The organism is Williamsoniiplasma lucivorax ATCC 49196, assembly GCF_000518285.1.
Taxonomy (GTDB): domain Bacteria; phylum Bacillota_I; class Bacilli_A; order Mycoplasmatales; family Mycoplasmataceae; genus Williamsoniiplasma; species Williamsoniiplasma lucivorax.
Window position 1 is genome coordinate 57672 of sequence record NZ_JADH01000003.1, and the last position, 42854, is coordinate 100525.

General features: G+C 30.5%; 33 protein-coding genes and 1 riboswitch (1 of these 34 only partly in view). Of the genes, 12 read left to right on the top strand and 21 right to left on the bottom strand.

What is annotated here, in order from left to right; genetic code table 4:
* Positions 1 to 16 carry the 3' end of a TMEM164 family acyltransferase gene (locus P695_RS05325; RefSeq protein ID WP_051437310.1) on the top strand. It extends 836 nt beyond the left edge of the window, so 16 of the gene's 852 nt are visible here — the last part of the coding sequence; its start codon lies beyond the left edge, outside the window; the stop codon is at positions 14 to 16.
* 57 nt (positions 17 to 73) lie between these two features.
* On the opposite strand, the gene P695_RS0101555 is transcribed toward P695_RS05325, so the two are convergent.
* The gene (locus P695_RS0101555) at positions 74 to 1528 is read right to left on the bottom strand and encodes an NCS2 family permease (protein WP_051437312.1); all 1455 of its coding nucleotides are present in this window, start codon (positions 1526 to 1528) and stop codon (positions 74 to 76) included.
* Between the two features lie 128 nt (positions 1529 to 1656).
* Positions 1657 to 1753: riboswitch (purine riboswitch) on the bottom strand.
* A 188-nt stretch (positions 1754 to 1941) separates the two neighbouring features.
* On the opposite strand from P695_RS0101555, the gene P695_RS0101560 reads away from it, so the two are divergent.
* The gene (locus P695_RS0101560; RefSeq protein WP_146063641.1) at positions 1942 to 2472 is read left to right on the top strand and encodes a hypothetical protein; all 531 of its coding nucleotides are present in this window, start codon (positions 1942 to 1944) and stop codon (positions 2470 to 2472) included.
* Between the two features lie 65 nt (positions 2473 to 2537).
* On the opposite strand, the gene ptsP is transcribed toward P695_RS0101560, so the two are convergent.
* On the bottom strand, positions 2538 to 4265 hold the full coding sequence (gene ptsP, locus P695_RS0101565) for a phosphoenolpyruvate--protein phosphotransferase (protein WP_028126548.1): 1728 nt from the start codon (positions 4263 to 4265) through the stop codon (positions 2538 to 2540).
* A 193-nt stretch (positions 4266 to 4458) separates the two neighbouring features.
* Here ptsP and P695_RS05330 point away from each other — a divergent pair, with 193 nt between their 5' ends.
* A complete protein-coding gene (locus P695_RS05330) occupies positions 4459 to 5823 on the top strand; it encodes an alanine--tRNA ligase-related protein (RefSeq protein WP_051437314.1) in 1365 nt (454 codons plus the stop codon).
* Positions 5824 to 5867: 44 nt separating this feature from the next.
* Here the strand turns inward: P695_RS05330 and thrS are convergent, their stop codons facing one another.
* From thrS to P695_RS0101620, 10 genes are all read right to left on the bottom strand, one after another.
* Positions 5868 to 7802 (bottom strand): threonine--tRNA ligase, encoded by a 1935-nt coding sequence (gene thrS, locus P695_RS0101575; protein ID WP_028126549.1) that lies wholly within the window; start codon positions 7800 to 7802, stop codon positions 5868 to 5870.
* 440 nt (positions 7803 to 8242) lie between these two features.
* On the bottom strand, positions 8243 to 10144 hold the full coding sequence (locus P695_RS0101580) for a M13 family metallopeptidase (RefSeq protein WP_028126550.1): 1902 nt from the start codon (positions 10142 to 10144) through the stop codon (positions 8243 to 8245).
* A 292-nt stretch (positions 10145 to 10436) separates the two neighbouring features.
* Positions 10437 to 10949, bottom strand: coding sequence for an RpiB/LacA/LacB family sugar-phosphate isomerase (locus P695_RS0101585; RefSeq protein WP_211227788.1), 513 nt, complete (start codon positions 10947 to 10949; stop codon positions 10437 to 10439).
* Entirely contained in the window at positions 10949 to 11374 is a 426-nt protein-coding gene (locus P695_RS05335) for an RpiB/LacA/LacB family sugar-phosphate isomerase (protein ID WP_051437316.1), read from the bottom strand. Before P695_RS05335 ends, P695_RS0101585 begins: the two co-directional genes overlap by 1 nt.
* Positions 11374 to 12144 (bottom strand): hypothetical protein, encoded by a 771-nt coding sequence (locus P695_RS0101595; RefSeq protein ID WP_028126552.1) that lies wholly within the window; start codon positions 12142 to 12144, stop codon positions 11374 to 11376. Before P695_RS0101595 ends, P695_RS05335 begins: the two co-directional genes overlap by 1 nt.
* Positions 12145 to 12157: 13 nt before the next feature.
* A complete protein-coding gene (locus P695_RS0101600) occupies positions 12158 to 12466 on the bottom strand; it encodes a PTS lactose/cellobiose transporter subunit IIA (RefSeq protein ID WP_028126553.1) in 309 nt (102 codons plus the stop codon).
* Between the two features lie 8 nt (positions 12467 to 12474).
* Positions 12475 to 12969: a hypothetical protein gene (locus P695_RS0101605; RefSeq protein ID WP_028126554.1), complete on the bottom strand. Its 495-nt coding sequence runs from the start codon at positions 12967 to 12969 to the stop codon at positions 12475 to 12477.
* A 15-nt stretch (positions 12970 to 12984) separates the two neighbouring features.
* Entirely contained in the window at positions 12985 to 14940 is a 1956-nt protein-coding gene (locus P695_RS0101610) for a PTS transporter subunit EIIC (RefSeq protein ID WP_028126555.1), read from the bottom strand.
* Between the two features lie 115 nt (positions 14941 to 15055).
* Positions 15056 to 15826 (bottom strand): DeoR/GlpR family DNA-binding transcription regulator, encoded by a 771-nt coding sequence (locus tag P695_RS0101615; RefSeq protein ID WP_028126556.1) that lies wholly within the window; start codon positions 15824 to 15826, stop codon positions 15056 to 15058.
* A 1-nt stretch (position 15827) separates the two neighbouring features.
* Complete coding sequence (locus P695_RS0101620) at positions 15828 to 16628, bottom strand: hypothetical protein (protein WP_028126557.1); 801 nt, start codon at positions 16626 to 16628, stop codon at positions 15828 to 15830.
* A gap of 105 nt (positions 16629 to 16733) precedes the next feature.
* On the opposite strand from P695_RS0101620, the gene P695_RS0101625 reads away from it, so the two are divergent.
* Both P695_RS0101625 and P695_RS06260 read left to right on the top strand, forming a co-directional pair.
* A complete protein-coding gene (locus P695_RS0101625; RefSeq protein ID WP_028126558.1) occupies positions 16734 to 17579 on the top strand; it encodes a class II fructose-bisphosphate aldolase in 846 nt (281 codons plus the stop codon).
* A 264-nt stretch (positions 17580 to 17843) separates the two neighbouring features.
* Entirely contained in the window at positions 17844 to 20966 is a 3123-nt protein-coding gene (locus tag P695_RS06260; protein ID WP_051437318.1) for a BspA family leucine-rich repeat surface protein, read from the top strand.
* 100 nt (positions 20967 to 21066) lie between these two features.
* Here the strand turns inward: P695_RS06260 and pyk are convergent, their stop codons facing one another.
* The 4 genes from pyk to P695_RS06265 all read right to left on the bottom strand — a co-directional run bounded on the left by pyk (position 21067) and on the right by P695_RS06265 (position 26181).
* Positions 21067 to 22503, bottom strand: coding sequence for a pyruvate kinase (gene pyk / locus P695_RS0101635; protein ID WP_028126559.1), 1437 nt, complete (start codon positions 22501 to 22503; stop codon positions 21067 to 21069).
* Positions 22504 to 22533: 30 nt separating this feature from the next.
* The gene (gene pfkA / locus P695_RS0101640) at positions 22534 to 23514 is read right to left on the bottom strand and encodes a 6-phosphofructokinase (RefSeq protein WP_028126560.1); all 981 of its coding nucleotides are present in this window, start codon (positions 23512 to 23514) and stop codon (positions 22534 to 22536) included.
* 163 nt (positions 23515 to 23677) lie between these two features.
* Positions 23678 to 24499 carry a hypothetical protein gene (locus P695_RS0101645; RefSeq protein ID WP_028126561.1) on the bottom strand — a complete coding sequence of 274 codons (822 nt, stop codon included), beginning with the start codon at positions 24497 to 24499 and terminating at the stop codon, positions 23678 to 23680.
* The gene (locus P695_RS06265; RefSeq protein ID WP_028126562.1) at positions 24436 to 26181 is read right to left on the bottom strand and encodes a lipoprotein; all 1746 of its coding nucleotides are present in this window, start codon (positions 26179 to 26181) and stop codon (positions 24436 to 24438) included. Before P695_RS06265 ends, P695_RS0101645 begins: the two co-directional genes overlap by 64 nt.
* 218 nt (positions 26182 to 26399) lie before the next feature.
* Here P695_RS06265 and P695_RS0101655 point away from each other — a divergent pair, with 218 nt between their 5' ends.
* From P695_RS0101655 to P695_RS0101665, 3 genes are all read left to right on the top strand, one after another.
* The gene (locus P695_RS0101655; RefSeq protein ID WP_028126563.1) at positions 26400 to 26969 is read left to right on the top strand and encodes a hypothetical protein; all 570 of its coding nucleotides are present in this window, start codon (positions 26400 to 26402) and stop codon (positions 26967 to 26969) included.
* 69 nt (positions 26970 to 27038) lie between these two features.
* Complete coding sequence (locus P695_RS05345; protein WP_104207556.1) at positions 27039 to 27512, top strand: hypothetical protein; 474 nt, start codon at positions 27039 to 27041, stop codon at positions 27510 to 27512.
* Positions 27513 to 27688: 176 nt separating this feature from the next.
* Positions 27689 to 28012, top strand: coding sequence for a hypothetical protein (locus tag P695_RS0101665; RefSeq protein ID WP_028126564.1), 324 nt, complete (start codon positions 27689 to 27691; stop codon positions 28010 to 28012).
* Between the two features lie 156 nt (positions 28013 to 28168).
* Here P695_RS0101665 and P695_RS0101670 read toward each other — a convergent pair whose 3' ends face one another.
* From P695_RS0101670 to P695_RS0101690, 5 genes are all read right to left on the bottom strand, one after another.
* Positions 28169 to 30229, bottom strand: a complete 2061-nt coding sequence (locus P695_RS0101670; protein ID WP_028126565.1) for a lipoprotein — start codon at positions 30227 to 30229, stop codon at positions 28169 to 28171.
* A gap of 329 nt (positions 30230 to 30558) precedes the next feature.
* Positions 30559 to 32658 carry a lipoprotein gene (locus P695_RS0101675; RefSeq protein WP_028126566.1) on the bottom strand — a complete coding sequence of 700 codons (2100 nt, stop codon included), beginning with the start codon at positions 32656 to 32658 and terminating at the stop codon, positions 30559 to 30561.
* Between the two features lie 25 nt (positions 32659 to 32683).
* Complete coding sequence (locus P695_RS05845; protein WP_051437321.1) at positions 32684 to 34243, bottom strand: ATP-binding cassette domain-containing protein; 1560 nt, start codon at positions 34241 to 34243, stop codon at positions 32684 to 32686.
* Positions 34243 to 36090: a hypothetical protein gene (locus tag P695_RS0101685; protein WP_028126567.1), complete on the bottom strand. Its 1848-nt coding sequence runs from the start codon at positions 36088 to 36090 to the stop codon at positions 34243 to 34245. Before P695_RS0101685 ends, P695_RS05845 begins: the two co-directional genes overlap by 1 nt.
* A gap of 350 nt (positions 36091 to 36440) precedes the next feature.
* Positions 36441 to 38474, bottom strand: coding sequence for a lipoprotein (locus tag P695_RS0101690; RefSeq protein WP_028126568.1), 2034 nt, complete (start codon positions 38472 to 38474; stop codon positions 36441 to 36443).
* 559 nt (positions 38475 to 39033) lie between these two features.
* Here P695_RS0101690 and P695_RS06065 point away from each other — a divergent pair.
* The 4 genes from P695_RS06065 to P695_RS0101720 all read left to right on the top strand — a co-directional run.
* Entirely contained in the window at positions 39034 to 39558 is a 525-nt protein-coding gene (locus tag P695_RS06065) for a hypothetical protein (protein ID WP_156922730.1), read from the top strand.
* 181 nt (positions 39559 to 39739) lie between these two features.
* Positions 39740 to 41194: an MATE family efflux transporter gene (locus P695_RS0101705; protein WP_028126571.1), complete on the top strand. Its 1455-nt coding sequence runs from the start codon at positions 39740 to 39742 to the stop codon at positions 41192 to 41194.
* A gap of 71 nt (positions 41195 to 41265) precedes the next feature.
* A complete protein-coding gene (locus tag P695_RS0101710; RefSeq protein ID WP_028126572.1) occupies positions 41266 to 41991 on the top strand; it encodes a hypothetical protein in 726 nt (241 codons plus the stop codon).
* A 594-nt stretch (positions 41992 to 42585) separates the two neighbouring features.
* On the top strand, positions 42586 to 42854 hold a 269-nt coding region (locus P695_RS0101720), incomplete at its 3' end, for an IS256 family transposase (RefSeq protein ID WP_028126574.1).

A 42854-nucleotide genomic window follows, 5' to 3' on the forward strand; every position in this document is an offset into this window, starting at 1 on the left:
TAAAATCAAAGCTTAAATTAAAAATCTCTAAAACTAACTACTAGTTTTAGAGATTTTTAAATGTTAATTCAATTTACATAAAAGCATAAGCCACTAAATAAACAATAAAGACAACATCCAAGACCCAAACTAAGGGGTGAACTTCTTTAATTTTTTTAGTAGCAATTGCCCCAATTGAATAAGCAATAATGCCCATGACAATCCCGTTGGCAATCGAAAATGTGATCACCATAAAGAGAATTGCAAAGAAGGCTCCTAAGCCAATTTCAGTTCTTGATCATTCAATTTCAGTGACTGATTTAATCATGACTGTTCCGATAAAAACAGTGGCTGCCCCACTTAAACAATTTGGCATCATTTTAAAAATCGGAAATAATGCTAAACTTAATAAAAATCCACAACTTGTCACAATGCTGGCTAATCCAGTTCTAGCCCCTTGCATAATCCCAACACAACTCTCAGTATAACAAGCCATATGTGAAACACCTAAAGCTGAACCCATGACAGTTGCTCCAGCATCAATCACTAAAGCTTTGGGAGGGATTTCTTGATTTAATCCTGATGCACGATTCATTTCAATATTCACACTAGTTAATGTTCCGGTAGCATCGAAGAAATTTAAAATAATAAAGATAAAAATGGAAATATACATTGTTGGTTTATTCCAAATTTCGGGATTGATAAATTGTTTATAAGTGTGTTCTAGATTAGTCACAAAACCATGAAATTCTGAATAATCTCATTGCCCATCTTTTCATTTGGCTGTGCCAAATGAATGTTTAATAGCAGCATTATCAGTGACATTTGCTAAGATAATCACAATCACAAAACCAATTAACAACATCACAATCACAGGCGCAAAAAACTTTTTATAAAATAAAATAATCGCTCCAAATAAAACGGCTGTTCCTAAAATAATTCCTGGATAGTTCATTTTAAAGTCAGATAGATTAGCGATTGGTAATCCTGATGGTGATGTTTGCACTCATCCCATATTAACAATTCCGACATAAGCGATGAAAAATCCAATACCAACCCCAATTGCTAAATGAATTGAGTGTGGCAAACTACGAATTAAAGTGGCTCTTAATTTGGTGACAGACATCAAACAAAAGATTAATGATGAAAGAGTTGTTGCAATTAGTGCCCCTTCATAACCAATACCACCTTGATTAGCAATATTAAAGGAAAACATCGCATTTAAACCCATACTGGGTGCTAAACCAATCGGCACATTAGCACTTAAACCCATCACCAAAGTAGCAATAAATGAAGCAACTGCTGTAGCGACAAACACACCCCCGCTACTCATGTGTTGTGTTGGATCACTAATGCTTTGTGCTTGACCTAAAAGATTTGGTTCCACTGATAAAATATAAATCATTGATAAAAAGGTACTTACCCCACCAATAATTTCTTTTTTAAAAGTTGTTTTGAAATCACTGAATTTAAAATACTTGGCAATTTTAGAATTTTCCAGATAATTTCGTTGTAAGCTCTTTTGAGCTTTAAAATTTTTTTTGTTCATTGAACCTCTATTCTTAACCAGATAAGAAGAAAAAAGAAAAAAGTTAACCAATGGAGAGAATATTAGTTAAAAATATCAAAGTTCTATTATATTTTGGTTACAATACCGTAATTAATAGAGCTTTACAGAAAGTCTTAATAGAAACTTATAGAAATTAGATTGGTCTAATTGTAGAAACACCAACCCATTATGTCGGTTTATACAAGCACTATTAACTACATTTTCATTTTAGTCCAAAATTGTTTTAAAATATTGTTTTTTTCAAAAAAACCTTATTAAGTGGTTAAAAATAAATCTTCTTGGGGATAACACATTCCCAAGAAGAAAAAATTTTTGAATAACATAGTCTTAATCTTGATTTTTATTGTGGTTTTTTTATCATATATGAAGTGCTAAAAAACAGGGAGATTTACATGAAGTTAATAACAATATGAAAAAGGATGAACAAAATCATTGTTTGTTTAACGTGCATTGGTTTAATTTTTTTTGGGATGATGGTAGCTTTGAGTGTTTATGTCGCAGACCAAAGAAAAAACAATGATAATATTGTCTCATTGCAAGACTTTGGATCAGTCAAAGCACATAGCATCAAAAATATTTCTAATATTCAACACGAAAATTACAATGGTGCAATTGCTGATGAACGTTCATCATCATATTATGGTTATGATATTTACTATTTCACATTTGAAATTGGATCTCATAAATTCATCTACCATGTTAGTCGAGTTAAAATATCTGCAGTTGATCCCACTGATTTACAACCACAGCAAGATTATTTAAACTTCATTAAATATGTCAGACAAACATTGATGGATAATTTAATCCTCAACCTTTCTTTGCCAAAAAGCATTTTTCCACATATGCAAATCGCAAGTTCAAATGTCTTCAATGGTTGAATGTTGTATCAAACATTTCAAACCCACTTAAATAGTTATTGATAAAATTTCCTCTTTCAATTGGTTTACTCAATAAAAAAATATGTCCTCAAAGACATATTTTTTTAAATTTAATGATCGATTTTAGCTAAGAAGGCATCGACTAATGCTAACACTTCCTCATTAGTTTCTAATTCTAAAGCTTGGTTGGCAAGGTCTTGAGCATCTTTTAAATCAATTTTACTCATTAATTGACGAGCACGCAGAACTGAAGAAGCACTCATTGAGAAAGCATCTAGTCCTAATCCGATTAATAATGGAATGGCTTGCACATCTCCAGCCATCTCACCACACATTCCAACTCAACGTTTTTTAGTGTGTCCACCATCAATAGTCATTTTAATTAAACGCAATAATGATGGGTTAGTTGGTTGGTATAAATAAGCCACTTTTTCACTCATTCTGTCAGCAGCCATCGAATATTGAACTAAATCATTAGTTCCAATTGAGAAGAAATCAGCATGTTTAGCAAATTTATCAGCATTCACTGCAGCGGCCGGAATTTCCACCATCATTCCGATTTGCACATTTTTGTCATATTTAATGTTTTCGCTATCTAATTCTTTTTTGCATTGTTCAACAAATGCTTTGGCATCTTTAAATTCATCAACTGTGGCAATCATTGGGAACATAATTCCTAATTCTCCAAAAGCTGATGCTCTTAATAAAGCACGAATTTGGTCACGGAAAACTTCTTTTTTATCTAATGTAAAACGAATTGCACGATATCCTAAAAACGGGTTCATCTCATGTGGGAATTCATAATAAGATAGTTTTTTATCTCCACCAATATCTAATGTACGAATCACAACTAATTGTTTGTTCATTGCTTCTACGACTTTTTTATAAGCAACAAATTGTTCTTCTTCAGTTGGGAAATGATCATTGTCCATATATAAGAATTCTGAACGGAATAAACCAATTCCTTCTGCTCCACTTTCCAATACTCCATCAATATCAGCTGGCGAACCAATGTTCGCTTCAATTAATTTAGTTTGACCATCTTTGGTTTTTGACACTTGGTTTTTGAATTTTTTTAATTCTTCTTTAAAAGCGGCAAATTTTTGCGCTTCAGCTAAATAACTATCAATTGTGGTTTGGTCAAGATCTAATTCGACAATTCCATTAGTTCCATCAAGAGCAAAAACTTCACCATCTTTAACATCTTGAGTAATTGTTTTTAATCCTAAAACTGCAGGAATTTCTAAACTTCTCGCCATAATGGCCGCATGACTAGTTCTCCCACCAATATTAGTGGCAAAACCTTTAACAAATTTTTTATCTAATTGTGCAGTTTGACTTGGTGTTAAGTCTTCAGCCACAATAATCACTTCTTCTTTAATCGTTGATAAATCAATAATTTTAATGCCCATTAAATGTTTGATGATTCTTGAAGCAACATCTTTAATATCGGCACATCTTTCTTTGAAATATGGATCATCCATTTCTGCAAACATTTGGTAATATTTGTTAGAAATCGTTTGCACAGCAAATTCAGCATTAGACTGATCATCATTAATCATAGCAATGTATTCATCTTTGACTGCTGGGTCTGATGCAATTTCTTTGTGGGCTTCAAAAATTGCTGCTTTTTCTGCCCCAAGTTTAACTTCTGTTGTTTGTCGCAAATGGTCTAACTCTTCAACTGAAACTGCAATAGCATTTTCTAATTTTGTGATTTCAGCCTTGGTGTCTGAAATTTTAGTATCTTGGATGTTAATGTGTTCTTCTGCAAGAACTAAAGCTTTTGCAACTGCAATCCCTTCACTAGCACCAATTCCTTTTAATTTTTTACTCATATTTTCACCTACTAACCACATTATATAATAAAAGCCTGATTTTCAACTATATAAACTGACCATTATTAACAAAAAGGTAGGAGTTTTTAAAGGAAAAAGTTCTCTAAAGTGGTAAGTTTGTTTTATTCATGACTTTTTATACTTTAAAATTAATTATAATAAAAACATAACTATTTTAAAGGAGTCATCAATTATGGAAAAATTACGAGAGTTAATCAAAAAGGAAAATGATTTTAAAAATTTTAATTTAAAATCAGAATTTGTCGGAGAAGAAAATTTCTTTTTCCCAGATGCCGAAGTTATTTTCTTGTTTAGTGGTCAACAAACCATTAAACAAGCCAACAACCAAACTGTTTATGTTGTCTTTGACAAAACACCGTTTTATGCTGAAAAAGGTGGACAAATTAATGATCGCGGAACGATTAAATGAGCCGGGGGGAGTGGGATCATCATTGATGTCCAACCAACTTGTGATGGAGTAAATATTCATGAAATTACCATTACTGGTGATTTAAAAATTGGGGATAAAGTCGCAGCTCAAGTCGATCAAGAAAAACGTTTATTGACAATGAAAAATCACACCGCAACGCACTTAACAACAGCGGCTGCTTATGAAGTGTTAGGACCAAGTTTAGACCACACCACTTCTTTTAATGATGAATTAGGCATGCGCAAAGATTTTGCTTATCATCGTGTGATTACTAAAGAAGAATTGAAAAGAATTCAAGACATTACTTTAAAAAGTATTGCTGATAGCATTCCTCGAGAAATTCATTTCACCACACCAGACAAAGCCATTAATGAATTTCACGCTTTATCTTTTGATGGTGATAAATTTGATGATGAAACACTTGTCCGTGTTATTCGTTTTGGCAAATTCTCTTGTGAACTTTGTGCCGGAACACATGTCGCGAACACTAGTGATTTAGAAGATTATGTGATCACTAATTTAGAATCAAAAGGCAATGGTCGATTCCGTATTAAAGCTTTAACAAGTTTTAAAACAGTTAAAGAATACTATGATAACCTGCTTGCTGAACAAACTAAAAAAATGGAAAGTTTAATCTCCAAATATGCTAACTTTAAAAACCAACAAGGTGATCAAGATATTGCAAATAAAGTTAAGGAAATTCAGCAACTTGATCACACTAGACAAAATATTGATCAATTTCAAACCACTCTTGATGAGTTAAATGAATTGATCAGAATTGCTGAAAAAGAATTTGCTAAACAAAATGAAGCGAATATTTTTGAAGAAATAAAACATCTGCAACCACAAATTAATGATCAAGGAATTAAACAAATTAACTTTGAAAAAAATAATTTGAACATTAATCTTTTAAGAAGTATTGGTGAGGAATTGAAAAAAAATCATGATGATTTAATTGTCATTTTAAAAAGTCCCAGTGCAGAAGGTAACTTTGTTTATGTCACAATTAGTGAATCATTAAAAGGTCGAGTTTCTGCTGTTGAAATTTTAAAAAATCTCAAAGATATCACCGCTAAGGGTGGGGGTAGTGAATTAGCTGCTCAAGGGAAATACGAATTAATCAATTAAAAATGACATTAAAAAACTTGTGGAACTCCACAAGTTTTTTTAGCTTATTTTTTGTCTTTGATTTCTTGAAGAATTTTTTTCAAGAAATCAGCTTTAGACATCTCGATTAATTCTTCACTACCATATTGACGATAGTTAACTGTGTTGTTAGCTAATTCATTTGGACCTAAAACAAGTTGATACGGAATTTTGTTGATTTGGGCTTCACGAATTTTTCATGCTAAACGTTCATCACGAGCATCAATACGCGCTCTCACAAATTCTTTTCTTAACATATTTTTGATATCTTCAGCATAAGCTTCACAAGCTTCATCACCAATGGAAATAATTTCCACTTGATTTGGTGATAGTCACAATGGCAACGCCCCTTTATGTTGTTCTAATAGTGTGGCTATAAAACGTTCATAAGTTCCGATTTGTGCACAGTGAATCATAATTGGACGTTTTAATTGTTGGTCAGCATCTAGATAAGTGACATCAAATTTTTGTGGTTGTAAGAAGTCTAATTGAATAGTTGCGACAGTAATTTCATGGTTTTGGACAGTACGGATTTGAATATCAAATTTTGGACCATAGAAAGCAGCTTCCCCAGGCATTTTTTTGTAATCAACACCTAATTCTTTTAACACTGATTCTAGTTGTGCTTCTGCTTGATTTCACATTTGGTCATCATCAAAATATTTTTCTTTATCATGAGGATCACGCATACTAAATGATAAGTAATCAATTTGAATATGGAAAGTTTCTAAAATTTCTTTTACCATTTTATAAATTGATTTGAATTCTTCAGCAATTTGGTCTGGGCGCACAAAGATATGAGTATCAGTAATTTCCATCGCACGCACACGTTCTAACCCGGTTAATGAACCACTTGATTCATAACGGAATTGGAAAGCATCTTCACAAATTCGCATTGGTAATTCTTTATATGTATGTGGTTCTTGACGATAAACCCCGATGTGATGTGGACAATTCATTGGTCGTAAGACAAATTCTTCTTCACTACCTTTAGCTCCTAAAAATGGTTGAAACATATCATTACGATAATGGTCTCAGTGACCTGAAGTTTTATACAATTGGACAGTTCCAACAATTGGTGTGGTTACTTTTAAATAATTGTATTCTCAACGTTTTTCATTAATGTATTTTCTAATTTCATCTTTAACAACTGTTCCATTTGGCAATCACAACGGAAATCCTTGCCCAATTAATGGGTCAAAACCAAAGATTTTTAATTGCTTGTTAATTTCACGATGATCATTATTGCGGCGTTCTTCTAAACTAGCTTTTTTCTCATCCAGAATTTTTTTACCACTCGCAGCTAAACCATGCACACGTTGCAGCATTTCATTTTTAGCATTGTCATTTCAATATGAACCAGTTAGTTGTTGAATCTCAATCGCTTTAACAAATGATAAATCATCTAAAACGATTTGGTCGCTAACCACTTTGACACCATCTAATTCATAACAAAAGACCATTTTATTCGCTTGTAAATATTTTTTTCCTAATTCTAAAAAATATTTATTGTGAGCAAATTCTTTGTTTAGAATTTGCTCATCTAATAATTGAAAACCAACATGTTTTTTATCTTTTAATTGATTCACCACATTTTGTAAGCTTTCAATTTCATCCATTTTTCAACGTGGATCAGCAAAGAAAGTGGTATTAAATTCCATATCATGTTCTTTGTAAGTAATTTCCGCATTTAATGCTTTGGGATCAATTTTATTAATGGCAACCATTGCTAAAAATCCAGCTGTGGTATTAATAATTGGTTCTAACATTTCTGATTTGTTAGTGATAATTTCCACTTCACTATCTTGTTTAACAACAAAACCACACGGAACAACTACTCCATTAACTTTTCCAGCAATCACTGTTTTACCTAAACTAGTTGATAAATCGATTGCTATTTCTTTAATTGATTTTGGTCCATTATATTCTTTAACTGAACCATCTAATAATTTAATTTTCATAAAAACCTCCTAAAAATTAAATTCTATTTAATGTTTAGGAGCGATTCTTCACCGCGGTACCATCCTAATTCATAACATTTAGTTATCTCAATTAAAAGCTTGACGCGCTCAACGTAACATTTGGGTCGTTAGTAGTAGTAATTTATCTATTCCTGTTGCCTCGCACCAACCGCCAACTCTCTTTAAGGACTTCAATAACACCGTGTCTAACAATGTTAAAACAATTATAAATTATTTTTAATTAAATTATTATCAAAAAAATAAAAGAAAGCTCAAAAATGTAGAGTTTTCTGCTCTGGAATCTCATTTCATCAGCAAAGTATTGGTTTTAGATGAAGATGATTATGCTTTGTTCACTTTATTTCAATGTAAACTTTTTTATTTTTTAAGCCATTTTATCGCTTAAAAAATAAAAAACTCCCTTTCAGGAGGGTTAAATTTTATCAAACTTTAATACGTTTTTCTGATGCTAAGTACATGCCATCACCTGGTTGGGTTTGATATGTTTCATGAAACTCATCAAGATTAATCAGAATCCCATTGCAACGGAATTCTTCTGGTGAATGAGGATCAGTGAAGAGTTTTGTTTTTTGAATTTCAGCGGTTGCTTTTCTTCTTCAAATAATGGCATTATTTTCAAAGAAAGCTTTTAAATCATTGGGAGATTGTTCTTGACAAATATCTAAAGCAGCAGCCATACCACTTAAATCACCAATATTTTCACCAAGAGTTAGGTTACCATTCACATTAATCCCATTAACTTGATACTGATTAAATTGTTCAACTAATTTTTGAGTATGAGCACGATATTGTTCATAATCTTGTTCGGTTCATCAATTATTTAAATTACCAACTTTATCAAATTGACTACCTTGGTCATCAAAACCATGACTCACTTCATGGCCAATCACTGCTCCAATGCCGCCTAAGTTTTGGGCTTTTGATTGGTTGATATCATAAAATGGTGCTTGTAAAATTCCAGCTGGAAAACAAATTTCATTTGTTGTTGGATTATAATAAGCATTGACTGTTTGTGGGTCCATTCATCATTTATCACGATCAACTGGGAGGTTAATTTCTCGCAAATCTTTTTCAATAAAAAAGCGCGAAAGGTTCATGACGTTTTCGACTAAACTACCACCATTTTGATAATTATTAATTACAATTGCACTATAATCATCTCATTTATCTGGATAACCAATTTTGATAGTAATCGCGTGTAATTTTTCAATAGCTTTTTGTTTGGTTGGATCACTCATTCAAGCTAATTTTTGAATACGGTTAGAATAAATTCTAATCAGGTCATGCACCATTTGTAAAACATCTTGTTTAGAAGCTTCAGAAAAATGCTTTTTAATGTATTCTTGACCTAAAAGTTCACCTAATTTGGCATTAGTAAATTCAACAGCTCGATCAATCACTGGTTTCTTTTTTTGAACACCACTAAAAGCAGCAGCATAAGCAAAATTAATGTCATATAATTGCTCGGTTAAGATAGTGGAAAATGATGATAGAATTTTAAATTTCATCAAATCTTTCATTGCTTGTAAATCCATTTTGATTAACATTTCATTTAATTTTTCTAAAAATTTCACTTGTGAAACAATCATCAAACTAGCTTTAGCATGCCCTGTCTGATTTAAATAATTTTCTCAATCAATGAAGCTACAGATTTGTTTTAATTTTAGAAAATCAACCACATTATAAACATTTTCAGGATTACGTAATTCTTCTTGTTTAAACATTGCTTGAGAAATTTCAGTTTCAAAAGCAAAAACCGTTTCAAACACATTTGTTTGCTGAAATTCAATCCCGCTTGCTTGCACTAAATCATTGATATAAATTTGATATGCTTTTTTCAAATCATCATGACGAGGATTAGTTGGGTCATAAAAATCACGATCCATCATTCCCAAGCCCATCGCATCAATACTCAAGGCACGTTGAGAACTATTTTTAAAATCACTATCGATGCTTTTGGCATGGAAAAAAGAAATTTTAAATTCTTGAAAATATTCAATTAAAAATTGGGTAAAATCTTGCTTACTTTTTAATTGATCAATTTTGTTAATCATCGGTTTGATCGGAGCAATGCCTTGTTCGTTTCTCACATTCATATTTAAGTAGTTATCATAAAGATTAACAATTTGGCTTTGGGTCAAATCCAAAGTCTGCTTGTTTTTTAATTCGAAGATTAAATCTTTAATATTGTCTAAAGATTTTTGGTGTAAAATTTCAAAACTCCCTCAACTTGAATATCCATCAGGCAACGTTGTTTGATCAATTCATTCTTGATTAAAGTGTCCATAAAAATTTTCTTTTAATGCTATTTTTTTACTCATAAAAATACTCCTTCACATTAATAAAATTATATGGGTTTAAGACTTAAATGCAAGGTTAAGCATTTATTGTTACCCCTTTCAACCAAACTAGTGTGAAAATAATGAAGAATTGCTCTTGCTGTTCTAAAAAAGAATCAAGATGAAAAGCGGTATCTTTATCGCTTCCACACTGAGCATTAAGTGAATAAAAAGTAAAAATGAGTTGCATAATTTGGTTTCACCAGATAAAAGCGTCATTAAAAAATGGAAACAGACTTCCATTTTTTCAATATAAATTGTCAAACTAATGTTTTTAATCGTGATAGAGCCCTTCATCTCATTTTTTAAGTTCACTATCAAATAATTCAGGGGCAAATTTTTTAACTTTGATCAGACTATCAATTTGTTTAATTAATGCATCTTTTGCAGGACTTGATTCATATTTAGTATGAATAAATTTGCTAATGATTTCGTGAATTAAACCACTTCCAGTCACCACTCCCCCAAAACAAACTACATTCGCATCATAATTTTGACGGGCATTAATTGCAGTAATGGCATCACGCGCCAGAACTGTACGAGCACCAAAAGTTTTTTGAACAGAATTACTAATTCCGACACCAGTTCCACAAATCCCGATACCAAAATCAACTTGTTTTTCAGCAACCATCATTGCCACTTTACGTCCATAAATTGGGTAATGGGTTCTCTGAAAATCAAAAGTTCCACAATCAATGACTTGATGTCCATCTGCTTCAAGAAGTTTTTTTACTTTGTCTTTCACATCAGTGACGATGTGATCACACCCAATTGCTATTTTCATCATTAAACCATCTCATTCAACATATCAATTCGGACCATATGTCTCCCAGCCGCAAAGTGCGTAGCCACATATTGTTGAACAATATTGCGAATTGTTTCTTGACCAGTTAACTCTGAACCAATGACCAAGATGTTTGAACCATTGTGTTCACTTGTCATGTGTGATGAATATTCATCAGAAATTTGGGCAACAATATTACCATGGAATTTTGCTAACACCATAAATGGTAATGAACCATAATCTTCAATAATCACTAAGCGATCATATTGTTTATTTTGCATTTCTTCATTAATTTGCACTAATTTTTCAAAAGTCATTTCACATTCTTCAATAATTAATGCTTTATTTAAACTGTAAATGACTTTTGATAAATCATTTTTAAAAACAGCGTTTTTTTTACCTAAGAGTAATAATTTTATTTTTTCCATTATGTTAATTGAAAGTAAAATTGCACTTTATAACGGTAGTCATAAACATTTGATGTAAAGTGCAACTTGCCATCTCCTCCTATTTTATAAGTTGTTGTTTGTTGGTAATACTCGGGATTACTTTTAATTGCTTGGGAATAAAAAGCATCTAAAGCATCTGACTTATTTTCTTCAGTCACATTAATTTTAGCACCAACGAATGGTCCTTGTTCGACGTTTAATGGTTTAATTTCAATTCCCATATTAACCACAAAAGCATTAGTCTCTGGTCGATACAAGAGTAAATCAGCGCCTTGTTCACTTGCTTCACGCACTCAATTTTGTCCATTTCAACTAGTTACTTTAGGAGCGTTTGTTTTATTTAAGTTAAAAATTGTAAATCCCAAATTTTCAGCTAAAGCTTGGGCTGTAAACTTATCTTTATCTTCGATGGGGGGTAATTTTTGATTAGCTGATAAATTAAACGTTTCTAACAAGACGGCAATAAAAGGTAGTGTTTTTCTTGTGTAATCATTTTCAATCAAGTCTAAAATTGAATCAATTTTTCCGTGAGCTATGCTTTGTTTTAAACCTGTGACAAAGTGTTTTTTATACTCATTGGCATCAACAACATCAGACCCTCAATTTGTAATATCATAGACATTTTTATGAGCCATTTTAATTGGGTGATTCGCTAAGGAATCAATGGGACGTGCAGTACAACTGACAACAGTTGCAGTTGTCATGACGATTGCCCCAACCCCGCTAAAAAATGTTAAAAATTTTTTCATCGATTTCTCCTTTCTATTTTTTATAAATATCAATTAATGTATAAATTAAATCCTTTAATAAAACAGTTGTCATCAAATGATCTTGACCATGAATCATAATCATTGTCACATCTGAATACTTGCCTTGTGCTTCAGTTTGAAGTAATTCTGTTTGTGCTTTGTGTGCTTCAATTAACATTTGATTACCTTCACTGATCAATTGCTCAACTTCATTTCATTGGCCTTGTTTAGCTTTTTTTAAAGCAATCAAATAATTGCTACGAGCATCTCCAGAATATCCAACTAAGACCATGCCTTTTTGGCTCATTTCTTTTTTTGTCATTATTTTTCCTATCTATTTTTTAATTCAAATTCACCCATTGCAAAATGTTTATGACTTCTGGAAAGTACAATGGCATATATGATGTTATTGGCACCAACAATAATGGGGATAAAAACATAAACTAGAATTTGTTCCACAGAAATCACCATCCCACTAGTTGCTACAGTCAAAATATAAACTAGGGGGATGGTGATTGCTGCCATCATTGGTACAACAATAATTCATAACCATTTATATCATGCCAGTGCTTGCATCCAATGACTTTCAAAATCCTGGGGATGAGTGGTTAGATAAGGATATTTAGTTTTTTTGAATGATGTCATAATTAAGTAAAATGCTCAAAAAATAGCAAAATCTAAAGCTGTTAAAATGGAAACATCTGTTTGTCATGATCAACTTTTTGCACTTTTAGCCAGAATGCCTAAAAGTGCAACACCAACCACAATAATTAAGGTAATCAAGCCTCAATAAAAATTAATTAATCTCCTAGTTTTAATATTCATAATTTCCTTATCTTTTTAAATTAAATCTTTCGCTGCATCCATCACAACTTCATATGCTTTTTGTTGATCATTTGTACATTCCACATAAGTTTTACCATTGGTGATTACAATCTTAGTTCCTGGTGTGATCGCTTTCTCAAAGTCATCAATATACATTTTGACTTGAGGAGATAAAATCACAATGTTAGCAGCTTTCATTTTTTCTAAATGTGCTCCATAAGCTGCTGAATCAATGACAAAGTTTTTCATTCCTTTGGCATTCATTGCTTTTTGAGCAGTGGCCGCAAACATTGCTGATGATCCTGCTCCATAACAAACAACTAGAACATGAATTTTTTGATCTTTTTCAAGTTGTTGGGCAACTTGGTGTGATGGTTTAGTTTTGTTTTTATGATCAAGTTTTTCTTGCATCATGCGTGCTTTTTCTACTTTTTTAAATTTACTTTTTTCTGTTTTTTCTATTTTAATATCAGCTGTAATTTCAGCACCTAAGGTTGCATAATGTTTACGTTGTTCTGGATTGTGATGAATTTTTTGACCAATACCATACCAGAGTCTCGTTCCAATTGCATAATGCAGTGGTCTTGGAATCCCTTTTTCTTCTGCTGTTTTAACTTCATCAGCCATCATCATCTTGTCATGAATCAACACAAATGGCAGATAGAAGAAAAAGTCAATCGTCACCATGATAATTCAAAGTAAAATTGTGAGCGGATCGAAGGCGGACCCAATTAAGAGCCCAACAATTGCCGGCATACTTCATGGGACATCAGCAATTGCTGCATTCATCCCAAGCACATCAATAAAGAATTTATAAATTAACACATTAATCACCGGCAAGATTCAAAATGGGATTAAATAAACTGGATTCAAAATCATTGGCGCACCAAATAGTGCTGGTTCATTAACCTGGAACCAAATCGGAATGTAAGAAGCAATTCCAACTGCTTTTAATTGTTTTGATTTAGCAAAAACAATGAAAATAAACGGAATCACAAATGTGGCCCCAGTTCCTCCAAGCGTTGAAGTAAAGTCATATGAAAATTCATATGTTAAAGCTCAATGCGGATGTCCTCCTTGAGCGAGAATTGCTTGATTATCTGCTAAATTCGAATACATAAAAGGTGTTAAAAATGGACGCGTCACACTTGGTCCATGCACTCCAATAAACCAAATCATTGCCGTTAATAAAGCAATTGATGCTAAAAATCCATAACTATCTAACCCTGAAAATATTGGTTTGATCGCTTGGAATAAAGCGTCTGTAAATGAAACATTGAGTGTGCCAATAAAAATATAACCAAAACCCCAGTAAACCATGACACTTAATCCAAAAGGAATAATGTCAGCAAATGATTGTGATACTCCTTGGGGAACTGCTTTTGGTAACCTAATCGTTCAGTTATATCTGACCGGTACATAAAAAATCCATGGTAATGTTAACCCAACAATGATACTGGTTAGCATACCTTGAGCACCAAGATTAGCAATGAAAATGTTGGCAAAATTTTCAGTGGCTAAACCATCCGAATTTAAAGCAAAAGTTCCGATAACAGACATCATAAATAAGGATGATGCGCTGGCAAAAGCAACCATCATAATATTCATTTTACGGCCAGCTGGTAATTCGGCATTTAATTTGCTCGCAAGGGCTGTTGAAATTCCCATGACAAATCATAATGAGACCAATCCCATTGTTAAAACATAAAGTCGATTTAAAACTTGTCTTACAATTAATGGATATCATGCCATATCACCTTTGATTGCTGGGGGCACTCACATAATGATCCCAATAATTGATGAGAAAACAATAATTGGGAGGGTCACATAAAACCCTTCCATCAATGATCTTAAATATTTGTTAGCTGCCACAATTTTCAGAATGGGCACCACTTTGTTATTTAATCAATTTTCAACTTTGTTATTATTTTTATTATCTACATTTGTAGTTTGATGATTTTTCTTAGTCATTAATCGTCCTTTCTACAGTTAAAGCGTTAACCATATTTTAATTTTAAAAAAGGGCACAAGAATCACAACCAATAGGTAGATAAAAACAAACAAAAAATGATAAAAAATTATCATTTTAAACACATCAAAGTTCGGTCACTAGTTCTAACTTACTTTTTTGTTCAGGAGTTAAATTGTTGTCAACAATTAACAAGTTATTTTTTGTTAATTGCATTACCTTGGCATAACCAGCATGTTTTAATTTGGTCGAATCCATTAAAACAATCACTTGTTTTGAACGTTGCACAACCATTTGAATGACTTCGGCTTCACTTTTGTCATTGTTATAAATATGACCATCTTCTCACAAGTTAGTTCCTGTAATCACACAAAGATCAAAAGTAAGATTTCCAGCATTAGCAAATCACGATTTATCAACAAGAGCAGCTGATGCTCCACGATATTTCCCCCCAATCAAGAATAAATGATTAATGTAGTTTGATTTCACTGCTAAATTAAAAACTTCTAATGAATTGGTAAATAATTCATAAATCGGTTTTTTTAAATTTTTAATAAATTCTTCAGTTGTCGTTCCAGCTGAAACAAAAACAGTTTTATTAATTGGGATTTTAGCATTTGTTGCCACAGCAATTTTAGCTTTTTTATCAAGATTTAAATATTTCTTTTGATCACGTGTTTCTTCTAAATAATTATTTCTTTTTCACAACATGATCTTGCCATATTTGTTAGAAATGATTTTCTTTTCTAACAAAAAAACTAAATCTCTTCGAGCTGTTAAATTTTTGATTTCATAACTATTAGCTAATATGAAAAATTCTTTTTGGCTCACTACTCCGCGAGATTTTATTTCATCAATATAGTTTTTAATACGTTCTGCTCTTTTCATCTTAAAACACCGACATTGCAAAAATAAACCCAAGATGAATATCTAACAAACCATTAGTGGGCTGATCATTTTGATCAAGGATTGAAGAATAATAACCATCTTTAGAAACTTTTAAATCATATTTTTTACCGTTAATTTCTTTAGTGATTGTTCTTCCACCATCTTGTTTAATAAAAATTTGCATGTTCAAAAGTGATTGAATCACTTCACTAGCTGAACCCGATTGATTCACTCTTTTTAAACGACCTAAAAAGGTATTGGCAAATTTTTGTTTATTTGGTTTGGCATCTTGAGTTAAATATTGATCATATTCTGGAGGTTTATTTTGCATATACACAAGTGCAGCAGGATGACCGAAATAACGAACTTCGCCTTCATTATAACCAATCTCAAAATTATCTGTAATTGATTGGAGATTGGTTAAAGGGGCATTTTTATTTGTTTGCTTTTGATATCAAGCAATCATACTTGGTGCAAGATATTTTAAATTCATATATCTTGAAGATTGGTCGGGAGTGTTTGCCCCACCTGGTCAATTTTTTTGCACTAATTCATTGACTGTTAAATAATTACCTTGGTCATCTAAAAAAGGTGTGGAATTTTTTTCATCATCTAAATAAACATTTGGTTGGCCATTAGCAATTGCTTGATATAAACGTTCATTAGTTTGAAAGATGGTTGCTTTGTCTCATTCTGATAAATCTTGACTTAAGATTTGATATTTTGAGTTGCATGAAATGGCTTGTGTGGCAAGTGTAGTGATTGCTAAAGTAGGTATTAAAAAAAGGATTGTTTTTTTCATAATTGTTGCATGCTCCAATTTATAAATGATTTTAACAAAAGCAAAATCACTTACAATCAATTTGTTTGTTTTATAATTATTTTATGAAGAGGAGGTCATTATTAGATGAAGGCAAATTTAAAAGAAGAGTTAATTAAAGCAAAACAAGGGAAGTACGCTATTCCCGCATTCAATTTTGATGATTTAGAAATGCTCAAAGGAATTATTCAAGCAGCTGAAGCAGAAAAATCACCAGTTATTTTAATGAGTACAGAATCAGCTGCAAAATACATGGGATTAGAATATGTTTTTGCTATTGGTAAAGCTGCTGTCGAAAATGCTACAGTTCCAGTGATCCTCCATTGAGATCATGGATTTGATTTAGATTTAATTAAAAAGGCAGTTGATCACGGTTATACTTCTGTCATGTTGGATGCTTCCAAAGAAAGTTTTGCAGATAATGTTAAACACACTCAAGAAGTCGTAGAATATGCTCATGCCAAAGGTGTACAAGTTGAATCTGAAATTGGTCATGTTGGTGGCAAAGAAGATGATCGAGTTTCAAATAATGGTGGTTATACCAATGTTGAAGAAGCAATAAAATTTGCTGAGTTAACAAAAGTTGATGCACTCGCCATTGCTGTCGGAACTGCGCATGGTGTTTATCATGGTACACCAGTTTTACAATTTGATCTAATTAAAGAAATTAATGCGAAAGTCTCTACTCCTTTAGTTTTACATGGTTCTAGCGGGGTGCCATTACCAGATTTACAAAAAGCAATTAGTTTAGGAATTACTAAAATTAATATTGGGACTGATTTAAAAATTGCTAATGCTAATGCTTTTAGAACTTGATTAAATGAAAATCCTGATGGTTATGATGCTCGTAAATTTGGTCAGGCTGGGATTGATGCTGTGAAAGCAGAAGCAATTAAAAAAATTAGAGCTTTTGGCGCCAATAATAAAGCTTAATTCTTGACCAATTTCAAATGAAAAAATGAAAAATCGAAGTCAAAAATTGTGAGTATTTTTGCTCATAACAAGCTTCGATTTTTCATTTTGAAAATTTTTATCAAGCAGGTAAAAATTTCCTGATTCAAGGTAAAAATTGTGAGGTTTCCAATTAAAAAAAGAAATGGAAGAGTTTCTAAGAACTTGCAAATAATTGAAAAAAATACTAAATAATTATATATTATTTATAGATTCATTAAGAATCTGAAGGAATTAATTTAAATTATGAAAAAATTGTTAACATTACTTGGTAGTGTTGGGATGGTTGCTGCGACTGCTGCAACAGTTGTTGCTTGCACCAAAGGCACACAATTGCACGACATTTTATCCCTAAAGAGTGAATTACAAAATATTTTAGATACAAAGCCATATGAAACTTGAACACAACCTGAATTACAAGGTGAGATTTTTAATACATACCCAGATTACGGCATTGTCGTAACTAACGCTGCAAAAAAAACACAAAATAAGAAAATTAATCATTGAAGATTTACAGTAGATGAAAGCAAAGCAATAAATTATCAATATCATGGAAGTATTGAATTAGAACATCATTGAATACAAAATGAAATTCAATCTATTTTTGATATTCAAAGTGATTTACAAATTATTTTAAACACCCAGAAAATAGACACATGAGATAAAGAGAAATTAGAAAAAGCTGTTAGAGAGAAATATGAAGGCATAAAAGTCGAACCTTTAATCTCTCCGAGAGCGTGAGGTTCCGGTTTTAAAAAATGGGTTTTTATGGGTGATGGAGTACACTATACAAACAAAATTATACTCACTCATAATTTTACCCAAGATATTTCTATTGATATCTCAAATATCAAATCTGCTTTGGAAGTTGTTTTAGCGCAACGAAAATTTGCGTCTTGAACTAAAGAAGAGTTAGAAAAAGAAATTGCAACTAAATATGAAGAAGGAGCAATTAGAGTCGAAACAATAACAAGCAACAATCGCTCTTGAAATGATGAACCCCAATCACAATCTTTTAAATTTATTGGGATGGGAAATATCGAAAACAATTTTAAATACAATGGTTTTGTCGATATTGAACACAAATGAACTAAAAAAACAGATACAACCGAAGCTATTAACGAAAATGAAACAGTTAAGACACAATTACAAGCAATTTTAGATGCAAGACCTGATACAGCTTGAGATGCAAAAGGATTAATGGAAGAAATTATCAATAAACACATCGAGGTAGATGGTGGAATCATTGTTGAAAAACAACCTTCTACTCGTGCTTCTGACATTAAAGTTCATAATGATAAATATAAGTTTATTGGTAAGGGGAACATTAATAACAAATACATGTACACTGGCGAAACTGTTTTAACACACACCTGAAATGAAAAAATTGATTCAAGTATTGATGTTGAAGAAATTGAAGATGAGTTGTATAACGTCGTAAATGATGATGCACATGCAAATATAGGTTGAACACAAGAGGAATTACAAGCAAAAATTGATAGTTTTGGGAATGAATATGAAGGAATGACAGTCATGCCTTCTGAAAAAAGTGGAATACATCATGCAAATGCATGATTATTTACTGGGCATGGAACCATTCATAACAATTATCCTTACAAAGGAACTATTCAAATAACTCATGAATGAATGGAATTGAATCAATCAAAATATTTAGATAAAGATGGAAAAGAACAGGAAAGTGTTTTAGGAATTATCCCAGAAGGAACTAAAGTTGTTACTAAAATTGGATGAGATATTAATGGTCAAGCACACCAAATGCCTTCGACTATTGAAAAAGTTCCCGATAAAATCGATCCACAAATAACTAGTCTGGAAAACTTGTTTTATAGAGCCCGAAAATTTAATGATCCTAATGTATCTAATTGAGATACTTCAGCAGTAACTAATATGAGTTATACATTTTATAATGCACTTAATTTTAATCAACCACTAAATTGAAATACTGCCAATGTCAAAGATATGAGCTGAATGTTTCATACTAGTCAAGAATTTAATCAAGATCTTTCTAATTGAAAGACCGAAAGCGTAGAAGATATGAATATGATGTTTTCTTATGCTTCTAAATTTGATGGAAATATTTCAAATTGAAAAACTAGTAATGTAACTGATATGAGTAACATGTTTGAAGAAGCAACATCTTTCAAACAAGACTTGAATTGGGATACATCAAATGTGACTACTATGTATAGCATGTTCAAAGGAGCGTCTTCATTTAATGGTGATATTTCTCAGTGAAATACTTCACAAGTTACAGACATGTGAGCAATGTTTAAAGGGGCGACTTCATTTAATCGAAACTTAAAAACCAATGGTGAAATTTGGGATACTTCACAAGTAACATATATGTATGAAATGTTTAGTGGGGCGACTCAATTTAATGGTGATATTTCAAATTGGAATACTTGAAATGTTGAAGGAATGACTGAAATGTTTAAAGATGCAGTTTCCTTTAATAAAAATATAAATGCTAATAAAGATAAAGATTATTGAGATACTTCCAATGTGACAAATATGAGTGGAATGTTTAAAGGGGCGACTAAATTTGACCAAGATATTAAAGATTGAAATACTGAAGAAGTGAAAAACATGAATAGGATGTTTGAAGGTGCTATTAGATTTAATAAAACTTTAACTGGGTGAAACACCGGAAATGTAACAACTATGGCTAACATGTTTAAAGGGGCGACTAGTTTTGATTCTTTTATACAAAAATGAGACACTTCAAAAGTTGAAGACATGAGCGGAATGTTTAGTGGGGCGACCGCCTTTAACAAAGCACTTCTTTTTGATACATCAAGTGTGACTAATATGAGTTACATGTTTGAAGGGACGAATAAATTTGACCAAGAATTGGAATCAAACCAATCACATTGAAATACTTCAAAAGTTAAAGATATGAGCCATATGTTTGAGAATGCATTAGTATTTAAATATGGCATTTCATCGTGAAATACTTCAAATGTAACAAATATGAATTCAATGTTTAAAAATGCACGAGAATTTATTGGGGATATTTCAAAATGAAATACTTCTGCTATAACTGATATGGGTTCTATGTTTTATGATGCGTGAAAGTTTAATCAAGACTTAAAAACTAATGGCAATAATTGAAATACTTCTCTGGTAACTGATATGTCATACATGTTTGGTAATGCTTATGAATTTAATCAGGATATATCAAGTTGAAGCACCTCAAAAGTAACTACAATGGAAATGATGTTTAATGGTGCTTTAAATTTTAACAAAAATATATCTGGATGATCAGTTGACTTAGTTGAAAATTGGAAAAAATTTTCAGAAGGTTCTGCTTTAACACCAGAACACATACCTCCAAAATTCAAAAATTAAAGAAAAAAATAAATTACATAATGAAAAACCAACTTGATGAGAAAAGCTGTTCTCCAAGTTGGTTTTTAAATTAAATTGATCAAGAAGTTTTCTAGCAATCTTATTTAACAATGATTTCAGAAATGCCTTTGTTACGCACAACTAAAACTTTTTCACCAGTTTTAGCTCCTCATAATTTGGCAATTTCTGATAGTTCATCAAGATTTGTTTCTAAAGAATCTAAGTCTTTAGTTTTGTTCATGAAGATTGAGTGTCAAATTCCAAAAGCAGTTCATAGTCTTTCAGATTCAGAAACCCCTAAAATTGCTGTGTTAGGACGGAATTTAGAAATAGCTTTTAGCAATGCCCCAGTTCTTGATAAAACAATAGCAAAGTTATATTCTCCATTACGTGTTTTATCAGCTAATAAACTAGCAATTTCAGCACGAGGTCCACTTGATGTTGCTTTGGCTTCGTCTAGTTGTTTTTGGTAATATCCTTTATTGTAAAATTCAATTTCAGCACGTTTGTTAATTGTTGACATTGTATTAGTAGTAATAAATGGGAAAGTTCCAGCAGCTGATTCTCCTGATAACATTGTTGAGTCTGCTCCTAATTCAGTTGCATAATAAACATCAGTTACTTCCGCACGAGTTGGGTTCGGGTTATCTGTCATTGACTCTAACATTTGTGTCGCAACAATAACAATTTTTCCAACTTCACGACATTTACGGATAATAATTTTTTCTCAATATGGCACATCGTAATATGGAATTTCTAATCCTAAGTCACCACGAGCGATCATGATTCCATCTGATGCTTCAATAATTTCATCAATGTTATCAATTCCGGTTTGTGATTCAATTTTAGAAATGATTTGAACATCACTTCCACCATGAGCAGCTAAAATTTCACGAATTTGGTGGACGTTTTTTGCAGTGTTCACAAATGAAGCGGCAATATAGTCAACACCTTCTTGTGCTCCAAAAATAATATCATTACGGTCTTTTTCACTCATGAATTCCATTGAGAATTCTACTCCTGGTAAATTAACACGTTTGTTATTTTTTACTTTATGAGTATTGAAAGCAGTAGCTTCAATCACTCCTGATTTTACAGCATCAACAATTAATTCTAATTTTCCATCTTCAATTAGAATTAAGTTACCTGGTTTTAAGTCTTTGCTCATATCATAAGCAACAGTCATTTCACCTTGACCACATTCTCTATTTAAGAATGAATCAGTATCAGTTAAAATAGTAATTTTTTGACCTTTAGTGAATTGTTGGATACCATCTTTAAATTTACCAACACGAATTTCAGGTCCTTTGGTATCTAATAAGATTGAAATTGGTTTTCCTAATTTTTCTCTAATTTGTTTTGCTCCTGCAATTCTGTACCCTTGTTCTTCATGGTCACCATGCGAGAAGTTTAAACGAATGGTTGTCATTCCATTCATATATAATTCTTCTAAGTCTTTTGGTTCATTGGTTGGGGGACCAATAGTAGTAATAACTTTCGTTCTTTTTAATCTTGCGTCTAAATCTTTTTTATTCATTTTGTTCTCCTAATTTTTATATTAACATTTTTATTGTTTAATAAATTCTGCATTTAATGAACGAATTTTGTTAATTTCTTTTATTTTATCTTGTTTTGGCATGCTTAATGCTTGGTTAATATCATGAGCGACTAAGGTTGTCCCATCTAACCCAACACATAAACCACCATGTCCAGCAATTAATTGGTCAACAGCAAACATTCCACTCGTAATTGCTAAGTAACGATCCATTGCACTTGGTGTCCCACCACGTTGAATATGCCCAAGCACTGTGGCTCTGGTAATGTACCCAGAACCAGCCTCAATTTTTTCAGCTAAAGCATGGACATCGGGATACATTTTTTCTGAAACCACGACAATCACACTACGTTTCTTTTTTTGAGCAAGTGTTGTCACTTGCTCAACAATTTCTTGTTCGCTTAATTTTGCTTCTGTTGTTGAAAGAACTTCAGCTCCGGTCGCTGTTGCAGCATATAGTGCTAAATCTCCACAATGGTTTCCCATTACTTCAACAACAGCTGCACGATTATGTGATTGCATCGAATCGCGAATTTTATCAATCGCTTCAACCACTGTATTTAAAGCTGTATCAAAACCAATGGTGTAATCTGAAGAAACAATATCATTGTCAATTGTTCCTGGTAGTCCAATACAGTTAATCCCCATTTCAGTTAAGCGTTGGGCCCCCATATAACTTCCATCTCCTCCAATTACAACCAAAGCTTCAATGCCATGTTTTTGTAAATTGGCTACACCTTTTTCTCTAATCTTTTGATCAGCAAATTCTGGTAAACGTGCTGAGCCAATCGCAGTTCCACCACGTGTTAAAATACTTTGGGCATAATTAAGATCTGCTTTTTCAATTCAGTCATGAATTAAACCTTTATAACCATCTCTAACGACAAACACTTCAATATTATTCGATGAAGCATAGCGAATTACAGATGAAACAGCAGCGTTCATTCCTGGTGCATCACCACCAGAAGTTAATACCCCAATTTTTTTAATCATAGGTACCTCTTTCCATTTTCACTTATATAATTATATATTCTATTAACTATTTATGAAAAATAAAATAAAATACTCCAAGAAAATTAGCGAAAATAAGAAATTTTTTCAAGAAAAAAACTCTTGTTTTTGTGGTGAAAAACAAGAGTTTAAATTGTAATTATAATTAGTTTTCTTCTTCGAAAGTTGAATCAGGGAAAGCATACATTGCATCCTCTAATTCATCAAACATCTCTTGAAGTATCTTTGCATCTGTCAAGTGGTTTTTAACTACTGCTTGAGCTTTTATAACTATTGCTTTAAAAGCTTCAAGAGTTGGTTGATCGATTGTTGATTCACCAGCTTTAATTAACATTACGGCTTGTGAGATCATCTGATCTAATTTAGCTAAAATTTTAACTGTTCCAGATTGATTAAACTCACTAGTTGCTTTCATGATTTTTGTGATCATTGTATTAACTTCAGCAAAATCCACTGGTTCTTCATTGATGAAAATTTCTACTTCTTCAATGACTTTTACTAAGTTAGTGCGAGCTTCATTTGAAGCACCTTGTTGTTTTAAAGCATCTTGTGCATTTTGTAAACCAGTGTTTAAAACATATAATGTTTCATCTAACATAAATTTATTAATTTCATCGATTTTTGATTCTAATTGATCAAGCGCTCTTACAACCATTTGTTTATTATCAGAGTTGTTATCAACAACTTGCTGAGCATTATAAATTACATCTTGTAATTTAATATATATTTCATGAGGCATGAATGGTTCTTTTGCAAGTTCTCTTGCAACTAAAATCATTTCTTTCAATTCACTGACAATTTTCACTGTTCCAGATTGATTAAACTCACTAGTTGCTTTCATGATTTTTGTGATCATTGTATTAACTTCAGCAAAATCCACTGGTTCTTCATTGATGAAAATTTCTACTTCTTCAATGATTGTTGATAAGTTAGTGTAAGCTTCATTTGAAGCACCTTGTTGTTTCAAAGCATCTTGCGCTTTTTTAAACTGATGGTTAAAACATCTAATGTTTCATCTAACATAAGTCTATTAATTTCATCAATTTTTGATTCTAATTGATCAAGTGCCATTACAACCATTTGCTCATCATCAAAGTTGTTATCAACAACTTGCTGAGCATTATAAATTACATCTTGTAATTTAATATATATTTCATGAGGCATGAATGGTTCTTTTGCAAGTTCTCTTGCAACTAAAATCATTTCTTTCAATTCACTGACAATTTTCACTGTTCCAGATAAATTAAATTCACTAGTTGCACGCATAATTTTAGTAATCATTGCATTAATTTCATCAACATTTATTGGTTCATCAGCAATAAACTTTTGTGCTTCTTTAATTACTTGTTTTAAGTTAATATAATCTTCACGTGATGCCCCTGGTTTTTGAAGAGTTTTTTGTGCTTTTTCAAAACTTGCTTTTAGAACAAATAAGCTTCCTTGTAAACTAACAAGATGAAATTCATCTATTGCTAGTTTTAATTTAGCATGAATATCGTTAACAGCTTCTCCATTATTTGCAGAATTCTTTACAATCTTTTCAGCTTCACCAATGGTGTTTTGCAATTGTATGTAACTATCATAAGATGCATGAGGATTATCAACGCTTCGTTTTGCAATTAAAATCATATTTTTTAATTCAGATAACATTTTAATAGAAATATCAACATCATTGATTGCTGACTCTAGGTTAGCAATCATTTTATTAATTTCTTTTATATCATCTGTATTTTGTTGTAGGGGAACTTTAGACATTAATTGTTCTAACTTCATACGAGTTTCATTAGAAGCACCTAGTTCGAAAAGAACTTTGTTAGCTTGAGCAAGACTTTTATTTAACTTATCTTTACTTCCTTGTAAATTATCACGATAAAACTGTTCAATAGCTTGTTTTAATTGTTTAGTTTTAATTTTGATTTTTTCTGGGTTGGTTGGTTTTGAATCGACAAATTCTTTAATCTTAGCAATTGTATTTTGAAATGTTGTTATAGCTCCAACAGCATGCGGATTAGTCATATCAGCTGCATTTGCTTCAATAATTAATTCTTGTAACTCTTTTAATTCATTAGCTCCTTTTGTTTGAAAAGTATTCATTGCATCATCTAATTCTTTTAGTTTTTGATCAATGGCTTGTTGATTGCCAGCATTTTGTTCAATGAACTTATTAGTTTCTTCAATCTGCGCTTTTAAAACTTTATAATCTTCAAAATATGTTTTATTTTCTGTGACAGTTGTTTCTGCTTGATTAAATAATTTTCTTAATTTTTCAATTGCACTATTTTTTGCAAACAAAATAGTTGAAGTGGCTTTCATGTTTTTAAAAGTTTCTCTTAATGATTCATTAGTGTTATCAAAATCTTTAATTGCATTTTCTAATTCATTTGCAGCACTTTCAATCTCTGCAGGTGTGGAATGTTGCTTGTCAATCACTACCTTAGCCTTTTCTTTTGTTTTTTCTAGATTTTCAAATTTTGCTAAAGCATCATCATTTTGATTCAAAAGATTTTGACTTTCACCTAGAAGTGTTTCTTGATCAGGTATTTGTTCTGGTTCTATCTGTGTTGAGGTGTCAGTTCCACAAGCAACAACAGTCGCACTCGCGCTAGCTACCATGGCAATGGTACCTAATAATGTTAATAATTTTTTCATTTTTAAAAAGTCTCTCTATTTGTTTACAAACAATGTTCTAATTCTACATTTTTTCCTATTAAATAACAATTTTTAAGCAACCTAAAAATGCTGATTTTAGGTATAAAACTATGTTTTTTTACTATTTTTCACCTAATTTGCCACAAATCAGGTGAGAAATTTAAAAAAATGAAAAATTTCACCAACTTTTTTCTAATCTATAGTGGAGGGTTTTAAAAATGACATCAAATAATAAACTAGAAACAAAGACTATCAACTATGATGAAAAAAATTCTATTGAATACAAATTGCAAGTTGATTATGCTCACAAAATTGCAGCTTCAAACTTTGATCAAATTAAATCATTAGCATTTAGGATAAGTGCTGATGTAAATGATGGTAAAATTAAATACACAAAGCAAGAAGTTAAACAATTAAGAGCTTTGATTGAACAAGGGAGTAAAGAAGTGCAAGTTATCAAAAATATGTTGCTAGTTCCAAACAAAGTGGCATTACCAATTGGACCAATTGGACCAAAGAAAATCTCAAAAAAAGACCAACTAATCAAAGACTTACAAAATGAAGTTGCTGAATTAAAACTTATGGTTGGACACTTAATCGAGGAAAATAAACAATTAAGAGCGGAAAATGCTGAATTAAGAGCAGAAAATGCTCAATTACGAGCAGAAATCGCTGAATTAAGAGCAGAAAATGCTGAATTAAGAGCAGAAAATGCTGAATTAAGAGTTTATATTGGTAAATTAGAGTCTAAGTTAGATCAACATGTTCCTAATTGAAGAATGGAATAAAAAACGAAATATTCATAAAGGATGCTTAACATCATTGTTGATTGTGAATTCAATAATGATTAGCATTTTTTGTTGGGTTTTGTCGGCCAACCCGAACCATCAGCGCCCATTCTAAGTGCTGATGTAAATGATGATAAAATTAAATATACAAAGCAAGAAGTTAAGCAATTAAGAGCTTTGATTGAACAAGGGAGTAAAGAAGTGCAAGTTATCAAAAATATGTTGCTAGTTCCAAACAAAGGGGCATTGCCAATTGGACCAAAAGGACCAAAGAAAATCTCAAAAAAAGACCGACTAATCAAAGACTTACAAAATGAAGTGGCTGAATTAAAACTTATGGTTGGACACTTAATTGAGGAAAATAAACAATTACGAGCAGAAAACGCCGAGTTAAGAGCAGAAAACGCCGAGTTAAGAGCAGAAATCGCTGAATTAAGAGCAGAAAATGCTCAATTGCGAGCGGAAAATGCTGAGTTAAGAGTTTATATTGGCAAATTGGAGTCTAAGTTAGATCAACATGTTCCTAATTGAAGAATGGAATAAAAAACGGAATATTCATAAAGGATGCTTAACATCATTATTGATTGTGAATTCAATAATGATTAGCATTTTTTGTTGAGTTTTATTGGTAAACCCAAACCATCAGCACTAAGTCTAAGTGCTGATGTAAATGATGGTAAAATTAAATACACAAAGCAAGAAGTTAACAATTAAGAGCTTTGATTGAACAAGGGAGTAAAGAAGTGCAAGTGATCAAAAATATGTTGATAGTTCCAAGTAAAGGAATATTACCAATTGGGCCAAAAGGACCAAAAAAAATCTCAAAAAAAGACCGACTAATCAAAGACTTACAAAATGAAGTTGTTGAATTAAAACTTATGGTTGGACATTTAATTGAGGAAAATAAACAATTACGAGCGGAAAATGCTCAATTACGAGCGGAAAATGCTCAATTGCGAGCAGAAAACGCTGAATTAAGAGTTTATATCAGTAAATTAGAGTCTAAGTTAGATCAACATGTTCCTAATTGAAGAATGGAATAAAAAACTTTCTATATAAAAAAGAAATGAATTCAACACTTTTCCAAGTGATTAATAACTCATTTCTTTTTAACATCATTTTAGTATAATATTTTCACTTGAATTTTACTTAAATTAAGCTAAGCAAAATTTAGTTTGGAAAATAGGGTTTGCTTATTTTTAAATTTTATCTAATTCAAATAATAATCAATTTTTATCAATGTGGTTTTTACTGAAATATCACCCTTCTTTATCATGACCATCATGTGGGGGATAAAAATCACTGTTATTAGACTCCCAGATAGCTCCAGTCAATTGATCTTTAAGACCTGGTGCATAAGGATCATATCATGGAAGTTTGGCTTGTATTTTTATATTCCCAAAAGTTAATTTGTAATCCATCATTGTCTTTTGGTAAACATTTATTACGCTTTTAAAGGCAACACCAATTTTGCCACTTGTTGTTTTTTTAAGCACTAATTTATTTGGAGTGTCAATTTTGACTGAACTAGTAAATGCTTCAAATTTCATGTCACTAGCATCTTTCATCACTTCATCAATTTGACTACCAATCAGGTCTTCATGACCATTAGTTCCAGTTCCCACTTCAAAATAAGTCCCTGGTTCTAATACTATTTCAGCTCCAGTTGCTAACTTTTTTTTAATGACATCTCATGGTGTTTTTGTTGCTTTGGCATAAGCTTTAATGTAATCTGTTTTTGCTGCTTGATCAATACTTAAGAAGGCTGTTTCCATCTGATGACCTTTATTCACGCTTCATAAATATTCATTCACATAAATAATTGAATGGTATAAAGCAGATAGCAGTTGATCTTTTTTGTTGGTACAAGTTTTTGATTCATTATTGGCATATGTTCATGGCGCAATAATTGTTGGGATTTTTAATTTTAAATCATTATTTGCTCCTCCAAAAACAATCTTAATATTTGACAATCTCATTGTTCCAAATGCATGTACTTGTTGAATAAAATTGTACAATAAATAATCAGGAGTATCATATTTCTTTAAAAATCTTTCTAATTCATTGTCATAACTTCGAGATTCAATCTTTCCATTGCTAAACATTCTAGTTTCAATAAGATTAGCAGCTATCGCTCCATTCATTCCAGGTTCATTTTTATTTTTTAAAATTAGGTTATTTACTAAAGAGTTGTTTTGAAAGTCACTCAGGATTTTTAATTGATCTCAGCCATTATCAGTGTTTAATCAATCTTTTGTGATCATAACATCTTCTTCATTAATGGTTTGTCGGGCATCAATTTCACCAGTGGCATTAGGAATTTTGTCTTTGATAATGCTATTAATAGTTTCATTGAGGTTTTTTTGAAAAGTTCCATTTTTTTGATTAACAAAATTAGCAATTGGTCGGGTTAATTTTCCATAATTTTTTAAATCAGGTGAAGTTTTCTTTAAATCTAAAAAGTTAAGTGCTGTGGAACCATTTTCTGCACCATTATGCAAGAAATGATTTGGCATTTCTTGCTTGATTTCATTAATCACTCCCATCACATTACCATCTTCACCAATTAAAAGATGAATTTCAAATGGTGCTGTTGTATGTGTATCAGTTTTGCCACTTTCATCGCGATAAAACATTTTCAAGACTGGCGTGATTGACAATGTATAAATTATTTCTTCATCATTTCCATTATCAGGAAGAATTCTTTGCCCAGTTAATTCAAATTTATCTTTGATTTCAAAACCACCATAAGTGTTGTTTCAATCCGTCCCCATTGTAATATCTTTATATTTGTCATAATTTAACTTAATCATTTCTTTAAAATATTTTGTAAATGTATGCTCGTGAAAAATGATTGCCAAATCATTTTTCATCTTATTAAGAGCTGCTTGATCTTCTAATAAATCGACTTTAATCTCTCTTTGACCTTCAGGAATTGCATGATTGTTCATTAAATATTTGAAGTTAAAAATTTGTGTTCCATCATAATCCCCATTTCCTTCTTTATCAATTGTATTGGTAATTTTACTTTGACTAAGTTCATCTTCATATGTATCTAACCAAACTTTCTCAAGTAAATTTTTATACCCTTGCACATTTTGATTCGATGTTGGTGGTTTGGGAGTTGAGCCTCCACCCTCACCCTCGCCTTCACCTTCACCATCATTGACATAATCATTGTTGCTATTGCAAGAAACAACAGTTAATGCACTTCCAGAAACTAATCCGGCAGCTGCTAATAAACTTAATAATTTTTTCATTTTTTCCTTTTCTTATTTTTGTTTTTATACTTGTTAATTTAACACACTTTTTTAGTAAGCTAATCTAACAAAGGAGTAGGTTATTTGCTTGCTTAATTACAACGCATTTTTAATTGTTCTAGTCTATTATCCATTTGCATTTAGCTCTGCAAATTTTTAAAGAAAATGAAAAATATCTTGTCTCAAATACAAGATATTTAATCTAAAAACAGATTATTGATTATACAAAAATTGATCAACACCTTGTGGGATAATTGCATAATGAATAACAATGAATTTATACAAAACTATAAAGATTTTTTATTATTAAAATGCCTAATTTGAGTTTTTTAATTTAATTCAAATAATAATCAATCTGGTTTATGTGTGGCGTCTCTGAAATAACCTCAATCTTTATCTAGGGGTCATCTTCCATAAAAACCGTCATTTAGTTCCTCGATAATTTCACCTGTTGTCTCAGGACCATTGTAATTAGGGTTAAATCATGGAAACCTTGCTTTAATTTGAATATCACCAAAGCTCAGATTGTAATCTAACTTAGCTCATTGAAAATTATCTCCCCCGTTAAGACCAACACCAAATTTGCCATTCGATCCTTTCTTAACAACTAAATCACGATCAGTTCCAACTTTAATAGAACTAGTAAAGGATTCAAATTTCATGGCAGTTGAAGTTGTCATTAAATCACCAATTGCACTTCCATTCATCTCACTATTTCCACTAGCTCCTGTTCCAACTTGAAAATGCATCCCTTGATTGATTGCTATTTTCCCCCCATTATTTAATTTATTTGTAATATCTTCTCATGAGGTGTTTGTTGCTTTTTGTAAAGCTTTTTGATAATCCGTTTTTGCTTGTCAATCCATATTAAACATTGTTTGAAAAACAACGGGGTTTTTATTAACATTTCATAAATGTTGATTGGCAAATAAAATTGATTGATATAGCGCAGACAAAAATTCTTCTTTTTTTGATTTTAACTGCGATGATTCATTATTTTTATATGTTCATGGAACAATAATCGTTGGAATCTTAAGTTTGACATTGTTATTTTGAGTATTAAAAACAATTTGCAGATTAGATAATTTAAAATTTCCATGTGCATGAACTTCATGCACAATTTGTTTTTTAACTTTTTTGTCTTGAATGTATTTATTTAAAAATTTATTTAATTTCTCATCATATGTTTCAGATTTAATTACTCTACTTGTAAATAGTCTTGATTCAATTAGCCTGATGGCAGTTTCTTCATTCATTCCTGGATCATTTTTATTTTTTAAAATTAGATTGTTCACTAAAGAGTTATTTTGAAAATGAGTTAAACTTTTAGTTTGACTTCAATCTTCTTCAGTCTTCAATCAATCACCAGAAACACTGACATTTTTTTGATTAATAAGATCACCTGGATCAATTTCAACATTAACACCTGTCTCGACTTGTGCTTTAAGAATTTCATCAATTGTTTTAACAAGATTGTTTTTAAAAATACTTTGTTTACTATCATTGACAAAATTAACAATTGGTTTTTTTACATTTCCATAATTCTTGACATACTTAGTTGAATTTTTAAAATCATTATATTCAAATTGGGTTGCTCCAGGTTCTTGGTTATTATTTAATAATTGGCTTGGCAATTTGTCTTTGACAGCATCAACCATTTGCATCACATTCCCATTTTCACCAATTAAAAGATTGATCTCAAATGGAGTTGTTTTATAAATATCTTTGTTGCCACTTTCATCACGATAATACATTTTTAGAATTGGTGATAAAGAAAGTGTATAAATCAGTTCTTTTGTTGCATTCGGTTTGGGGGTAATATATTGACCAACTAAGTTAAATTCATTACCAATTTCAAAACCACCATAAGTATCTTTTCAAGCCATTCCAATGGCAATGTCTCGATATTTATCATAGTTCTTTTTGATCATTTCTGTAAAGTATCCAGAAAATGTCTCATCATGAAAAATGATTTGCAAATCATTTTTCATCTTTTGTTTAGCCTGATCATTATGTGAAAAATCAATTTTGATCGAACCTTGTTCTGTTGGAATTGGATAATTTTTAGTTAAATACCCAAAATTAAAGATTTTTGTCCCTTCCAGATCTCCAGATAAGTCTTTCTCAATTTTTGTCATTATTTTTGATTGACTAAGTTCGTCTTCGAATGTATCGATTCAGACTTTATCTAATAAATCTTTATATTTGGCCACTTTTTCAATTGCTGATTCTGTGTTCTCATTTCCGTTTCCGCTTTCTCCGCCTTCGCCTGTGCCTTCTCCAGACCCTTCACCTTCTCCAGGGCCTTCGCCCGTTTCTTCGCCTTCATTGTCTTTTGTATAATCACGTTCATTGCCACAAGCAACAACAGTTAATGTACTAGTTGCAACTAATCCAATAATTCCTAAAAAACTTAATAATTTTTTCATAATTTCTCCTTAATATTTTTTGTTATTATCAAAATAACTTGCTACCTTTTTCACTAATCCCCTCATGCTCTTTAGTGAGAGTAGTATTAATTTTTTTGTTCACTTTATATTGCTTTGGTCATTCCTTATATGAACTAGTAGCAAATAGGTCGGCAATTTTGATAAATTCTTTTTTATCATTTTCTTTTTTGTCGCTATGCAAACAAGCATTGATCGCCAAATGTAATAACACTTCTTCCATCCCAATTAAGAATGGTGTTGATAATTTGAATTTAATCAAGTCTTCAAACATTTTTTGTTCTTGTTGATTAAAAAAGCCTTTTTCCAAAAAGTAAATTTTCAGAAATTTCATCATAAAGTCAAATCATTCTTGATCAATGGTGTGATTTTTTATTTCACCTAAAATTTTGCTAGTCTGTTCAATATTTTTTTCTAATTGTTCAATTTGACTAGCAGGGTTGGCCACTTCAATAACTTTTTTAGAATTAGTGCGTAGTTTTTTAATTTCTTTATTTTTGCGCTTAATATATTTTTTTAAAACAGTTGCAAGTTTGCCAAAATTTTTTAAGCGCATATTTTTAAAATAAAATGAGAGTTCCTTAATTTGGTTGGAATATAGTAAGGAATTATAAATTGCTTCATGATTCATTGGTAAACTGACAATTTCTTTTAAAAGCAGATTAAATTGCACTAATCAAGAAACCAAAAGATTAATATTATCTTTATCTTTTTCTAAAACCCCTACCACCATGCTTTTGTTAGCTAAGTTTTCTTCGAAAATAACAAAACCATGCTTTGTTAAATTAGTTTTAAATTGTTGATAAGCTGGATGGGTCGCAATATCAGAAATAAATAATAATTTATTCTTAAAATATAAATCAATATTTTTAATTTTTGAATTATATAAAATTTGACCTTTGTCCACTAAAATTAGTTCATCAGCAATATCAATTCAATTATCAATGTTATGGACAACTAACAAAATAGTACGCCCTTGGGTTTTATAATTGATTAAAGTATTTTTAATTTTAGCTTGTCAAACAGAATCTAAATTCGCTCCAGGTTCATCTCAAATAATTAAATTTGGATCTTTCAATAAACTAATAATTAAGTTTAGGCGGTTTTTCATTCCTCAAGAAAAATCTTTGATTTTTTTGTTTTTAAAGGTATGTAATTCAAACATTTGCAAAAGCTCTTCAATTTGCTTTTGGGCAAATTTTTGTGATAAACCTAAAACTTGTGAGATTTCATTTAAATAAGTAATTAATTTAACATCATAACTTAAAAAGTCCATTTGCGTATAATAACCCATTTCATCATTAACCTGGTAACCTTGACGTGATTTGCGTCTAATTCCATTAATGACAATCTCACCTTTATAACTTTTGAATGTTCCCATAATTGAATTCAAGATGACTGATTTTCCTGAACCACTTCGTCCAACAATCAGGGTGACTTTGTTTTTAGCAATCCCAAAATTTAAAGGTCCAATTAGTTCTAAAGCATTGAATCGTTTGGAAAAGTTTTGAAAAGAAACAAAGTTATAATGGTTGTTGTTTGTTTCATTTAAATTTGATTTTTTCATTATTTTAAATCCTTTCTCACGAAGATATAAGCACTACCAAACATGGCGATTAAGAAAAATCCCACTTGAATGTAGATGTAAATATTCATGTTTGGTTTGATAACTTGTGTTAGTTTTTTTGTTTTGGGATTATTTGCAAATTTAAATTTCATTTTGGTAAAAAAGAAATTATCTTGATTAGTAAAATCAATGGTTGAACGCGTGTTCAAAGCAAATCAATATTTATTTCATTCTTTACCAGCTTTTTCTTCAAAAAAACTATTGATGCTTGCCGGGAATAACAAAGTAGTTAATAATTGGTGGTTATCAACATAATTGACATAATCACGATAATTTTGATCATTTACAATTGCTGCATTAGTAATTGTGACGTAATCAGAAGTTTGATTAATAAAGTTTTCTTCTAAAACTCGCATAAATAATTCAGTGTGCATTTTCTTTTCAAAAGCATTCATCAAATTAATATAATTTTGAGCATAAACTTGGTCATCAAAAACATCATTATAAAATAATAAAAGATCGTTCTTACTTTGTGAATAATAATTATTCACAAAGTAAGGTAAAAAAAGACTGTTATCAATTGTTTTTTGAGCTTTATCATTTTTTAGAATTGAGTTTGAGTCTGCTTCTGTACCAATTTGTAATGATAAATATTTTCCAAATTCACGGAAATTTAATTTTCAAAATTCATGTTCAACTTTTTCAACAGTGGCATTTTTAGGCAAGGTAGTTTTTAAATAGGTGTTGTAATATCCAAAAAACTCAATTAAGTCTTTTAAAACTAATTTATGCTTTTTATTTGTTGTTTGTTTATAAACTTGGTTAATATCTTTGATACTTTTAAAAGCATTTTTAAAAGTTAAAGAAACGTTTACGACATCTTTGTTGGTAAATTTATCGTCTTGAACCATTTCTTTTAATTTGACTGACTTGATTTTTAAGTCAATATTATCTTTCCCATCGATTAAAAGTGTTTCAGTGTTAGGGTTAATAATTCCTAATTCATTTCACATTTTTAAACGGTTTTGTAACACTTCTTTTTCATCATAATTAGAACGTGTAAATTTATTATTTACATAAAAATCATTAATATATTTACTTAAATGAGGAAATTTAATTTGCCCTTTTTTAATATTTTCATTTAAGACAAAAGCATGATTAATTTCTGAAGCTTTGTATCTAATTTCACTTTTATCTTCTTTAACTAAAGTAATGTTGATGGTTTCCATTTTACTATTAAAAAGTTGTTGGGGTAAACTTGCTAGAAAAATAGAAAGTAAGATAAATGATAAAATAATCGAAATAATTTGTTGTTTTAAAAGCATTGTAATCAAGGAAATAAACGCCATGATAAAAATAATCGAAACCACTTGCATAACTAAATTAATAAATAAATATCTGACTGCTGGGAGATTATTAACATTAATCCCAATGATTAATGCTGAAGTTGCACATTGTAATAATGTTGTAATCAAAAATATGGATAATCAAATACTTGTAAAGACAAAAATGCGTGGTGTTTTTTGTTGAAGAATAATTGTTAGTGTTTGATCAGCAAATTTATTATGTAAAAAGTATGTGACTAATCTTGTTAATAAAACAAATAATAAAACAACGTTAATTAAAAAATATCAATTTAACATCACGATTTTTTGCTCACTGGTGCTAACTAAAATAGCAAACACACAAGTTAAAGCGACAAAAATAGCCGATAAAGCCAGAAATGCTTTGTCGACCAAAATTAATTTGGTGAAATATTTCGTTAAGTGATATAAATTAACTTTTCTATTTTTATGTTTTTTCTTATTGGGCAATGCATGTGTTGATGCATCTGTTATAGTTTTCATTTGAAACCTCTTTCTCAAAATTGAAGATGCAGAAACAGTTGATATGCTTTCAATCCATACCTAAAGACAGTCTTCATAACCATTATTGTGTGATATTGATTGATTAAATTATTGTTTTAATTTTGGTGTCATAAACACCAAAAAGAATTTTAAAATTATTTTTTGGCATAATTTAGCCTTAAATAAATAAGCAAAATAAACTAAACTAATCGTAGTTTAGTTTGAAATATATTTGCAAATTTATTGTTTAGCCAATAAATAATATTTTTGTTATTTTTAAAACTTGTTTCTGCATTAATTGTTTTAAAAATTAAGATCTATTATGAAATATTGTATTTTTTAGTTTAAATTTATGCTATTTCTAATAATAATCAATCTTGTTTGACGGCATGTTTTAAATAATATTCACGCTCATGTGCATAAGATGAGCCATAAAAATTAGCTTTATTCTCTTGGGTAATTGGACCAGTTCATTGGACACCCGGTTCTGTTTCCTGACCAAATCCTCTAAAAGGAACTCTCAGCATAATTTGTATTGAACCAAATTTTAGATTGTAATTCATCAAAGTATTTGTTGGATTGAAAATATCATTTATTTTCGCAATCCCTAACCCAATTTTTCCCTTTGATGTTTTTTTCATCACTAACGGTTGAGAGTTACTCATAATTTCCATTGAACTAGTGAATGCTTCAAACTTCATTTCTTGAGAGCTTTTAATTACTTGATCAAGTTGGCTACCTATCATTGAAGTATGAGTTCCTACTTCAAAATTTAATCCTTTTTGCATTGCTAATGATTGCCCAGCATCTAATTTAGCCTTAACATCATCTCACTGAATTTTATTTGTCATTGTAAAAGCTTTTTTATAATCTGCTTTGGCTGCATCACTTATTTGAAATAATGTATTATCAACTGTTGGAGATTGATTTACACTTCATAAGTGTTGATTAATAAACAAGATTGATTGATATAAAGCTAATAAAAGTTGTTTTTCTTTGGTTTGATAATTAGTTGATGCGTTATTTTTGTATGTTCAAGGAATACTAATTGTTGGGATTTTTAATTTTAAACCACCATTGGCCCCACCAAAAACAAGGTTGATATTAGATAAAGCAAAAGTTCCATGTGTACTAATTTGTAGAAGCATGTTTTGAAGAGCTTCCCCATCCTTGATTCCATATTTTTTTAAAAATGTTGTTAACTCTTCATTGTATGCATCAGCTTTAAGAGTTTTATCTTTCATCAATCTTTTTTGAATCAGGTCCATGGCTGTAGCTTCGGTCATACCATTTGAAGATTTATCTTTTAAAATTAAATTATTAGCTAAAGAATTGTTTTCAAATTGATTTATAGTATTTAGCACATCTCAATCTTTTTTAGTATTTAATCAATCACCTTCAATATTGATATTTTTTCCATCAATAGTATTGTTTTCATCAAGTTCACTTGTTGTACCTTGAACTTTATCTGCCACAATTTGATCAATCATTTCCTTAATACCTTGTTTAAATGAGCCAGTTGGTTGATTTAAAAAGTTAGCAATTGGTTGACCTAGATGACCATAATTTTTTAAATTAGGATTTGTGTTTTTTAATGCATTAAAGTTGAAATTAGTTGATTTAGCATCATTTGGATTATTTAATACTTTAGTTGGTAATTCATTTCTCACAACTTCAATCATTTGCATAATGTTTCCATCTTCTCCAATTAAAAGGGCCATTTCAAATGGAGTTGTTTTATAAATATCTTTGTTACCACTTTCATCACGATAATACATTTTGATTGTTGGATTCAATGTAATTTGATAAAGCAATTCTACTGTTTCTTCGCTTGTTGACTTTGCATTAATTTTGACTTTTTGTCCTAATAATTGAAACTTATCTTCAATTTCAAAACCAGCAAATGTCTCATTTCATTCCCCACCCATTGCAATGTCTTTATATTTATCATGATTTAACGTAATCATGTTTTTAAAATATTTACTAAATGTGTTGTGGTGAAAAATGATGTTTAAATCATTTTTCATTTTTTCTTTAGCTTCTTTGTCATTTCTTAAATCTTGGTTTTGAGGTTGACCTTCTTCAACTTTATATTTGTCAATTAAATATTTGAAATTGAAAAATTTGCTATTGGTAAGATCCCCGGCCCCTTCTTTGTTGATTTTAGTAATCACTCTAGCTTGACTTTCTTGATCATTGTATGTATCTAATCAAACTTTTTGCAAAGCATCTTTATAACTAACAACATTTTCAATAGTTGCTGAAGATGTTCCTTCTTCTACAACATCCTCTTCGTCACTAGTTGTTTTGTTGCAAGCAACAACAGTTAATGTACTAGTTGCCACTAATCCGATAATTCCTAATAAACTTAGTAGTTTTTTCATTTTTAATTCCCCTTCTATTGTTGTGATTCTTGACACATGCTAATTTAAACACACATTTTTTATTAACTTACATAACAAAGAAGTAGGCAATCAACCAACTGAATAAAAGTAAATTTTCATTATTGTCTTGTGTGATGCATTTTCCTAAAAATTGGTTATTTTGCTCTTTTTTAAAACAATTTTGGGCAAAAAAGGCAAAAAAGAACGATTTTTACCCAATTTTTAGCAATTTTTGATAATTAAACAGGTTTTCAGAAATATACAACAATGATAAAAGCTGAAACAAAAATAAATGTTCCAAACACAACTTTTTGTGAATCGCAAGGTCAAGATTTGATTTGACTATTGATTTTCTCTTGTTATATAATGGGTAAAGTTTTTAGAAAAGGGGGATATATAATGAAAACAAAATTTGAGGGAATGTATAAGGGGGGGCTTAATTACCATAATTGTTGGTAGTGTATTCGCTATTTTAGGATTTACTGTAAGCTTTGTAATAACTGTAATAAATTGCTTTAGTTATTGGTATTCAGATCTTAACAATATTATAGAAATGGTTATGTCATTAATAATGGTCATCACACCTATTGTAATATTGGTTTTCGCAAGTAAGGATTTAAAAAATAAATCAACAAGTAGACAAAAAACTCTTGGTATTTTAGCAACTGTTTGAAGTGGAGTAATATTGATTTATACAATTTCTTCATTCTTCATATTTATAGGAGCACTTTATGGAGGGTGATTTGTAAGCTTATCTGTCATATTATGCGCAATTGGAGGAATCTTGTTATTAGTCGTTAAAAATGAAGCAACTACTAAACAAACAACACCGCTAGTGTCAAACGATTTCCAATTCATGGTTGATCAAGCTGTTCAACAATTAAATGATGCAATGCTAACAATTAAAGATGCACATAAAACAAATGTTGACACAAAAGAGTTAAAAGAGAAAATTAAAGAAGCTAAATTAATTTCTGCGGATTACAAACCAAAACAAGCATGACACAATTTCCAAGATGTCATTAAATCAGCTGAAGAAGTGATCAACAATGTGACTGAAATTCCAGCTACTAAAAAAGCATAATTTTTAAAACTTTATGATTTAAAAATTATTAAGTTTAAAAAGCTAAATATTTTAAAAGTAGGTCACCCTACTTTTTTAATTTTGCATGTTTTTGTTGAATAACATGCAACAAAAACATGATTATTAGAAAGCAAATTTTATCTTCATAAAAAAGTGTGAGAATATATTTAAAAAGGAACATATGAGACCGATCAAGAAAAACACCGATCCACAATTAAAACCATTTGCAAGAATTAAAAATCCCTTCTGAAAAATTGATAATTGAAAAGACATCTTACAAATGGCAATTCCGATTTTTATTCAATTATCTTTTAATGTGATTATTGCCCAAATTAACATTATTGCCATTAATCATTATCAAAATGGAGTATATGCTGATGCAGTTTCTAAAGCTGTTTTAACTTATGTCACTTTACAATTTATTCCGACTTTAATTGCTAGTGGGAGTTTAGTGGTTTGCGGTAATTTAATTGGTCAAGGTAGAACTAATGAAATTGGTAAAGTGATTATTACTGGGATCATCATCAACTTTGCAATTACTAGTTTTATTTTTATCTTTGTCCAAGTGTTTGCAAGTCAAATTTTAGATTTAATGAATGCTGGACAATTTCATGAAAAACTACCTAACGGAAAAACCCCGAAAGTCTTTACAATTAGTTATTATCGTTTATTAAATATTCAGCTATTAGTGCTTTCTTTATCACAAGTGTGGATTTCGGGATTACAAGCAATTAAGAAAAATATCCATGTCACAATTGGGGCCATTGCAAGTAATATTGTGGATTTAATTTTTGTCACTTTAGTTTTATTTGCTTTTAACCTTGATCCGATTTGATCAGCCCTTTCAATATGTATTGCTGGGGTTGTGCAATTAATTTATATGTTAGTGATGAATCTTAAACTAATTGATTACAAAACCCATAAAGGTCGTCATATTAATTTTAAAATGGCGAAGGAAACGTTTAAAGTTGGTTTGCCAATTGCTTTAGAAATGGGGATTTGAAGTTTATGTAATTTTGCAACTGGAACTGCCATTGCCCATTTAGTGATTGGACAAGGTGGAGAAACTTCAAATCCATGAATTGTTTTACATCGTTCGATAAATTCGATTAGTCAATTTTCTTTTGCTTTCATGCAAGCTATGGGGACGGTGACAGCCGTCATGGTTTCGAGAAAAATTGGGGAAGGCAAAATTAATGAAGCTTATCAAGCAGGAATTAGTTGTTGAAAAACAGCGATGTATGCCTCTATCTTTTTTGGGGCATTTATGTTAAGTTTTGCTTATTTATTACTGCTCATGTTTAACCATACTCCACAACAAATTATTCCTTGAGGATTTTCTTTAATGGCGATTATTTCCCTGAAATTAATTGTTGATACTGTCAATATGACTTTATTAAGAGCTTGTTGAGCAGTCGGGGATTTATGATATCCATTAATTATTTCAATTATCACAATGGGAATTGGGATGGTTGGTCTACCGATGATGATTGTTTATGGTTTTAAAGTTTATGAAGGAATGGGTTTAATTCTTATTTATCTTGGGGTTGTTGTTGATCCATTATTGCGTTCTATTATTTATTCCACACGTTGAATCAAAGGCACATGAACCAAATATGCAAAGCAAATTTCATAATATTAATTTTTGTTTGTTTAACTATTTTTCAAAATCAAATAAAAAGTTAAAATGTATATATGGAGGACCTTATGGAAATTTCAGATTTTTGAACAAACAAAATTCGTGGCGAAATAACAAAAAGAACTATTAATATACTATGTATTTCAATTGGTATTTTATTATTTTTCTTTGGATTTCTATTTGAAATAGTACCAATAACTACTTTTACTGAAAATAAACCAGAAAGTATGAAAATTTTCAAAATTTATTTATACTGAAATTTATTTTTATTTTTAACATTAGCATTCATTCAAAATATTTTTGGACGTGTAATTTTATGCAAAATCAAAAACAGTGTTTTTCATAACGATATTACTTATTTAAGTGAAACAAAAAGTTATTTATACTTTTTTATTTATGAATATAAAAATATCAATGATCAAATTCAAAAAATTATTAATAATGATAATTTTAGTAAAACTAAAAATTTAGAAACATTGAAATTTTTGAATCTAAAAAACATTTTAATGAATTTATATTTATGATTTTTTTTAATTAGTTTTCTCGTTATGCAATTATCCATCAAAAAAAGTGGTTGACATTGAGAATTAATGTTAGCCATTTGCACGCTGTGTGTATATATTGTCATTATTTTTCCACTTGTAATCATTAGACAAATAATTTTTAATACCTGAACAAAAAAATATATCTATAACATGATTAGTGAAGAACAATATTTTTTAAAATATAAATATTTAATTGCCAAAAGAACTAAGCAAAAAATGTTAATTGTGAGTAAAAAAGATGATTTTTAAATCATCTTTTTCTTTATTATTTTATGTCATTGTTTTATTCTGACTCTAAAATTTTTTTGATTTTTTGATCATTAACACGTAATTTTCAATGACAAATAAATCTTATAAACAACAAAACAACACCAGAAATCCAACAAAAAACTCAATATCAAATAGTAAATAGCATGAACTTAATAAAACTATATCATTCATCTTTAGAAGCATCTTTTCCTTCTTCTATCAAAAATATAGGAACGCTTAAATAAAACACTATCAACAAAGGATTACCATTTGTTCTAGGAGGAAGTCAATCATCTTTAAAATTATCTGTTATGTCATTAAAAACATCATGATACATTGATTTTGTTAAGAATAAAGTAGAAATTACCCTAAAGGAAGCAATGTAATATCCTTTTTTATTTAAAATAAAAGTTTTAAGTAAAATATAACTAAGATTGATAAAAACGATTACAAGTATAACAATTAGTATTACTAAAGGAATTTGTAAACCTATATTGTTTTTTGTTTGTATCGGGTCTGTAAAGAATTTTGTGTAAATTCCAAAACACACGATTAACTTTGTAGTAAGTTAATAATGAAGAATGGAGATAACACATGAAAAAACAACCAAAAGATTCTTTCGAACAAGGTCTAGACCTAATACTTGAAAATGAAAAAGATTTTTCAAAAATTTTTAATGAAGATGGGCTATTTAAAAAGCTAACGAAAAGAATTGTTGAAAGGGCTTTAAATACTGAAATGGATGCCTATTTAGGGTATGAAAAATATAACCGAAATACAGATGAAAATAACTATCGAAATGGGACAAGTTCCAAAACAATTTTGACTGAAAATGGTGAAATTGATTTAGTCATTCCAAGAGA